This window comes from Shimia sediminis, from assembly GCF_003990645.1.
Taxonomy (GTDB): Bacteria; Pseudomonadota; Alphaproteobacteria; order Rhodobacterales; family Rhodobacteraceae; genus Shimia; species Shimia sediminis.
Genome location: NZ_RYZK01000017.1, coordinates 1 through 49,280, shown reverse-complemented (window position 1 = coordinate 49,280; position 49,280 = coordinate 1). Strand labels below are relative to the sequence as shown.

Genomic DNA, 49,280 nt, shown 5'->3' with positions numbered 1-49,280 from the left:
GACTTGAGCGCCGTTGAGAAAGCGGCATAACTATTGAACCAGAAACTCTCCGGTAAACCCGGGGCGGTTCAATTTTGACTGGCTGAGCAGACATTGAGCGCACTCATTTGAACGGCAGCTTTGTCCGCATAGCAGACAATCGTCGCCTCACGCCGAGACCGAAAAGGGGCACTAGAGATCACTCTGAGCGCCCCAAGCACTGCTCCACGGATGATCTACCCAGCCGCTTGAGCCTTCAGCTCCAACCGGCGGGCATGCAGCACCGGCTCGGTATAGCCCGATGGCTGAACCCGGCCCCGGAACACCAGATCACAGGCCGCCTGAAAGGCGATCCCGTCAAAACTCGGCGCCATCGGGCGATACAATGGATCACTTGCGTTCTGACGATCCACCACGGCGGCCATCTTCTGCATCGCCGCCATCACCTCGGCCTCGCTCACCACCTCGTGGTGCAGCCAGTTGGCCAACGCCTGAGAGCTGATCCGACAGGTCGCCCGATCTTCCATCAGACCGACATCATGGATGTCCGGCACCTTGGAACAGCCGACACCCTGATCAATCCAGCGCACCACGTAACCAAGAATGCCCTGGGCGTTGTTTTCAACTTCGCGGGTGATCTGCTCTTTCGACCATTTGCGATAGGTCGCCAGCGGGATGTCGAGGATGCCATCCACATGGGCGCGCCGCCCGCCGGCCTTCAGCTTGTCCTGCACTGCAAAGACATCAACCTTGTGGTAATGCAGCGCGTGCAGCGTCGCCGCGGTCGGGCTGGGCACCCAGGCACAGTTTGCGCCGGATTTGGGGTGCTCGATCTTTTGTTCCAGCATCGCATGCATCAGGTCGGGCATGGCCCACATGCCCTTGCCGATCTGCGCCCGCCCCTGAAGACCGCATTCCAGACCAATGTCCACGTTGCGGTTTTCATAGGCCCCGATCCAGCCCTTGCGCTTGATGAAATCCTTGCGGCTGAATGGTCCGGCCTCCATCGAGGTGTGAATTTCGTCGCCAGTGCGATCCAGAAAGCCCGTGTTTATGAACGCCACCCGGCTTTTTGCCGCTGCGATACATTGCTTGAGGTTCACCGAGGTCCGGCGCTCTTCGTCCATGATGCCGATCTTCACCGTGTTGCGCGGCAGCCCGAGGATATCCTCAACCAGATCAAAGGTTTTGACGGCAAAGGCCACCTCTTCCGGCCCGTGCATCTTGGGCTTCACCACATAGACCGACCCGTGCACCGAATTGCCGCTGTCGCGCTGCAGATCGTGCATGGCGATCATCGTGGTGACCAGCGCATCCATCAGACCCTCAAAGGTTTCATTGCCGTCGCGGTCCAGAATGGCCGGGTTGGTCATCAGGTGACCGACATTGCGCACCAGCAACAGTGCGCGTCCTTTCAGGGTCAAATCGCCCCCATCCGGCGCAGTAAAGGTCAGGTCGTCGTTCAGCCTGCGCGTAAAGCTGTGGCCGCCCTTGTCTACCTCTTCGGTCAGATCCCCCTTCATCAGGCCCAGCCAGTTGCGATAGGCCTGCACCTTGTCTTCGCCATCGACACATGCGACCGAGTCCTCGCAATCCATGATCGCCGAAATCGCGCTTTCCAGCCGCACGTCCGCTAATGCAGCCTGATCCCGGCTGCCAATAGGATGGGCGCGGTCAAACACCAGCTCGACATGCAGACCGTTGTTGACCAGCATCACCGAGTCCGGCGCCTTTGGATTGCCGCGATAACCTGCGAACTTCTCGGGCTGCACCAGCGGCATGTCATCCACCAAAAGCGCGCCGTCGCGTATGTGATACCGCCGTACGTCTGCGTGGCTCAGCCCCTCAATCGGAAACGCCTCGTCCAGGAACACGCGCGCGCGCGCCACAACACGGCTGCCGTGCCCCTTGTTGTAGCCACCCGCCGGAGCACGCACGCCCATCGCATCGGTGCCATAGAGACCGTCATACAGGCTCCCCCACCGCGCGTTTGCCGCGTTCAGCGCATAGCGGGCATTGGTGATCGGCACCACAAGCTGCGGACCGGGCACCGAGGCGATCTCGGGATCGACATTGGCTGTCTCAACCTGAAACTCTCCCCCTTCAGGCAGGAGATACCCAATCTCTTCCAAAAACGCCTTATAGGTCTCGTGGTCGTGCGGCGCGTCCCGATTGGCCACGTGCCAGGCATCAATCTGGCCTTGCAACGTCTCGCGTTTCTCAAGAAGCGCACGATTTTCCGGTCCCAACTCGTGCAACATCTTGGACAGCCCGGCCCAGAACACCTCGGCCTCAACGCCCGTGCCGGGCAACGCCGCGCCTTCGATGAACTCCGCCAAAACGGTGTCTACCTGAAGCCCGTGTTTTTCCATTCTGTTGCCCATGTTCTACTCCGATTTCCTGGGTGCACGACGGTATACTGTTCCCGATCTAGTCCAGAAGTTTCCTATAGGCAACAAAACTGACCCTTCGGTGCAGGCTGAAAAACTTTCAAAAATCTCAAGAAACTGCCAGCGGCCCCGCCGATCCGCGCTTGCAGCCGCGCCGCGATTGGCTACATCTTCTTGCGACAGGCTTTCAGGAGACCCCCATGCGCGATGCTGCCCCCCAGACGATCTATCTCAAGGACTACAAACCCTTTGGCTGGATTATCGACGATGTCCACCTGACCTTTCGCCTGCATCCCACGGCGACACGTGTCATCTCGCGCATCCGCTTTCGTCCGGATTACGAGGTGCATCACCGCCCGTTTTTCCTGCATGGCGAAGACCTGAAACACGTCTCGATCAAGGTCGACGGCCACGACGTTGACCCAACATATGTTGATGGCGGAATTGAGGTCGATGTGCCCGAAGCCCCCTTCAACTGGGAAGCCGAGGTCGAGATCAACCCACAAGACAACACCGCGCTCGAAGGGCTTTACATGTCCAACGGCATGTACTGCACCCAATGCGAGGCCGAGGGCTTTCGCAAGATCACCTGGTACCCCGACCGCCCCGACGTCATGGCGCAGTTCACCGTGCGCATCGAGAGCACCGCCGAACACACCCCGGTCATGCTCTCCAACGGCAACGGTCTGTATTATTCCCAGGACAGCACCCAGCCAGAGGGCCCCAATGTCTCGATCTATCAAGACCCCTGGCCCAAACCCGCCTATCTTTTCGCGCTCGTCGCAGGAGACCTGATCGCGCATCAAGACACATTCACCACCATGTCCGGCAATGAGGTAGACCTCGCCATCTGGGTCCGCCCCGGCGATGAGGACAAATGCGCCTTTGGCATGGAAGCCCTGAAAAAGTCGATGAAATGGGACGAAGACGTTTATGGCCGCGAGTATGACCTGGATGAGTTCAACATCGTCGCCGTCGATGACTTCAACATGGGCGCGATGGAGAACAAGGGGCTGAATGTCTTCAACTCGTCCTGCGTGCTCGCCAGCCCGGAAACCTCTACAGACGCCAATTTCGAACGTATCGAGGCAATCATTGCGCATGAGTACTTTCACAACTGGACCGGCAACCGCATCACCTGCCGTGATTGGTTCCAGCTTTGCCTGAAAGAGGGGCTGACAGTCTATCGCGACCAGCAGTTCACCGCTGACATGCGTTCGGCCCCCGTGGCCCGTATTTCCAACGTTCTGGCCCTGCGCGGACGCCAGTTCCCCGAGGATCAGGGGCCGTTGTCACACCCGGTTCGCCCGGAAAGCTTTCAGGAAATCAATAACTTCTACACCTCAACCGTCTATGAAAAAGGTGCCGAGGTCATCGGCATGCTGCACACGCTGGTCGGGCAGGAAGAATATGCCAAGGCGCTCGATCTCTATTTCGACCGCCACGATGGCGATGCTGCCACCATCGAAGACTGGCTCAAGGTTTTTGAGGACTCGACGGGGCGTGATCTCACCCAGTTCAAGCGCTGGTATTCGCAACCCGGCACGCCACGCGTAGAAGTGCGCGAGGATTATGAGGGGGACACGTTTACTCTGCACCTCAGGCAATCCACCGCCCCCACGCCGGATCAGGACACCAAGGCCCCACAGGTCATCCCGGTGAACGTCGGTCTTTTGAACCCCAATGGCGACGAAGTCATGGAAACACAGACCCTCGAACTGACCGAAGAAGAACAAACTTTCGCGTTCCCCGGCCATGCCACGCGCCCGGTCCCCTCGATCCTGCGCGGTTTCTCGGCCCCGGTGATCCTCAATCATGACATCGACAATGACCGCCGCGCGTTTTTGCTGGCCCATGACACCGATCCTTTCAACCGTTGGGAGGCAGGCCGCATGCTGGCCCGCGACTCGCTGTTGAATGCAATCATTGACGGCAACGATCCGAACCCCGCCTATCTCGATGGCCTCAAATCCGTTCTGCGCGACAACAGCCTCGACCCGGCCTACCGCGCCCTGATGCTCGGGCAACCGACGCAATCCGAACTCGCAGGCCTTTTGCACGAGGCGGGCCATACCCCCGACCCCGAGGCCATCCACACCGCGTCCGAAGCCCTGCGCGACGCCAAGGCGGCGGCCTTTGCCGACCTCCTGCCCGACCTCTACACTGCCAACCAGACGCCCGGCCCCTTTTCGCCCGAGGCCGACCCGGCGGGCAAACGGGCGCTCGCCAATGCCGCCTTGGCGCTCATCAGCCGTACCGACGGCGGCAGACAGGCTGCCGACCAGTACGCAAGTGCCAACAACATGAGCCAGCAACTCGCCGCACTGTCCTGCCTGTTAGATGCAGGCGCAGGCGACACCCAGTTGGCCGCGTTTGAGAAACAATGGGCGCATGACCGCCTTGTCATGGATAAATGGTTCTCACTCCAGATCATGCAGGCGCAGCCACAAGACGTTGTCGCCACCACGCAAAAGCTCACGCAACACCCTGATTTCGATATGAAAAACCCCAACCGCTTCCGTGCGGTGATGGGGGTGTTGTCACTGCATCACGCTGGTTTCCATGACAAGAGCGGTGCGGCCTATGCGCTCTTGGCCGACTGGCTCATTCGCCTTGATCCGCTCAATCCACAAACCACCGCCCGCATGTGTTCGGCCTTTCAGACCTGGAAACGCTATGACAGCGACCGTCAGGCCCTGATCCGCACGCAACTCGACCGTATCCTCAGCCAAAAGAACCTGAGCAAGGACACGACCGAGATGGTCACCCGGATTCGTGGCACCTGAGGAGATCCAATGCCCGAACCCCTCATCCACCAGAACCACGGCCGCAGCCCAACCACGATGCTCGGGCTTGCGGCCTACCTTGGATTTCTTGTCTTCCTGTCATCGGTCGGCACCCTTGAATGGATCATCCTTGGCCTTGGGCTCTTCGCGGTTCCTGCCGCGATTGACCTGCTCAGGAACCCGGTCACCGATTTCGAGCTGAACGCTCAGAACATCCGCTGGAAGAACTCTGGGCAAGAGGCAGAACTGCCCCTGTCCCGCATTCAGCGGGCCAGGTTCGACACGCGCTGGGATTTCTCCGTGCGTGTCACGCTCATTTTGCGTGATTCCTCCAAGCTGCGAATCCCCCAGGACGTGACACCGCCGCACCAAACGCTCGAGCAAGCCTTCAAAGACCGCGACATCGCCACCGAGCGTCACCATTTCCGCGTTGTCTGACTGTCGCTTTTGACAGGCCCGCCGCAATTTGCGCCAAAACCGTCCGCATGATTCCCAAAGGGTGCCATGTTTCGGCCCGAAACTCCGATCAGAGTGTCTTCATTCAATCGGAGTACCCAGTTACATGACTTTTTTCTCGGATCAAAAAGCCAAACTGAGCGGGCTGTTTGCCCCTTCGGTGCAGAGCTTTGCGCGGAAATTACCTCTGCCGCGCGCCGAAAAGACCGAAATGGTCGAGGACGACAATCCCAACATCACCTATCGCGACATGCAGGAGCGGCTGCAAATACCCGTGCACGTCACCACGCCGGACCAGATCGAGGGCGACAAGGCGCGCGAGTTCGGGCTGTACATGGCCCGTCAGGATCGCTGGGACGAGCTGGCCGACCAGATCCGCGCGCATGACACCGCGCGCCTGACCACGCCCTCCGGTGTGTCGCTGGCCGAGCTGATGGCCTTTGGCGCCCGCTCTGATGTGGTACGCGCCGCCGAACACGCTCTGCTGCATGGCAAACCGGCCCATGACAGCGATTTTTTCTCTGGCATCGAAGCGCTCGAATCTATCCTGCTCGACAACCCCGACTGTTACGCCACCGCCCTGATCGTCGCCCATATGCATATCGACATCGGCTGGGCCTGGCGCGGAGCTCACGGCGATGACAGCCTTGGCGATGTCAACCGCGAGGCCTTTGCCGCGCATTTTGACCGGGCCCGCGATATTCTGGCTGCTTTCCCCCCGTCCGATCATGAATCCGCAGCCCTTTCGGCGGCGCGCTGTGCGCTCTTGCCAGGCAAGGTTGATCCCGGCGCGCACCTGATCCGCGAATTCGAATCCCTCATCAACCTCGACCCGATGAACCCGCGCCACATGCGCGCGCTTGGCAACTATCTCCTGCCGCGTTGGTACGGCACCTATCAGGCCGTCGACCTCGAGGCCCGCCGCACGGCCGCCCGCACCTATCAGGACTGGGGTGCCGGCGCCTATGCCTGGGTCTGGTTCGACGCGCTTCTGGTGGATCCCGACGGCTTTGACCTCCTTGAAACCGAGTACTTCCTGGATGGTATCGAGGACATCCTGATGCGCCGCCCGGACCAGCACACTGCCAATCTGTTGGCCGCGCACCTGTTCCAAAGCTGGCAAATCACCCGCGCCCGCTATCATCAGACCGGCCTGCGCCCGGACCTGCCCCCGGCCCTGCGCCGTGGCTTTGAGCGGGTTGTGCACGACCATCTGCGCGAGCTGCACCCGCTTATCTGGGGTCATGCCGAGATCGGCTTTGAGAACACCGCCCGCATCATCTCGACCGAGCGCCTCGCTGAAAAGGGCAAGGAAACCGCATTGGCCGCTGTGGCCATGCCGTTTCTCAAGGCCCTGCAAGAGGGCTACACCGTGCGCTTTGAAGCGGACGGAATCAACCAGATCCAGCGCTAAAGGCCTCTTGCTCCTGCCCCATGGCTGACTTAGAACGCATCCCACATGCGTTCCAAGGAGTCCGGCCCATGCTCGACCTGACATATGAAACCCCCAAACCCAAGATGATCTCGGGTGCCAAACATGACTGGGAACTGGTCATCGGCATGGAGGTGCACGCCCAGGTCTCGACCAATGCCAAGCTGTTCTCGGGCGCTTCGACCCAATTCGGCGCCGAACCCAACAACAACGTGGCCTTCGTGGACGCGGGCATGCCCGGCATGCTGCCCGTCATCAACGAAGAATGCGTGGCCCAGGCCGTGCGCACAGGGTTGGGCCTCAAGGCAGACATCAACCTGTTCTCGGCCTTTGACCGCAAAAACTATTTCTACCCCGACCTGCCGCAGGGCTATCAGATTTCCCAGCTTTACCACCCCATCGTGGGCGAGGGCGAAGTGCTGGTGGAACTGGGCGACGGCACCGCGCGCACCGTGCGTATCGAACGCATCCACCTGGAACAGGACGCGGGCAAATCCATCCACGACATGGACCCCAACATGTCTTTTGTCGACCTCAACCGCACCGGTGTCGCGCTGATGGAAATCGTCTCGCGCCCCGACATCCGTGGCCCCGAAGAGGCCGCCGCCTATATCGTCAAACTGCGCCAGATCATGCGCTACTTGGGCACCTGCGACGGCAACATGCAAAACGGCAACCTGCGCGCAGACGTCAACGTCTCGATCTGCCGTCCGGGTCAGTACGAGAAGTACATGGAAACACAGGACTTCTCGCATCTCGGCACGCGGTGCGAGATCAAGAACATGAACTCCATGCGGTTTATCCAACAGGCGATCATGATCGAGGCCGAACGCCAGATCCGCATCGTCGAAGGTGGCGGCACCGTCGATCAGGAAACCCGCCTCTATGATCCGGACAAGAACGAAACCCGCTCGATGCGGTCCAAGGAAGAAGCCCACGACTACCGCTACTTCCCCGACCCCGACCTCCTGCCGCTGGAAATCGAGCAGGACTGGGTGGATGACATCGCATCCAGCCTGCCGGAACTGCCCGACGCCAAGAAATCACGGTTCATCAGTGATTTTGGCCTCTCGGACTATGACGCCAGCGTGCTGACCGCCGACGTGCCCAACGCCGTATACTTTGAAGAGGCCGCCAAACTGGCCGGTGACGGCAAAATGGCCGCCAACTGGGTGATCAACGAATTGTTCGGCCGCCTGAACCGCGAAGAGCATTCGATCACCGAGTCCCCGGTGACGCCCGCACAGCTGGCAGGCATCATCAAGCTCATCAAATCCGACGCCATCAGCGGCAAGATCGGCAAGGACCTGTTCGAGATCGTCTACACCGAAGGCGGCGACCCCGAGAAGATCGTCGAAGAGCGCGGCATGAAACAGGTGACGGATACCGGCGCGATTGAGGTCGCTCTGGACGAGATCATCGCCGCAAACCCGGCGCAGGTGGAAAAAGCGCAAGTGAACCCCAAACTCGCCGGCTGGTTCGTCGGTCAGGTCATGAAAGCCATGGGCGGCAAAGCCAACCCCAAGGCCGTGAACGAGCTGGTGGCGCAGAAACTGGGTCTGTAATCACAGAACCCCCCGTAGGTCGGACAGACTGTCCGACCTACCAACGTCTTCACACGAGGCCCCCATGCAGTTCGACGCCCCCTTCCGCTCGACCCCAATGGCGATCCGCCCCGAGTGGATCGACTACAACGATCACCTCAACATGGCCTATTACAATGCCTTGATGGACAAGGGCGTGGACCAGCTGTGGGAATACCTCGGCTTTGGCGAGGACTATGTCAAAACCCAGGGCCACACCACGTTTTCAGCCGAATACCACATGCAGTATCTGCGCGAGATCCACCTCGACGCCCCGGTTGTTGTCACCTTTCAACTGCTCGACTTCGACGAAAAGCGGTTCCACTTTTGCCAGGAACTGTTGCACGGCGACCAGGGCTGGGTTTCGGCCCGTGGCGAGGGGCTGGGCCTGCACATCGACACCTCCGGCCCACGGGTTGCCCCGATGCCACCACAGATTCTTGCCAAGTTTCAGGCCCTGTCCGAGGCCCACAGCACCCTGCCCCGCCCCGACTGGATCGGCAAACCCATAGGATTGCAGCGCAAATAACCTCGGGGACAAGATCACACTGGACCCTTCCTGCGCCGCGTGACACGGTGCGGGTATGGCTGACGTGATTGACATCCTGCAGGAACGCAAAGAACTCCCGCTCTTTCTGGAAAGGGACGGGCTGATTGGCATTGAACTGGGCGTGGCGGGCGGATGGTATTCACGCCGGATGCGCGAAACCGGACTGTTTTCAGAAGTCTACGGCGTCGACGTCTACGGCGACCGCCATGACACTGCCGAATACATCCGCGCCCTGAAAAACGTCGGCATGGGTGGCAACTACTGGCTTTTGCGCATGACCTTCGAAGAGGCGCTGGATGTCTTCCCTGACGAGCACTTCGATTTTGTCTACATTGACGGATACGCCCACAACGGCGAATTGCGCGGCAAGACCATGTTCGACTGGTATCCCAAGGTCAAAGTGGGCGGTATGATCGCGGGCCATGATTATCACAATAAATGGCCGCTGGTGCAGGCGTCCGTCAATGCGCTGTCCGAGTGCCTGAACCAACCGATCCTGCGCACAGCCATGTCCGATCCGCCCGACCCGCAGGACAAGTTTCCCTCCTGGGCCATCATGAAGGAAAGCGCCGGGAACCCGGCCTATCCGGACAAGCTCACCAAGCTGCCAAAAAACCTGCGCAGATAAACCGTCGACAGGCTGTCAATCACTGGGTACCTTTGGCGCAGAGATAAAGACCGGTTTTGCAAAAATGTATGAGTTCAAAGTTGTTCCCGCCCCTTCCCGGGGCAAACGCGCCAAGGGCGTGAAAGGGGCCGAGGGCCGATTTGCCTTTGCCCTCGAAGAGGTCATGAACGAACTGGCCGCCGAGGGCTGGGAATTCCTGCGCTCAGAAACCCTGCCCAGCGAAGAGAAATCCGGCCTCACCTCGACCACCACAACCTTTCGCAGTGTCATGGTCTTCCGCCGCGCCCGCAAGGACGACATCAGCGCCTTTCGCCCGCGCCTTCTGGAACGCCCCGCATACAAGGAACTGCCCCGCCCGGTCGAGGCCATGCCGCCCCCGCCGCAGGAAGAAAACGAAGACGAGCCCCCCCCCGAGACCAGCTTTGCCGAAGAAACCGGCGAGGAGCAGCCAACCTCTTTGCCCGTGGCTCTCATGACACGCGCCCGCAGCGTGGCCCCCGGCACCAAGCCTGACGCAGACGAGGATGAAACCGGCCACGCCGCCGAATAGTTAGCCGTCGATATCCAGTGCCAGCGCATGAATGCGCCCCACCAGATCGGCACCCAGCGCCTTGTGCACCGCGCGGTGCCGGGCGACCCGGTTCATCGCGCCAAAGGCCTCGGCCCGGATCATCACGTTGAAATGGCTCTCGCCCCCGTCCTGATAGCCCGCGTGGCCCCGGTGGCTCTCGCTGTCGTCCACCACCTCCAGCGCACTTGGGCGAAACGCCGCCGTCAATTTGTCGTGGATTTCCTGCCGCACTGACATTTTTTGCATCTGCCCTCTTCTATCTTGCGTCACATAGATTAGGGTCTGGACCCGTTGGTTTACAAGGCTCAGTTCGCCAGGTTTTGTCCCGAACCAGGCATATGCCCGAAGGAATAGTGGTTCTATTTCAAGGGCGTATAACGCAGTTCGGGTCCAAACCCGGCGAACCCGGAGGGCATCGAGAAATGCATGCCCTCAGCCGCGCGGCTTCTTTGCAAAGGCGACCAGCCTTTGCGGCAAAACCCACGCGGCTGATTTCACGCATTTTTCGATGCTGAGCCTTGCAAACCAACGGGTCCAGACCCTAAACTCTCCGCTCCGAGTCGAAAAGGTGAGTTCATGTCCAAGTCAGATCCATTCGGTTTTGATATGTCGGTCAAGTCGGCCAAAAAGAACAACCCACGTGGGCGGCGCAGCATGTCTGGCGCGCAAGAGACGTCCACCCGTGTCTGTGAACATGAAGGCTGTGAAGAAGCGGGCAAATACCGTGCCCCGCGCGCACCTGACGTGCTGGATGAGTTCAAATGGTTCTGCAAGGATCACGTGCGCGAGTATAACCAGAAGTGGAGCTTCTTTGACGGCCAGACCGAGGCCGAGATCAACGCGCAGAAATCCAAGGACAAGGTCTGGGAACGCGAGACCAAGACCTTTACCGACCCCGAGGCCCGCGCCTGGGCCCGCTTGGGTATCGAAGACCCGCATCAGGTGCTTGGCGGCAACGCAACGCAGAACCCCGGCAAGAACGGCGGCGCCTCAAAACGCCTGCCGCCCACGGAACGCCGCGCCATGGAGATTCTCGAAGCCAAGGACCACTGGACCAAGGCCGAGGTGCGCAAGGCCTACAAGAAACTCATCAAAGTGCTGCACCCCGACATGAACGGCGGCGACCGCAGTCAGGAAGAGCAGCTGCAAGAGGTGGTCTGGGCCTGGGACCAGATCAAGGAAAGCCGCAACTTCAAGTAAAGAAATCCCCCATCAAGGGGGGTTTTTTTGGGGGGGGGCCAGGGTCGCAAATGACCCTTTGGGATCAACAAATCCAACTTCTATCCGCAGAATGCGTAGCGCTCGATTTGCAAAGTTCCGGCTGTGTTCTGGCTGTGGGCTTGCTTTCGTATTTCCGTCAATGCAGTGACCGCAGGGTCCCACTTCGATCTTTTGGACCTGCAATTTGAACTGATCGGCACTACAATCAACGGAATGCTTGGGACGAAATCTGTTGGAGGATCAGTTGACAACGCGGCAACCTGACGAGGCCGTACCAGCCATAGACAGGTACTTTGCACAGCTTGTGGATTCGGAGCTGGAAGCTCAGTTTCGCGAGTCGCGGTTCGACTATGATCTGCAACGCCTTCGAATGGCAATCTTGGTAGGCGCTCTCGCGCTTGCCATGTTCGCAGTGCTGGACTACGCGGTCATCTCCGAGAATTTGACCTTCGCCCTTGTGATCCGCCTGGTTTTCGGGTGTCTGGGGGCCGTCGGCATCTATGCCTTAACGCGAACTTCGTTGTTCAGGCGGCGCATCGAGGCTCCTGCCTGGATATTGCTGGTCAGTGCGACCCTGAATTATGCCGCCATCAATGCATATTGCGACACGCCCGATGAATACCTGTCGGGTTTCATCATCATTCTGATGCTGCTTTTTTTCATGCTTCCGCTTCGCTTCAAGGCCGCGGTCCTCATGGGCGTGATTTCGACCTTCATATTTTCGGTGGTCATGACGGTTACCCGAGAAATCGGGACCGGTGAGCTTCTGACGATTTACTCGCAATACCTTGTGACCCTGTTTGCCGGTGCTTTCACCAGCTATCAGGTAAATCGGCTGCGAAGACAGGAGTTCATCGGTGAACGCCAGATCGCGGAGCAGCGCACAAAGTATCTCAAGCTGCTCACCCGCATACTCCCCCCTGTCATCGTTGAACGGATACAGCACGGGGAAGAACGTATCGCCGACAACATACCTGATGCAGTCGTGGTTTTTGCCGATGTGGTTGGCTTCACCCAGCTTTCGGCGAACCACTCACCGGATGAAGTTGTCAATTTCCTCAACAATTTATTCGGGAAATTCGACGATCTCACAGAGCGTCACGGTTTAGAGAAGATCAAGACAATCGGCGACTCCTATATGGTTGCTGGTGGTGTTCCGGAACCGCAATCCGAACATGTCGCATCGGCGGCAAGATTGGCGCTGGAAATGGTCAAATCCGCTGGCGAATGCATCGGTCCGGACGGAAGGGCGGCAACGATCACCGTTGGCCTTCACTCGGGTCCCCTTCTTGCCGGCGTCATTGGTGAAACGCGGTTCGGCTACGACATTTGGGGGGACACGGTCAATCTTGCCAGCCGCCTGCAAGGCAGCGCCGATCCGGGGTGCATTGTCACCAGCTCGGCCGTTCGAAATGCGCTGGAGAAGCAGTTCGTCTTTCACTCGATCGGCATGGTGCCACTGAAAGGCAAGGGAGACGTTGAAATCTGGCATTTGCTCGCGCAGGGAGATGAGAAAGCGGAAATCTCCTGACCTTGAGTTCGATAGCTCTCTCTCAGGGGCTGTCTGCCCGTATGAAGACAGTAAGCAACCCTCGAAATGCGCGCGAAATCAACAAACTGGTTCTGCAGTTTTTCTGCTTAGGCCGCCTGAAACGTCAAACTCACCCCGTTGATGCAATGGCGCTTGCCGGTGGGTTTTGGTCCATCGTCAAAGATATGTCCCAGATGGCTGCCGCAGCGGCGGCAGTGACACTCGGTATGCACCCCCCAGATCGTGCGATCCGGCTTGGTGGCAATGGCATCCGGCAACGCCTTCCAGAAGCTCGGCCAGCCGGTACCGCTGTCATACTTGTGCTTGCTGGAATAGAGCGGCAGGTCACAGCCCCGGCACAGATAGGTGCCCTTGGCCGTGTTCTTGTCCAGCGGTGAAGACCCCGCCCGTTCGGTGCCCTCTTTGCGCATCACCTTGTATTCCAGGGACGACAGCATCGCGCGCCACTCGGCATCGGTGCGCGTGACTTCGAACGCTTCGCTTGCGGCCAGTGACTCGCGACTCATCAATGGCGCAAGACCCGCTGCCGCCAGCAATCCACCCAACACAACACGCCGGTTCATAACAAACTCCTCCGCAATTTCTGTCCTCATAGCTGGACCTTTTCTGGCGCTATGCCAAATGACACATCTGCACGAGGTTGCGAGAAATGTGACAACGCCGCGTCGTTCATCCATTCCCCTTGTGGTCCGCGCGGAAATGAGGCACCACATCCCGGTACGAAAACACGACCGGGCTTTGCCCGAGATAGAAGGACGACCAAGATGGCCGACGGCACGATCGATATCAACGCAAAACCCACCGAAGAAATCTCGGTGCGCGACGTGTTCGGCATCGACACGGATATGACGGTTAAGGGCTTCGACGAGCGCTCGGATCGCGTGCCCGACGTGGACCACACCTACAAGTTCGATCCCGACACCACCATGGCCATTCTGGCCGGGTTTTCCCGCAACCGCCGGGTGATGATCCAGGGCTATCACGGCACAGGTAAGTCGACCCATATCGAGCAGGTCGCCGCGCGCCTGAACTGGCCCGCCGTGCGTGTGAACCTTGACAGCCACATCTCCCGGATCGACCTGATCGGTAAAGACGCCATCAAACTGCGTGACGGCAAACAGGTCACCGAATTCCACGAAGGCATTCTCCCTTGGGCGCTGCGCAACCCCGTTGCCATCGTCTTTGACGAATATGACGCGGGCCGTGCGGATGTGATGTTCGTGATCCAGCGTGTTCTGGAAACCGACGGCAAACTGACGCTGCTGGACCAGAACGAGATCATCAAACCGCACCCGTATTTCCGCCTGTTCGCCACCGCCAACACGGTTGGCTTGGGTGACACCACCGGCCTCTATCACGGCACGCAACAGATCAACCAAGCCCAGATGGACCGCTGGTCGCTGGTCGCAACGCTGAACTATCTCTCGATCGACGCCGAGACCAACATCGTTCTGTCGAAGAACCCGCATTACAACACCGAGGCAGGCCGCAAGACCGTGCACCAGATGGTCACCGTCGCAGACCTCACCCGCACGGCCTTCATGAACGGAGACCTCTCGACCGTGATGTCCCCCCGGACCGTGATCACCTGGGCCGAAAACGCCGAGATCTTCCGCGACGTGGGCTATGCCTTCCGCCTCACGTTCCTCAACAAATGTGACGAGTTGGAACGCCAGACCGTGGCTGAGTTCTATCAGCGTCTGTTCGACGAGGAACTGCCGGAAAGTGCGGCGAGCGTGAGCCTGGGGTGATCCCGGGCAGAGCTACACTCAACACAGGTTTGCGCCCGGCTTCGAGGGTGGGCGCGGCTGATCTTGGTGGGATGTTTGCGAAAACTCGAAACCTCCACCCAAATGGACCGGTTGAGGTTTTCGCGCCCGCCCTGGGGGGCGAGGCCGGGCGCGAACCGGATCACAAGCGATCCGGGGTTTGTTAACAAAAGCACGGTGACCCGAACCTATGACCAAAAACCTCCATATCGGCCTGATCGGCGGCATCGGTGTTGCGGCCACGGTGGTCTATTACCAACGCCTGACGGCAGCCGTGGAGGCACTGGGCGGCAAGCTGGAACTGACCATTGTGCATGCTGATGTGCAGGAGCTGATCCGCACTAACCTGGCTGACGACCGCGAGACCCAAGCCCGCACTTATGCCGGGCTGATTGACCGGCTCAGGGCCGCAGGTTGCGACTGTGCCGCGATCACGTCGCTGGGCGGGCACTTCTGTTTCAATGAAACTGTGCCGCTGTCGCCCCTGCCCCTCGTCTCGGCCGTCACCCCTCTGGACGCGTATTTCGCGGCGCAGGGCCTCGGCACCGTCGGCCTGCTCGGCACCCGTGTGGTCATGCGTACCGGCCTTTACGGCCAGTTGAAACAGACCCGCGCCGTGGCGCTGACAGACGAGATCGAAACCCTCGGCCAGACCTATCAGGACATGGCCGTTTCCGGGCACTGCACCGACGCGCAGCGGGCCACCTTCCTCGACGCGGGCGCGCGGCTGATCGACAACATGGGCGCTGATGCCGTGGTGCTTGCAGGCACCGATCTCAATCTGGCCTTTGACGGGCAGCAAACCGACTATACAGTTATCGACGCGCTGGATGTGCATGTGGCGGTTCTCGCCGATCTCGCAACCGGGCGGGTAAATCTTGAAGACGTGGCAGAATCGCGATGAAAAAACCAACTGACAACCCCGCCGATCCGTTCAAAAAGGCACTGGCCGAGGCGACCAAGGTCATGGCCAATGACCCCGAGCTGAGCGTCACCTACACGGTCGACCCCTCGGGTGTCAGCGGCGAACAGATGCGCCTGCCGCAGGTCTCGCGTCGAATGACACGCGACGAGGTTCTGCTCGCACGCGGTACGGCGGATGCGCTGGCGCTCAAGGTGAAATACCACGACGGCGCCATGCACGCGAAATACGCGCCCAACGACGGCATGGCGCGCGACCTCTACGAATCCATGGAAACCGCGCGCTGCGAAGCCATGGGCGCGCGTGACATGCCCGGCACCGCCGGCAACATCGACGCCAAGATCGAACACGAGGCGCGCGGGCGCGGCTATGACCAGATCAAGGACGCCTCGGACGCGCCGCTGTCCGTGGCAGCTGGCTACCTCGTGCGCCACCTCGCCACCGGCCGCGATATGCCCCCCGCCGCGGGTAACGTGATGAACCTCTGGAAGGGGTTCATTGAACAGAACGCCGGTGACACGCTGGGCGATCTGAACGAGATGCTCTCGGACCAGCAGGCCTTTGCCAAGTTCGCCCGCCAGGTCATCGACGACCTTGGCTATGGCGACCAGCTGGGCGATGACCCGGACGCCGAGGACGAAGATCAGGACGACGAAGCCGAAGACTCGCAGGATCAGGACGATCCCGACTCCACCGGGGATGACGACAGCCAGGACGACGACTCCGAGGCCAGCCCCGAACAGTCACAGGAAGAACAACAGGACATGTCCGAAGCCCAGGTCTCGATGGACGAGATGGCCGAGGACGAAATGGGCGAAGACATGGAGATGCCCGAAGGCGAGGCGCCGCTCGAGCCGCCCGCGCCACAGCCCATCTCCGAAGCCGACCCGGATTATGTGGTCTTCCAGACCGAGTTTGACGAAGAAATCGCCGCCGAAGACCTCGCCGAGCCGGTCGAACTGGAACGCCTGCGCGCCTATCTCGACCAGCAGCTGGAACCGCTGAAAGGCGCCGTCTCGCGGCTTGCCAACAAACTGCAACGCCGCCTTCAGGCCCAGCAGAACCGCAGTTGGGAGTTTGACCTCGAAGAGGGCATCCTCGATGCAGGCCGCCTTGCCCGCGTGGTCGCCAACCCCACCACGCCCCTGTCGTTCAAACAGGAAAAAGACACCGAGTTCCGTGATACCGTGGTGACGCTGCTCCTGGACAATTCCGGCTCGATGCGCGGCCGCCCGATTTCGATCGCCGCGATCTGCGCCGACGTACTGGCGCGCACGCTTGAACGCTGCAACGTCAAGGTCGAGATCCTCGGCTTTACCACCCGCGCCTGGAAAGGTGGCCAGAGCCGCGAGGAATGGCTGAACCAGGGCCGCCCACAGCAGCCCGGTCGCCTGAACGACCTGCGCCACATCATCTACAAATCCGCGGATGCCCCGTGGCGGCGCACCCGGCCCAACCTCGGGCTGATGATGAAAGAGGGGCTGTTGAAAGAAAACATCGACGGCGAAGCGCTGGAATGGGCGCACCGCCGCATGATCGGGCGCCCCGAAGTGCGCAAAATCCTGATGGTGATCTCTGACGGCGCGCCGGTGGATGACTCGACGTTGTCGGTGAACCCGGCCAACTATCTCGAAAAACACCTGCGCGACGTGATCGCCATGGTCGAAAAGCGCAAACAGGTCGAACTCCTGGCGATTGGGATCGGCCACGACGTGACGCGGTACTATGAACGCGCCGTGACCATCACCGATGTGGAACAGCTGGCCGGTGCGATGACCGAACAGCTGGCCAGCCTGTTTGACAGCGATCCGCGCAAACGCGCCCGTGTTCTGGGAATGAAGCGGGTCGGATAGGGGCAAAGGGGCGCTGCCCCTCTTGGCCCCAAGGGGCCAATTCACCCCGGAGTATTTTTGGCAATACGAAGATGATGTGCGTGTGAGAGGCCCCATGTTCCAGAGTTTTGAGACCACCTCCGATCCCTCCAAGGGGCCCGAACGTCTGGCATCCTTGCGTGCCTATCTGGGCAAGGGCAACACCAAGGGCATGCTGGTGCCGCGCGCCGATGCCCATCAGGGCGAATATGTCGCCGCATGTGACGATCGGCTTGCCTGGCTTACAGGCTTCACAGGCTCAGCCGGGTTTTGCGCCGTTCTGCCTGGCATTGCGGGGGTCTTTGTCGATGGCCGCTACCGCGAACAGGTGCGCGCGCAGGTGGATCTGGATCATTTCACGCCTGTGAACTGGCCCGAGATCAAACTGGCCGACTGGCTGCGTGAACACCTGCCCGAGGGCGGCGAGATAGCCATCGACCCGTGGTTCCACACCATCAAGGAAATCGAAGACCTGCGCCGCGCGCTGGAAGGCTCTGGCATCACCCTTGGCTCTTACGAGGATCCGGTGGGACGCATCTGGTCCGATCAGCCCGCGCCACCGGTTGGCCCCGTCAGCGTCTACCCCTCCGAGCTTGCCGGCGAAGACCACGCCAGCAAACGCAGGCGCCTTGCGGCAGAGCTGCGCGAGGCGGGTCACTCGGCCGCGGTTCTCACCTTGCCCGACTCCATCGCCTGGCTCTTGAACATCCGCGGCTCGGACATCTCCCGCAACCCGGTGCCGCACGCCTTTGCCCTTCTCTATGACAGCGGTCTCGTCAGCCTTTTCATCGATGACCGCAAGCTGGATGATGCGGTGCGCAGGCACCTCGGGCCGGAGGTCACGATCAAACCGGTCGATCAGTTCGAGGCCCAGATCCTCAAAAGCAACGGCACCCTGCGCCTCGACAAGACCAGCGCGCCGGAATGGATCCGGGAACTGGCCGCGGTCAACAAGGTCCGGATCGCCTTTGGCAAAGATCCCTGCGCCCTGCCCAAGGCGCGCAAATCCCACGCTGAGATTGCCGCCACGACCGAGGCCCACCTGCGCGACGGGGCGGCCATGTGCAACTTTCTGTCCTGGTATGACGACACCGCGACAACAGGCATCACCGAGATTGACCTCGTGACGCGGCTGGAACACTGCCGCCGCGACAGCAATGCACTGTTGGACATCAGCTTTGACACCATCGCGGGCACCGGCCCCCACGGCGCGATCATGCACTACCGTGTGACGCATGAGACCAACCGCCCCCTCGCTCCCGGCGACCTCGTCGTGCTCGACAGTGGCGGCCAGTATCAGGACGGCACCACCGACATCACCCGCACCCTGCCCGTAGGCGACGTGGGTGCCGAGGAAAAAGCCGCTTTTACCCGCGTCCTGAAAGGCATGATCGCGATACATGAACTGCGCTGGCCCAAGGGGCTGGCCGGGCAACATATCGAGGCCGTCGGACGTCTGCCCCTCTGGCAGGCAGGACAGGACTTTGACCACGGGCTGGGCCATGGCGTCGGCGTCTACCTCTGCGTGCATGAGGGGCCCCAACGCCTCAGCCGTCTCTCGGACGTGCCACTGGAGCCTGGCATGATCCTGTCAAATGAACCGGGCTACTACCGCCCCGGCGCTTTTGGCATCCGTATCGAGAACCTGATTGCCGTGGAAGAGGCCCCCGCCTTGCCCGGCGGCGATGAGCACCGCCAGATGCTGCACTTCCGCAACCTCACCTGGTGCCCCATCGACCGTCGCCTGATCGACCTCGACCTGCTCAGCCCCCAGGAAATCGACTGGATCAACAGCTACCATGCGACGTGTCGTCAGCTGTTGTCCCCACGGCTGGCCAAGACCGTGCAAATATGGTTGGATCGCGCCACCGCGCCGCTTTGACGCTCTCAGGGGGCGCACACTGACATGTGCCTGTCACATGGTCAGAGCAAAACGGGGCGGACACTCAAGGGGGACACAATCATGGCACCAAAGATCACAATTCGCAAAGCCGAGGGCACCTGGTCAGTGCGCGCCGGTGGTGCCATCCTGGGTGAAACCACCAATGCGCTGGAACTCAGCGAAGGCGACCACGCCCCGGTGATCTACTTCCCCCGCGCAGACATCGCCATGGCGTTTCTCGACAGCAGCGACCACAGCACCCATTGCCCCTGGAAAGGGGATGCCAGCTATTTCTCCATCGTGACCAAGAGCCGGACACTGGAGAACAAGGTCTGGTCTTATGAGACCCCCAACCCGGACGTCGCCCGGATCGAGGGCTACCTTGCCTTTTACACCGACGACACTGTCGCCGTGGAACGCATCTGAACCGCGCCCAAACTTCTTTTGGCCAAAAATATCCCGGGGTGAATTGGCCCCCTGGGGCCAAGAGGGGCAGCGCCCCTCCGCTTCAGCTGTGCTCTTCCGCCGCGGTTGCGGCCAGGGCGCGGTTATAGGCCTTCAGCGCATCCACATGATGCAGCGCCCCCCACAGCTCCGGTGGCTCGCCTTCTCCACCCAGGGTGACAACCGGAATGAACTGCAACCCGGCCTTGTCGAACATCGGCATGGCCACTTCCAGCGTGGCATTGCCGTCGATGTAAATGCCCTGCTCAATCAACTCCCAGCACGTCTCTTCCGAGGCCGCACGCGGGTGCTCCTTGGGCCGCATCACGCTGGCCACCCGGAACATGCACAACAGATAGGCCTGCGGCCCCGCTGCCACATGCACGTTGCGCCGCTCCAACTGAGTAAGAAAGAACGACCGATCCACCAACCGTGACCCCAACGCGGTCGAAATCGACACGCTGACCAACACCGCAAGCCCGGTCTGCCAGTCCCCCGTCAACTCGAACACGATCAACGTGGTCGAGATCGGCGCACCCAGCACCGCCGCCGCCACGGCGCCCGTGCCTGCCAGTGCGTATAATGTCACCGTGCCCGACACCTCGGGGAACACGCTGGTGGCAATCAGCCCAAAGGACAATCCCGTCAGCGCCCCCACCATCAGCGCCGGGGAAAACACGCCGCCCCCCATGCGCCCCGCCATGGTGATCGACACCGCGATGACCTTCAGCACGCAGAACACGATGGCCTCATGCCACAACAACTCACCGGTCAGCGCGGCCGAGGTCGTCTCATACCCCACGCCGATGATATGCGGGAACCAGATCGCCAGCCCGCCAAGCATGGCACCGGAAATCGCAGGGCGCAGCCAGCGCGGCATGCCGGTGCGGTCCTGAATGTGGTTGGCCATGTCCTCAGACCAGAAAATCGTCCACATCAGCGCCACGGCGACAAAGCCGCAGACACCGCCCAGCATCAGAAAGGCAGGCAGCTCCTGATAGAATTGCAACTGCGTCGTGTCGGGCAGATGGAACTCGGTCACATTGCCAAACTCCAGCCGCGAGATCACCGTGCCCGAGACGGCGGCAATGGTGATCGGCGCAAAGGCATGCACCGCGAAATGCCGCAACACCACCTCAAGCGCGAACAGCGCCCCCGCAATCGGCGCGTTGAAGCTCGCCGAGACAGCCGCGGCCACAGCACAGCCCAACAGGTCACGCCCCGTGATGCCATCCGCGCGGATCCAGTTGCTGACCCAGGTCGAGATCACCCCCGCCATGTGCACGACCGGCCCTTCGCGACCGGTTGATCCCCCGGAACTCAACGTGATCAGCGAGGCAAAGGCCGAGGCCACCCCCGCCGTGCGCTCGACACGGCCCTCGCGCAGCGCCGCGCCCTCGATCACATCCGCCACCGAGCGCACCCGCCCATCCGGCGTGAACCGGTGCAGGATCACGCCCACGATCAACCCGCCGATGGTGGGAATGATGACCAGCCAGTACCACGGCAGGCCTCCGGCAAAACTGTGCAGATGGGTCAGGTCGTCGGTGCCATGTAGCGTTGATTGAATCCAATCGATGCCCTTGCGGAAAAACAATGCGGCAAACCCGGCACAAACCCCGATCACCAGACTGATCAGCCAGAACTGAAACTGAGAGGGTCCCTTTTCGACCAGCACATGCCAGCCGCCACGGCAGGTGTCTGCCGCTTCCTTCGCGCTGTCCTTCAAAAAGGATCGGATGGAATTCGCCATGGGGCTTCGCCGGAAAAGGTTGCTGGATTAAGCTCTACGCCTTTTCCTGCATGAGTGCAAAGACTTAGCCCGCACCTACCCCAAAAGTGACCGTGCCGCTGCCCGCGCCTCGTCAGTGATCGTGTCACCCGACAGCATGCGGGCGATCTCATCCACCCGCTCTGTGTCTCCCAGCGCCACGACATTGGACAGGGTCATCTCATCCGCCACCCGCTTTTCGACGCGCCAGTGGTGCCCACCCAGCGCTGCCACCTGTGGTGAGTGCGTCACCACCAATACCTGCCCGCCCTCGGCCAATGCCGCCAGCCTGCGGCCCACGGCGTCGGCGGTTGCCCCCCCGACCCCGCGGTCAATCTCGTCAAAGATCATGGTCAGCCCGCTGGCATCCCCCGCCAGACAGACCTTCAGCGCCAACAGGAACCGGCTCAGTTCCCCCCCCGAAGCGATCTTGGCCAGCGGTCCCGACGGCGCGCCCGGATTGGTCGCCACGGTAAAGGCCACCATGTCCCGGCCTTCGGGGCCCGGGTCCGCACTGGTGATTTCGGTCTGAAACACCGCGCGCTCCATCTTGAGCGGCGCCAACTCGGCACTGACGGCCTGATCCAGCCGCCCGGCCGCCTCGCTGCGGGCCGTGCTCAAGGCGTTGGCCCTGGCGTCATAGTCGGCCTCGGTGGCGGTCACCTCTGCTTCCAGATCACCAATCTGTTCGGCGCCGGCGTCCAGCGCCTGCAACTTGTCGCGCAGCTCGGCGGCAAATCCCGCCAGCTCATCGGCAATGACCCCATGTTTGCGCGCCAGGGCCCGGATGGCGAACAGCCGTTCCTCAACTTCTTCCAATTCCATCGGGTTGAATTGCAACGCCTGTAGACAGTGTTCAACCCCGTCCACCGCGTCACCCAGCTCCGATAAGGCCCGCTCAAGGGCCGCCAGAGGGGCTTCCAGATGACCCTCTGTGCCTTCCACGGCCTCTTCCAGCCAGCGCAGAGCGTCCCCCATGGCGCCTTCGGCCCCGTCCGACCCCAGCGCGCCATGTGCGCGGCCCACGCTCTCGCGCACCCGTTCCGCGCCCTGCATCAGGCGACGACGGGAATCAAGCTCGGCTTCTTCGCCGGGCTGAGGGTCAAGCGCATCCAGCTCGCTGACCGCATGACGCAGGAAATCCTCTTCCGCGCGCACCGCCTCAATCGCCGCCCGCGCTGCCGCCAGCGCCTTGCGGGCGCCGCGCAGCCTGTCCCACGCCTGCTTCACATCCCTGCGGAGTGTCTCAAGTACGCCAAAGGTATCCAGCAAATCCCGGTGCCCGCGCGGGTTCAGCAACCCGCGATCATCATGTTGCCCATGCAGCTCTACCAGGGTTTCCGACAGCAACCGCAACACTTCGCCCGAGCACCGCCGGTCATTGACCCAGGCCGTCTTGCGGCCATCGCGCGCGTTCACCCGCCGCAGGATCAGCTCGTCACCACCCGGCAGGCCGGCCTCTTCCAGAACGCCATGCGCCGCATGGCCCTCGGGCAGATCGAACACCGCAACCACTTCGCCCTGCTCCGCGCCCTGCCGCACCAACTCGGCGCGCCCGCGCCAGCCCAGCACGAACCCCAGCGAATCCAACAGGATCGACTTGCCTGCCCCGGTTTCCCCGGTCAGCACATTCAGACCCGGCTGGAACGTCAGCTCCAGCCGATCAATGATCAACATGTCCCGGATATCAAGCGATCGCAGCATGCGTGCCTCGTGACCTCCCTCGGCCTAGAGCCACGCGCCTTCGATGGTCTGGCGATAGATGTCGCTCAGCCAATTGTCGCCCTCTTCCTTGGGATACAGCCCCTTGCTGGTCAGCAGACCATAGCTGTCTTCATACCATTCCGATGACCGGAAATTGTGCCCCAGAATCGCCCCAGCGGTCTGGGCTTCGGCAACCAGCCCCAACGACAGGTAAGCCTCGACCAGACGGTGCAACGCTTCGGGCGTGTGGGTGGTTGTCTGGAAATCCTCGACCACAACACGGAAGCGCTTGATCGCCGCGCCAAAGTGATCCCGACGCAGATAGTAGCGGCCAACTTCCATCTCCTTGGACGCGAGGTGGTCAAAGGCCAGGTCGAACTTCAGCTTCGCAGACTTGGCATAGTCGCTCTTGGGATAAACCTCGATCACCTTGCGCAATTCCTGCAGCGCCTGGAACGTCAGCCCCTGGTCGCGCCCCACATCGTCGATCTGGTCGTAATAGCTCAGCGCCAGCAGATACTGGGCATAGGCCGCATCGTCATCTGCCGGGTAGAAATCAATGTAACGCTGCGCGGCCGCACGGCTTTCTTCATACATCGCCGCCTTGTGGAACGAGAAGGCCTGCATGATCAGCGCGCGTTTGGTGATCTCGGAATAGGGATAAAGCCGCTCGATTTCCGAAAAGAAGAACGCCGCATCCTCACCCTTGTTGCGGTTCAGCTCGTACTCGCCCCGCTCATAGATCTGCTCAGCGGTGAAGTTCTCCATCGGGATCTCGCCACGGCGTACCTTTTCCGAGGTCGAGTTGCCGCAGGCAGCCACAATTGCCACGGCCATAACTGCACCAAGAATTTTGCCACGCGAACCGATGCCTGCTGACATGCTGCACAACCTCTTATTCCCTTCGGGCCGCTATCCACGGTCCTTTCCCAAGCTGTTAGCACAGAAAATTGCGGTGCAAAACGCCTTTGGTCGGTTTTCGTTCATCTTGCCGGGCATATTCCTGCCTTGCCCAGTTTTGTTCGGGCCAGAACAGCAAAACCGCCCGGAAATTTCCGCGCGGTCAATAGGAATGTCACCGTGTTTCAAGGGTCTGGACGGGATCAGGCGACCGCAGGCATTTCCGCCAGATGCACCCCTACGCCGGGCAGGCGTGCGGCGGTGACCGCATCACATTCCACAACCCGAAACGCGCCCGGTGTCGCGAACAGCGCGCAGAGCAACTCATTGGTCAGGGCATGGCCCGCGCGAATGCCGGTATACCGGCCCAGAATCGGCGCGCCTGCCAGATAAAGATCCCCCAGCGCATCCAGCATCTTGTGGCGTACCGCCTCGTCGTCGTGGCGCAAGCCGCCGGGGCTCAGAACCTCTTCGCCATCAACAACAACGGCGTTTTCAAGCGATCCACCCAAGGCCAGCCCATTGGCGTGCATCGCATCCACATCCGCCTTGCGGCAGAAGGTGCGGCTGTCACACAGCTCGCGTACAAAGGTGCCGTTCGACATGGCAAGCGACTTGTCCTGCACGCCGATGGCTTCATCTTCAAAGTTGATGTGGAAATCAATCTGCAACCCATCAGCAGGGGTCAGCGTGGCCTGCGCCTCGCCGCGACGCACCGTGATCGGCTTAAGGATCTGAAGCGCGCGCACCTTGGCATGCTGCGCCACCAGCCCGGCTTCCAGGATGGCCCGCACAAACTCGGCCGCGCTGCCATCAAGGATCGGCACTTCGGGACCGTCAATCTCGATCAGCGCATTGTGCACGCCGGTGCCGGCCAAAGCGGCCATGATATGCTCGATGGTCGACAGGGACACGCCCGCGGCGTTCACGATACGGGTGCACAAGGCGGTCTGTTCCACGGCGTCCCAGCGTGCCGGGATCATCGCATCACCAATCAGAATATCAGTCCGACGGAACCAGATGCCATAATCAGCCGAGGCAGGCTGAATGGTCATGCGTACCGGCGCGCCGGAGTGCAGGCCCACGCCCGTGAAATGAACAGATTGTTTTACCGTATTCTGCACGTTGTTCCCCAACTGACGCGGCGGGTCCCCATGCCTCGCCGCACCATGGAGGTAAAACACTGCCTCCCGCATCTCAACTCAAACATTACAACCGCATGAAACATGCAGGACACAGATAGGCAAAACCCTGCCAAAACACGCCTAACCCACTGAATTAAAACAAAAAAGGCCGCCTCGCGGGCGGCCCTTTTTCTGTAACATATGTTACAGTTCTTACATAAATCAGTTTGCCTGGCGACGCAGGAAGGCCGGGATCTCGATACGATCCTGTTCTTCGTCCATTTCAGGCTGCAGTTGGGCCGATTGTACCGCAGGTTGCTGACGCATTTGCGGCTGTGCCGCAGGGCGTGGCGCTTCACCGTGGCCGGTCATCCGACCAATCAACGAGTTCAGACCAAATCCACCGCGCTTTTCGTCTGCCCGTGGCTCTTCCACCATTTCGGGACGCTGAGGTGCCGAAGGCGCCTTGCCCGCAGCGGTTTTCAGACGCTGCAGAACTTCCGGAGACGGGGTGCCAAGCGGTGCAGGCTTGGGGGCCACATAGCTTTCCACCTCATCCTCTTCATACAGCTCGGTCTGGGCCGGGAAAGGCGCAACTCTGGGCTGATAAGCAGGCGGCGGCAGATCATCCTGAGCGGCCATGTGCGGCTCGTCAAAGATGTCTTCCATCTGGTCCTCGGCGGCGGCGCGCTCGGCGTCCAACTCACCAAACAGCATTGGTTCCTGGGTTTGGACCTCGGCCACAGCTGGGGTTTCTTCGACCTCGGCGACAACCTCTGTGGCTGCAACCTCTTCGACCGGCTCTTTCAGCACGTGGGTTTCCAGCGGCGCGCGCATCGGGCGGCGTACCGGAATGTCGACCTGAACGTCTGCGGCATCAATGCCGGTGGCAACCACCGAGACACGCATGCCGCCTTCGATACCTTCGTCCAGCGTCGAGCCGACGATGATGTTTGCGTCCGGGTCCACCTCTTCGCGAATGCGGTTGGCGGCTTCGTCCAGTTCGAACAGGGTCAGATCGTGACCGCCGGTGATGTTGATCAGAACACCCTTGGCGCCCCGCAAGCTGATTTCGTCCAACAGCGGGTTGGCAATCGCCTTTTCCGCCGCCTGAATGGCGCGATCTTCACCGGTTGCTTCGCCGGTGCCCATCATCGCCTTGCCCATCTCGTCCATCACGGCGCGCACGTCGGCAAAGTCGAGGTTGATCAGGCCGGGGCGCACCATCAGGTCCGTGACGCCTTTGACACCCTGGTACAGCACGTCATCCGCGAGGCTGAACGCCTCGGTAAAGGTGGTCTTTTCGGTGGCCAGACGGAACAGGTTCTGGTTGGGAATGATGATCAGCGTGTCAACGACCTTTTGCAGGGCTTCGACGCCCTCTTCGGCCTGACGCATCCGCTTGGCGCCTTCAAACTGGAAAGGCTTGGTGACAACACCCACGGTCAGCACACCCAGCTCGCGCGCGGCCTGGGCGATGATCGGTGCAGCACCGGTTCCGGTGCCGCCGCCCATGCCAGCGGTGATAAAGCACATATGCGCGCCCGCCAGCTGGTCGACGATCTGTTCGATACTTTCTTCGGCGGCGGCTGCGCCGACAGTGGCCCGCGCGCCTGCACCCAGACCTTCGGTGACTTTCACACCCAGCTGAATGCGGCTCTTCGAGTTGCTTTGCTGCAGCGCCTGCGCATCCGTGTTCGCCACGACAAAGTCAACGCCTTCCAGCTCTTTGTCGATCATGTTGTTCACAGCGTTGCCACCGGCACCACCAACACCAAAAACCGAGATACGGGGCTTCAGATCAGCCTGCTCGGGCACCGTCAGATTCAGAGTCATAATATCCGCCTGTCTGTTATTTTCGGCCCACTTATGCGGGCGCATTTACTGCCAATTACCCCCAGTATTACCGCAGGCCATTGGAATCGTCACGAAAAAAAGCACATGTGGCAACGATATGTGGCCATATTTACGCCACAATTCGCAGCATTTCGCCCATCACCACAGATATTGGGGGCCACATGGCCGGACACCACCACAACGACAGAAACCCCACAGGCATTGCATGTGAGGGATTCGATTTTCATGTCCAGAGACCACTGCCCGGCCCACCTGGCCCGCCTGTGTTCGGCGGCTGTGGATAACTTTAGGGGATTGCGCCTGCGGCGTCACCCCCAAATCAATCTAAACCGCCTGAAATTGCCTATTCGGCGTCGCCCGAGGGTTTGAGAACAAACAACCAAACTTTAATGTCTTTGTTCGCCTTGGACTCAAGTTCCAGAATGTCGTCCAATTCATAGGCCCCCCGCCCCCATTTGAAGAACAAATAGGGCATTACCATGGGGTGTGCGCCAAATGGATCCATCTCTCCGGCGCCCGCAGCAGAATGCGCGAGCGTGTGCTCAATGTAGATACGGCCATTCGGTTGCAGCTGTTTCGCCCAAGAGCGCAGCGCGCGATCAGGCTCCATCGCCTGATCCAGCGAGTTGGTGTAGACGAAATCGAACTTATTGGCCCAGTCCGGATTTTCCTTGTGGAAATCCCAAACAATCATGTGATCAAACTGCGTTGCGGTCTCGGAGATATCGGTCCCGATAACCTCTGCTTTCAAGGCAGTCCTGAAAAACTCCACCTCATAGCCATTGCGCGCACCATGGCATATTCCGGTGGCACCCAATCCACGGGCCTTCAAATCGTCGACAACACGCGACAATGTCTTCTCGTCCGCCCAGAGATTCCCCAACTTCTCTTTGTTGGCCGCAATCTGGACATCTCGGTACTGCTCGTAGCCGCCCTGATAGTCGTGCTGATACACCATCTCCATGTGTTTTTTCAGCACGATGACTTTGCCGGTTGGTGCGATCAACTTGTTGAGAAATCTGGTCAGGCCCATGGCGAACTTCCTTAATTTTTGAGCACCCTACACGAGGTTAGAGGTGACTTCCAACCAACATTGAACATCAGTTTCGGGTCGGTTGGGCCGTGCTTACCAGTTCTCCTTGAACCACTTCACCGCCCTGCGCAGCGACCGTGCCGGATAGCGCTCGACCGGCAGGTCAAAGTCCCACCACTCGTCCTGTGGATGGGTGGCAAAGAGGCACATGCCCACGGCACTGGCAAAGCTTGGCCCCGTCGCCGCCTGCGGCAGACCATGCACGCGCATCGGACGTCCCAGCCGCACCTGCTGGCCCAGGATCTTCGAGGCCAGGCCATCCAGCCCCGGAATCTGGCTGCCACCGCCGGTCAGCACGATCTGCTGGCTCGGCAGGTATTCGAACCCCGCCGCATCCAGTCGCACCCGCACCTCTTCCAGAATTTCCTCGACCCGAGGCCGCATGATGCCGATCAGCTCTGCCCTGCTCACTGTGCGCCGGTCGTGTTCCCAGTCGCCCGTGTCGCCTTCCAGCTCGATCATCTCGCGGTCGTCCATGCCCGTGGCATGCACCCCGCCGTAAAACGTCTTGATCCGCTCTGCCGTTGCGGCAGGCACCTGCAACCCCATGGAAATGTCGCTGGTCACGTGGTCTCCGCCCATACGCACCGCATCGGCATAGATCATGTGCTTTTTCATGAAAATCGACAGGCTGGTCGAGCCGCCGCCCATGTCGATACAGGCAGCACCCAGCTCCTGTTCATCCTCAACCATCGCCGAGAGACCCGCCACATAGGCCGACGAGGCGATCCCCGCCAGTTCCAGATCACAGCGCTTCACACATTGCGCCAGGTTCTGCACAGCCGTCTCATCCACCGTCAGCATATGCATGTCCGTCGCCAGCTGTTGCCCCATCTGACCGCGCGGATCCGACAGCCCAGACCGATTGTCGAGGGCAAAGTTCACCGGCTGCGCATGCAGCACTTCGCGTCCCATGCCAAAGTCCGGCACGTCACAGGCCGACAACGCCCGCGCCACCTCTTGTTCGGTGACAATATGCCCTTCCAGGTCGATCTGCCCCGCCAATCCATATGAGCGCGGTTCCGCGCCTGAGAAACAGGCGATCACGTGATCGACACGAATGTTCGCCATCTTTTGCGCCGCCTGCAGGGCGGTACGAATGGCGCGCTCGGTTTCCTGCATGGCGTCGATCTCGCCGAACTTCACACCGCGCGACCGCGTGGTGGCGGCGCCAATCACCCGGAACCCGCTCTGACCGGCCATCGGGCCAATGCCCTCGACCTCGGCCAGCCGGTCCGAGCCGTCAAAGCGCAGCACAAGGCAGGCGATCTTGGAACTGCCCACGTCCAGCACGGCCACAACACCGCGCTGCATGGCTGCTTTTCTCATGTTCCGCATGGCGCGCTGGAATTCATATAGCTCGATCATTCTTCTGTCTTTCCAACCTCAATCTGGCGAATACGCCACCACTCTTCCACGGCGCGCTCTGAAATGCGGATCGTCGGGCGGTCTGCCAACCGCATGTCCACCGTCACGATATCGCGTGCCAACATGTCCTGTGCCTGGCTCAGGGCAATCACCCGCTCCAACGCCTGTACCGCGCCCACCTCGGGCAGCAGGATGCGTTGCCCCCGGTCCAGCACCACGTCCCAGCGCCGCTCGCCCACGCGCACCACGCCGCGCATGCGCTGCGTCAGCGGGCCGGCGGCAGCGTAGATCTCCAGCGCCTCGGCGACGTGGTTCTCGGCCCCCGCGCCCGCCATCAACGGCATGTCCGCGTGCAGTTGACGGGTGCGAGCCTGCGCCACGACAAATCCCTGCTCGTCCACCAGATCCAACCCCTCGCGCGTGCGCCACAGGATCACCGGATCACGCTCGGCCACGGTCACCTGCATGATGCCGCCGGGGCGCACCCGCACGGTCACGGTCGCCACCGCAGGCAACTCGGCAATCCGGTCCTGAATCTGGCCGAGATCCAGATCAAACGAGCTTACCGGGAAATCAATCGGCACGATCTCGCGAATATCCTCGGCAATGCCGATGCTCGCGCCATCAATGGCCATGACGTTGACCATGAACTCGGGCCGCGTGACCACGCTGGTCTTGACGTCGTTCACGATCATCACCAGCCGGTCACGGCGGTCCTGATCGGCAAGCCACAGACCGGCCATGGCAAAGACAATGAGAAACGGCAGGAACACCCGCAGGAACAGCCGGAACAGCGGCGTCAGCATCAGCCGCTGATAGCGCCACGCCCACTTTGACGGGGCCGGATCACATCTTGCCGCTACCTGTTGCACGAGGCGTCCTCCACCATCCATGCACAGAACTCGGCAAAGGACATCCCCAGATGCGCCGCCTGTTCCGGCGCCAGCGAGGTCGGCGTCATGCCGGGCTGCGTGTTGGTCTCCAACAGGATCAACCCCTCCAGCCCGCGCGCCTCGTCCCAGCGAAAATCGGTGCGGCTGACACCCCGGCACCCCAGCGCCCGATGCGCGCGCGCCGCATAGTCCAGACAGGCGTCGGTGATCTCTTGGGGGATATCGGCGGGGATCACATGGCGTGATCCGCCCTCTTTGTACTTGGCGTCATAGTCATACCAGCCGTCGGTGATGATATCCGTCACCCCCAACGCCCTGTCGCCCATCACCGTGGTCGTCATCTCGCGCCCCGGCGCATAGGTCTCGACCATCACCGTGTCCGGCATGTCATCGGACAGTTGCGGCGGTCCATTGGCCGCCTCATGCACGATGTAAATCCCGACGGATGAGCCTTCGTTGTTGGGCTTGGCCACATAAGGAGGCGGCATCACATGACGCGCCTTCACCTCGTCGCGCGGCGCAAGAAGGCTCTCGACCACGGGCAACCCGGCGGCGCGGAACACATCCTTGGACCGCTGCTTGTCCATCGCCAGCGCCGAGGCCAATACGCCCGAATGGGTATAGGGAATGCCCAGCCACTCCAGCATGCCCTGCACACAGCCGTCTTCACCCCAGCGACCGTGGAGCGCGTTGAAACAAACGTCCGGCTTGATCTCATTCAGGCGCGCAACCAGATCGAGGCCCGCGTCGACCTCAACCACGTTGTACCCTGCGTCCCGCAGCGCGGTTGCGCATTCACGCCCTGACGTAAGCGACACCTCGCGCTCCGCCGAGGGTCCACCCATCAATACCGCCACTTTGGGGCTTGTCCTGCTCGACATACCCACTGTGCCTCAAATATCCGGACCTTTTGCGGTCCTGTTTTATTCTGCGTCCGACCCGTTATTGCCTGTGGGCCGTGACTTATTCTGCGCGCCGTGACCCATCCGGATCACCGATGCGCTTGATTTCCCATACTAGCTCTATTCCGCTGTTTTGGAAAACCTTTTTTCGCACTTCCTCACCGAGATTTTCAAGGTCCGCTGCCGTCGCCCCCCCGGTGTTGATCATAAAGTTCGAATGCTTCTCGCTCATCTGCGCGCCGCCAACCCGTGCGCCACGCATGCCCGCGTCGTCAATCAGCTTCCACGCTTTCAGGTCATGCACGTCATCCGCCTGCCCCGTCGACGAGAAACCGGCCGGGTTGCGGAACGTGCTGCCCGCCGTGCGATCCTTGGTCGGCTGGGTCGCGTCGCGCTTGGCCAGCTGCGCCTCCATCCGGTCCGCCAACTCTTGCGGGTCGCCGCTCGGGGCCTCGAACGTGGCCTCAAAAATCACCCAGCCCTCGGGCAGATCGGTCTGGCGGTACTGAAAGTTCAGATCCTCCGCCGTCAACGTCACGATCTCGCCCTGCCGTGTCACGGCGCGCGCGCTGACAAAGACATCCGCCACATACGCGCCGTAGCACCCGGCATTCATCCGCACGGCCCCGCCAATGGCACCGGGAATGGTGCGCAAAAAGGTCAGGTCCACGCCCGCCTCGGCGGATTTCTTCGCCACATGCGCGTCCAGCGCCGCAACCCCCGCCGTGACCCGGTTGCCTTCAACCTCGATGCCGTTGAACCCGCGCCCCATCCGGATCACCGCCGCGCGCAAGCCACCATCCCGCACGATCAGGTTCGACCCCACGCCCATCGGGAACACCGCCACCTCCGGGTCCAGCCCCTTAAGAAACGCCGCCAGATCCTCGACATCTGCAGGCTGAAAGAACCAATCCGCCGGCCCGCCCACGCGCAACCACGTCAGGTCCGCCAACTCTCGGTCCGGCGTCAGCTTCCCGCGCACTAGGGGCAATTGGGTCATGAAACGGCTCCTTTGATCCCGCGCGTTTTGCGCCACACCGCCTGCGAAGGCAAGCACTCAGCGAGCAAACCGCCCCTTGATCCATTTCCACAGGTAAATCACCGGCCAGCGCATGATCCACATCGCCGCCAAGAAGAACACCAACGCCAGCCAGACGCCGTGCTCGTACCAGACAAACACCAGGATCGGCACGCCGAGGGCAATCATGCCATAGGCAAACTTCCACAGGTTGTCCTTGCTCGGGAACATCGCCCGCAGATTGGCCGCCAGCATCCACAACAACGCAAGTGTAACAGACCAGCTCATTCTTTCGGGATCTCCGGTTTTTCGCCCTTGGCGCGTTTCCACAAGTAGCGCAGAGGATTGCGCATCATCGACAAAAAGGCAAAGAGCGCGAGGCCGCCGAACAAGGTGCCATGCTCAAACCAGATCACCCCGATCAGCACCGGTGCCGCCAGCAACAACCCAACCCCGGGCACATACTGCCGCCGCATCGGCAGCATCGCCACGACGGTGGCCGCCAGCACCCACAGGCACCCAAGGATCAAAGACAGGCTCATAGGAAATCCCCCAAAGACAGAACCAGGGCGGCCAGACTGGCCAGCATTCCGAACACCGGCACAAAGATCGGCACCCGAAAGGCCGGAACATCCGTGCCGACGAGCTTCAGGCGCAACAGCGCCGCGTTCACCAGCACAAAGACCGCCAGCAACACCGTGGCACTGAACCCGGCCAGCGTCACCACCGGCAACAATAGCGCACACAGGATCACCGCGCCCCCCACCAGCAGGCTGCCCAGAACCGGTGTGCCCAATCGCGGGTTCGCATGGTGAAACACACCAAAGGCGCCGCCATCCCGTCCCAGTCCGAACAACACCCGCGCCGCCATGACAATCTGCGCCAGAACCCCGTTCAATGCCGCCGCCACCGCGATGGCCGACAGGAACACCGCAGGCGTCGCCGAATAGGCCTGCCAGACCAGCACCAGCGGCCGGTCACTGCCCGCCAGCACCTCCGGCGCGACGGCGCGTGTCGCCGCATAAGCCACCAGCCCGTAGATCAGGCTCACCAGTACCAACGCCGCCACGATGGCGCGCGGCATGATGCGCTCCGGGTCACGGGTTTCTTCGGCAAGGTTCACGATGTCCTCAAAGCCGACAAAGGCAAAAAACGCCAGCGCCGCCGCCGCCAGCACGCCATACAGAACACCCTTGGCATCCCCGGCCCCGGCCACGGCCTCGCCCGAGACCTCCACAGGCACCGCCAAAAACCCGGCCCCAATCACAAGGATCAGCCCCACGACCTCAATCGCGGTCAGCACGGCGGCAAAACTCAAGGATTCCACGACCCCCCAAATTGCAATACCGGTCAGCAGGACGCCGAGGACAAGGATCGCGACAGTCGCCTCGATGTCGACAATGCCGGTCAGATAGCCCACCCCACCGCGCAACACCGCCGCCGCCGAAATCGTGCCCGCCAGCACCATGGCCAGCCCCACCAGCGTCGCCAGCCACCGCGCCCCAAAGGCCGCCCGCATATAGGCCGCAGCCCCGCCTGCTTCCGGCACCCGCGACGACAATTCCGCAAAACTCAAAGCAGACGGTAAGGCAATCAACCCCGCCAAGGCAAAGGCCAGCCAGGCCAGCGACCCCGCCTGCCCGGCCACCGCCCCCACCAACACATAAATCCCCGCGCCGATCATCACCCCGACGCCATAGGCGGTCAGCAATCCAAACCCGACCCGCCGCTTCAGATGTTCCGACATTTGCGCCCGTCCCCGCCTAGGTGTTACCCCACCTTCGTATTGCCAAAAATACTCCCGCCGGAGGCGCCCGCGCTCAAGACGCCAAACCGCCGCAGCGGCTCAGCCCGCCAACCGTTTGGCCAAATTGTTGGCCCAGGCACTGATCGTCCCGGCCCCAAGACACACAACAATGTCCCCCGGCATGGCCTCGGCCCGCACCAGCGCCTCAAGATCGGCCTCACTGTCCACGGCGCGCGCCGCACGATGCCCATGCGCCACCAGCCCGGCCACCAGATCATCCCGGCTCGCGCCCGCGATCGGCTCTTCACCCGCGGCAAAGACCTCGGCAATCCCCACCACGTCTGCCTCGTTGAAACAGGCGCAGAAATCTTCAAACAGGGATGACAACCGCGTGTAGCGATGCGGCTGATGCACCGCGATCACCCGCCCCTCACAGGCCTGCCGCGCCGCCTTCAAGACCGCCGCGATCTCCACCGGGTGATGGCCATAGTCATCAATGATTGCAATGCCCTGCCAGTCGCCCACCTTGGTAAAGCGGCGATTGACCCCGCCAAACGCCGCAAGGGCCGCGCGGATCTCATCCTTTTTCATGCCGAGATGCCGGGCAATCGCCACCGCACTCAGCGCGTTTGACACGTTGTGGTCGCCGGGCATCGGCAGGCTGCAGCCTTCGATCACATCGCCTTCGCCCTGCAGCGCAATGTCAAAATGCGCCACACCGGCCTTGTAACTCAGGTTCACCGCCCGCACATCAGCCTGCGCGTTAAAGCCGAATGTCACCACCCGGCGATCGGTGATCTTGCCCACCAGCACCTGCACATCCGGATCATCGGTGCAACAGACCGCAAGCCCGTAAAACGGAATGTTCGAGACAAAATCCTCGAACCCCTTGTGCAAGGCCTCCTCGGTGCCCCAATGCTCCATATGCTCGGGGTCAATATTGGTCACGATGGCAATGGTCGCGGGCAGGCGATTAAAGGTCCCGTCGGACTCGTCCGCCTCGACCACCATCCACTCGCCATCCCCCACGCGCGCGTTTGAGCCATAGGCATGGATGATGCCGCCATTCACCACGGTCGGATCGAACTTGCCGTGATCGAGAACCGCCGCCACCATCGTCGTCGTGGTGGTCTTGCCATGGGTGCCCGCCACGGCAATGTTGGATTTCAGCCGCATCAGCTCGGCCAGCATCTCGGCCCGCCGCACCACCGGCAATCCGCGCCGCCGCGCCTCGTCCAGTTCCGGATTGCCCGGCTTGATGGCGGATGAAATCACCACCACTTCCGCGTCGACAAGGTTCTCGGCCTTTTGCCCGACAAACAGCGTTGCCCCCTGCTCGACCAGCCGCGCGGTGATCTTGCTCTCTTTCAGATCCGACCCCTGCACCACGTAACCATGGTTCAGCAGCACCTCGGCAATGCCCGACATGCCAATGCCGCCAATGCCGACAAAATGAATCGGACCCACGTCGCCGGGCAGTTTGGTTGCAGCATTCATCGTTTTACTCTTCCTTGCTTGCCAGCATCTCGACCAGCGCGACCAGCTCTTCGGTCGCCTCGGGCTTGCCCACCGACAGCGCGGCGCGCGCCATCTGGCTGGCCCCATCGGGATTGGCGAGAATGGTGGTGATCTGTTCTTTCAGGCTGTCCACACTCAACATGCTCTCAGGGATCATGATCGACGCCCCGGCCTCGACCAGCCCGCGTGCATTGGCGCTCTGGTGATCGGCGGTGGCCGCCGCATAGGGGATCAGGATCGAAGGCCGCCCGATCACGCTGATATCCGCCACGGACGAGGCCCCGGCGCGTGAAATCACCAGCTGCGCCTCGCTCATCCGCGTGGGAATGTCGGTGAAAAACGGCTGCACATCCGCCGCAATCCCGGCCTCGGCATAAAACCGCGTCACCCGGTCAAAATCTTCGTCGCGCGCCTGATGGCTGACGCGGATATTGCGCGCCATCCCTTCGGGCAAAGCGGCAATCGCCCCTGGCACCGTGTCACTCAGGATCCGCGCGCCCTGGCTGCCGCCGATCACCAGGATCGACATCGGATAATCCCCCGGCGTGATATAGCCCGCGCCCGCCCGCTCCAGCACCATGCCCCGCACCGGATTGCCGGTATGAACCCCCTGCACACCCTCGGGCAAAGCCGTGGGCCAGGTGCCGCAGGCAATCACATCCACACGCGACGCGAACTTTTCGTTCACCCGCCCCAGAACCCCGTTCTGCTCATGGATCATGCGTGGCAGCTTCATCAGCCAGGCCGCGCCCATCGCCGGAATGCTGGGATAGCCGCCAAAGCCGACAACGACCTCTGGTCGGTCCTTGCGGAACTTGAACACCGTCGACAGGACGCCGCCCAGAATACGAAACGGCACCGCCAGCTTCGCCACGAGGCCGCCTCGGGCAAAGGTCGCGCTCGACACTTCGTCAATCTCAACCGTATGCGGAAAACCACCCGTATAGCGTGCGCCGCGCGCATCCGTGGTCAGCCTGACCCGCCAGCCTTTGCGCAGCATCACCTCGGCCAGCGCCTGCGCCGGGAACATATGTCCGCCGGTTCCGCCTGCTGCAATCACCAGCAATGGCTTGGGTCTCATTTTCGCTGTCCCCGAAGAATCTCACCAATTTCGCCCTGTGGGCGGGTGCGGGTAAACGCCAAAAGCATGCCAACTGCAATACCCCCGGCAATGAGCGACGAGCCGCCATAGCTCACAAACGGCAAGGTCATGCCCTTCGAGGGCAACAGCCGCACCGCCACCCCCATGTTGATCATCGCCTGCACGCCGAACATCGCCGCCAACCCGGTGCCCGCCAGACGAATGAACGGGTTCCGCTCGCGCATCAACCGGAAGAAACTGCGCACCACCACGACGGAGTAAAGCGCGATCACCAGAAGCACCAGGATCAGCCCATATTCCTCAGCCGCCACCGCAATGATGAAGTCCGTATGGGCATCGGGCAGCGACCATTTCACCTGCCCCTCGCCCACACCAACGCCGTAGAGCCCGCCCTCGCGGATCGCATTGGTGGCATAGCCAATCTGCGTCGTCGGATCGACCGAGCGATCCAGAAACCCGTCAATCCGGCGGGCAAAATGCTCTGAGTTCAGATAGGCAAACCGCGCCGCCGGATAGATCGAAATGATGATCGCCCCGATCAACGTCATCGGTGCGCCCGAGACAAAATACATCACGCTCCAGCCAAACAGGATCAGGCTCGCCTGACCAAAGTCGGGCTGCAGGGCCAGCATCAACACGATGGTGATCATCAGCAAAAACGACCACATCCGACCCGGCGGGCCGTTGATCTCTTCATTGGCCGCCATCAACCAGGCCGCCACGATCACAAAGGCCGGCTTGAGAAACTCCGAGGGCTGCAGGCTGGCAAACCCAAGACTGTACCAGCGCATCGCACCCTTGCCAAAATCCGTGCCGAAAAACGGCAACCCGGCCATGGCAATGAACGCCGCAACAAAGCCCAAGGTCGCCAGACGCCGCACCATAACGGGGCTCATCATCGAGGTGATCAGCATAGCAACCAGCGCCGCGCCGCCAAAGATCACCTGCTTTTCAACATAGTGGAAAGGCGGAAAGCCGTTTTTCTCGGCCAGCGGCGGTGACGCCGCCATGCCCAGCAACAACCCGATCCCGAACAACGCCAGAACCGCCACCATGGACCACTTGTCCAAAGTGCGCCACCACTTGGGAAGAACCGGCTCGCCACCCTGCACAGGAAGCGCGCCATAAACCATCTCTGTCATCGGATACCCGCCGATCTGCCTCTCGAAACGCCCGTTTTCCGGGTCTGGGTCAAACTCTAACACGCCGCAGGCACGTTGCATAGAGTCCCCGCGCCACCGGCAGAAAACCGCGCCCCGGCTTCTTTTGGCCGGAAATATCCCGGGGTGAATGGGTCGCAGGCCCAGAGGGGCTGGCCCCTCACAGGTCGGACAATCTTGTCCGACCTACCTTGACCCGCCCCACAACATCAGGCACCCCGCCATCCATGCGTTATGACACGATCATCCTCGGGGCCGGGGCCGCCGGCATGATGTGCGCCGCTTTTTCCGGCGGGCGCACGCTTGTCCTTGACCACGCCAGGGCCCCGGGCGAGAAAATCCGCATCTCCGGCGGCGGGCGCTGCAATTTTACCAACATCTACGCAGGCCCCGAAAACTTCCTCTCGCAAAACCCGCATTTCTGCAAATCCGCGCTCTCCCGCTACACGCAATGGGATTTCATCGACCTCGTCACCCGCCACGGCATCGCCTATCACGAGAAAACCCTCGGCCAGCTGTTCTGCGACACCTCGGCCAAAGAGATCATCGCCATGCTGCGCGCCGAGATGCAGCGCGCGCGCGCTGAACTGCGCCTGCACACTTCTGTTGTCTCCGTCTCTCACGATGGCCACAGCTTCACTGTTGAAACCGAGGCCCAGGGCAACCGCCAGTCCCTCACCTGCGCAAACCTCGTGCTGGCCACCGGCGGCAAGTCGATCCCCAAGATGGGCGCCACGGGTCTGGCCTATGACATCGCCCGCCAGTTCGGCCTGACCCTGACCGACACCCGCCCCGCGCTGGTGCCCTTCACCTTCTCCGACACGCCCTTCAAGCCGCTCTCGGGCACCGCCCTGCCGGTGCGCGCCAGCGCTGGCGGCACAGGCTTTGACGAAGCGATGCTCTTCACCCACCGCGGCCTCTCCGGCCCCGCGATGCTGCAGATATCCTCTTACTGGCGCGAGGGCGCGGACATCCACCTGAACCTTTTGCCCGACAGCGACCCGTTTGAGACACTCAAAGGCAAACGTCAGACCGATGGCCGCCGCAACCTCTCGACCGTGCTCGGGCACCTGCTGCCAGCCAAGCTCGCCGATTTCCTTGCCACCGAATGGCGCCTCACCGGCAATCTCGCGGATCAATCCGACGCCGCCCTGCGCACGCTTTCGGACCGCCTGCAAAACTGGACCCTGCGCCCCACCGCCACCGAAGGCTATCGCACCGCCGAGGTCACCCTGGGCGGCATCGACACCGATGGACTCTCCTCGCGCACGATGGAGGCCAAGACCCTGCCCGGCCTCTACGTCATCGGCGAGGCGGTCGATGTCACCGGCTGGCTTGGCGGCTTCAACTTCCAGTGGGCCTGGTCCTCGGGCTGGGCCGCAGGCAGCGCAATTGCTCAGAAACAGGCCACGCGCTGACCCTGCACGCCACCACCTTGACCCGCCAGAATTTCACGGAAAGCTTGCCCTGACATCCCAACCGTCAGGACCGCGCGCATGACCCAAATCACACCGGACCACATCGAGGCCGGCTCTGGCCCCACAGTCATCCTCGTGCACTCAACCGGGGCCGGCGCCCGGCAATGGCGGGTTAAACCTCCAGAACCAGCGGGCAGTGATCCGACACTTCCGGATGCTGCACCACCTGAAACCCCTTCACGGCTTGGGCGCGATCAATCAGCATGTAATCGGCGAACCGCCCGGGCTTGGAATAATGCGCGCTGCGCGTTGTTGTGAACCCACGTGACGTGACCAGTTCGACAAACCCCGCCTGACCCAGAATGCCCAGTGTCTCGCTCTCTGGTTCGACGTTGAAGTCGCCACAGATCACCCGCAGATCACCGACCTCTGACACCTGCTCAGACAGCGCCAGCAAGGCGCTTGCCTGTGCTGCCCGCTCGGGCGTATCCAACTTGCCCCTGAGATCACGCAGCCCGTGCATATGGGTGATACTGACAGCGCGATCCGCCCCATGGTCATAGATCCGCACCGCATGGGCACTGCGCGACCGCGGATGATCCCCATAGCCATGCGCGCCATAGCCCTTATGCACAAATCCCTGCACCTGACCGATAATCGGCGCATCCCTTTGCACAAATGTCGCAAGCCCCCATTGCGACGGCACCTGCACTTCACCGTCCCACAAAACGCCCTGCGCCGCCGGACAGAACACCGCCACGTGATCCGGCAAGGCCTCGCACATGTCGCGAAAAAAGTTCGCCCGCTGTGGCAAGACATGATCGCCATCGCGATAGGTCAGCCAATCCTTGTCACTGGCCGGACTGTGCACCACCTCTTGCAGGCATAAGACATCCGGTTGCGCCTCGGCCAGATAGGGCAGCAACACATCGTGCAACTTGCCGCCCCAGCCATTCAGACACATGATCCGCATGAAGGCTCCTCCGCCAGTTTCCAACACAAACCCTGGCTGCCTTTTGTCTGTCATGCAAGCAACCTGAGCGACCACACGCGTATCTGCTCACGCTTCGAACATTCGCCTCGAAGATGTTTCTCAGAACCCGGATAGTGGCAGGTCTAACCCTATGAATTCCCGCACAACCTCCCTAGGTTGGAGGGACCGAACACGTCCCGCGCCCCAAACAGGGAAACAGGCCATGACCGACCTAGCAACAGGCATACCCCTCGACGCCCTTCTGGCGCTGGCCATCCTTGTGTCGATGTTCGCCCTGTTCGTGACCGAGCGCTGGCCGCCCGAGGTCATCGCGCTTGGCGCCGTGGCGGCCATGCTGCTGACCGGTATCCTGCCCTATGACGACGCCCTGCTGGCCCTGTCCAACCCTGCGCCATGGACCATCGCCGCGATGTTCATCATGGCCGGGGCCCTGGTCAGAACCGGCGCGCTGGAACCCATCGCCCGGCTGGCCGAGACCCGGGCCGAGACCAATCCGGTACTCGCCATTGCCGCCCTTGTGGGCGTGGCCATCATCGCGTCGGCCTTTGTCAACAACACCCCCGTTGTGCTGATCATGATCCCGATCTTCGTGCGGCTGGCGCGGAAACTGGGGCTGTCCGCCAGCAAATTCCTGATCCCGCTGTCTTATGCCTCGATCCTTGGCGGCACGCTGACGCTGCTCGGCACCTCGACCAACCTGATCGTCTCGGGCGTCGCCCAGACCCACGGCATGAAACCCTTTTCGATCTTCGAGGTCACGCCGCTTGCCATCATCCTGGTGATCTGGGGCGTTCTGTACCTGCGCCTCTTTGCGCCGCGCCTCTTGCCGGACCGCACCAGCATGGCGACACTTCTGTCAGGCCAGACCAGCAAAAAGTTCTTTGCCGAGGTCGCCATCCCCGATGACAGCGCCCTGATCGGGTCCGAAGTGCTCAAGATCGACGCCTTCCGCCGCGACGGGCTGCGGGTGATCGACGTGCTGCGCGGAGATGCCTCGCTGCGCAAGGACCTCGCCTCGGTCACGCTCCAGCCCGGCGACCGCGTGGTGCTGCGCACCCAGATGGAGGAACTCCTCGGCCTGCAGGACGACCGCAATATCCGCATGGTCGACAACCTCGGCTCGCGCCGGACCACCACGGTGGAAATGCTGATCTCTCCCGGCGCCACGGTGGTCGGCAAGACGCTTGGCGCGCTCCGGCTGCGACGGCGCTATGGCATCTATGTGCTCGCCGTGCACCGCCGCGACCGCCATCTCGAGGCGCAATTCGACAGCATGACGTTGCGGGTCGGCGACACGCTCCTGCTCGAAGGCGCCCCCCAAGACCTCGCCCGCCTGGCCGCAGACGCCGGGGCGGTCAACGTCAACGAACCCACCGCCCGCGCCTATCGCCGCCGTCAGGGTCCCATCGCCATTGCGGCCCTTGGCGGCATCGTGGTGCTGGCGGCCCTCGGCGTCGCGCCGATCCTCTTCCTCGCCATCCTCGCCGTGGCGCTGGTGCTTTTTACCCGCTGCATCGACGCCGAAGAGGCCGTGTCCTTTGTCGATGGCCGGCTGCTCTTGCTGATCTTTTCCATGCTCGCCGTGGGCGTGGGGCTGGAAAGCTCGGGCGCCGTCGCCCTGATCGTCAGCTTTGTCGGCCCCTACCTTACGGTCATGCCGCCCTTTCTGGTGGTCTGGTCGCTCTATCTTTTGACCTCGCTCCTGACCGAACTGGTGTCCAACAACGCTGTCGCCGTGGTGCTGACTCCGCTGGCCATCAGCCTGGGACTGTCGCTGGGCATCGACCCGCGCCCGCTGGTCATTGCCGTGATGATCGCCGCCTCGGCCAGCTTTGCCACACCGATCGGCTACCAGACCAACATGATGGTCTACGGCCCCGGCGGTTACCGCTTTTCGGACTTCCTGCGGGTCGGCATTCCGCTGAACCTCAGCGTCGGCCTGCTGGCCTCGGCCCTGATCCCGCTGTTCTGGCCGCTTCAGGCCACGCACTGACACCCCCAGCCAGGAAAATCTTCTAGAAGATTTTCCCCCCGCCACATTTTTCTAGAAAAATGTGCGCATCCCCGCGACACTACCCGTGCATCGCCACAGGAGGCCCCGATGAGCAAACCCGTCTGCGCAATCTTTGGCGTCGGCCCCGGAAACGGCATGGCCTTTGCCCGCAAGTTCACCGCAGCAGGCTATGCCACCGCCCTCTGTGCCCGCAGCACAGACGCCATGGCCGGGGCCGCCGCCGACCTGGACGACGCACGGGGGTTCACCTGTGACGTTTCAGACACCGCATCCGTCACCGCAACCATCACTGCCATCACCGACCAGATGGGCCCCATCGACACGCTGATCTTCAACGCAGGCAACGCCCGCTGGGGCTCGGTCGATGATCTTGCGCCCGAGGACCTCGACATCGGCTTTGATGTCAACGCCAAGGGGCTGATGCGCTGCGCCCAGGCTGCCCTGCCGTCATGGCGCGCCGCAGGGTCCGGCACCCTCCTCGTGGTTGGCGCAGGCGCCGCCCTGCGCGGCCGCCCCGGCACGCTGGCCTTTGCCGCCTCCAAGGCCGCGCAGCGCTCTGTCGCGCAGTCGCTTGCCCGCCAGCTTGGCCCCGAAGGCATCCACGTCGCCTATCTGATCCTCGACGGGGTGATCGACCTTGAACGCACCAGGGCGCGCATGCCCGACGCGCCGGACACCTTCTATCTCACCGCCGACGGGGTCGCCGACGCCGCACTGGCCCTGGCGCGGCAAGACCGCCAGGCCTGGACCTTTGAACTGGACCTCAGGCCATTCGGGGAAAGCTGGTAGGCCCACCCACATATCTGCAGGAGGACACACCTTGACCGACACCCTGACCGGAGGCTGCAAATGCGGCGCGACCACCTATTCCGGATCACTTGCGCAGGGTCCGATGTTCCGCTGCCATTGCCGCGATTGCCAGCAGCTGACCGGCACCGGCCACTCGGAAATGGTCCCGCTCGAGGCCGCGACCTTCACGATCACCGGATTGCGCCGCGAGTACCAGATGACCGACGGCTCCGGCCAACCAACCTGGAGCAGCTTCTGCAGCCAGTGCGGCTCCCCCCTCACCCGCAAGAGCCAGCGCATGCAGCACATGGTCTATGTGCACGCCGCGTCTCTGGATGACCCGACCCTCTATGTCCCTGCCAGGACGATTTATCGGGACTCGGCACAGCCCTGGGACCTGCCAAAAGACAGCTAGCGCCAGCCAAGCCTCGCTGCTGTACACAGCCGACGGGTTCGCCGACACCGCGTCGGCCCTCGCGCGGCAGAACCACCGGGCCAGCATCTTTGAACTGAACCTCAGACCTTTTGGAGAATGCTGATTAAAACCGCACCCTGCACGATCACTCTGCCTTGCGACCATCAATGGTCATGTGATCTCTGACAAGCCGCGCAACCGCGCGCGCCCTGAGGTTTTGTTCCATTCGACAGCTCTGTGATCCGGTGTCCCGACACTGCGCCCGCCACGCAGCAAAGACGCCAGTGCCATTCACCTCTGTCATGCAATCGTCAAATCGCGTGCTGCAAAAAGAAACGGCTTCCGGCGCACCTTGGATCGGGATAAGAATCTCGCGTTTCTGACGCAGCGCTTCGGCCCGTGTCGCGCCAAGAATAGTGAACTGGCGCGGCAATTCTTGCATCCACCCCCTCGGGCCATGCTCGCACAGAGACTTGCTCCACGCGGCTGTCAGGCGCCGACAGGTCGACCACGACACCAAAGACTCGCCGTGGTGCTTGTAACGACCGATGACCACCGTGACGTCGCCCGCCTTTGCGGGCTGACCCTGATGCCCCGCTATGTCCAACAGGCGCCGTTTGTACTCGCGCGTCGGGAACTCGCGTTCGCTGCCCCACAAGAATGCCCGCGTTGAATACGGTGGAACCGAGTCGCTCTCCGCAACCGGTGCACTCATGCTTGAAAACGCCACCGCCGGAATCGAAAGATCGGTTTCATCAATTCGAAAATACAGATCTCGGGCCAAGAAAACCGGATCGGGTCTATCCCTGTCCCATGAGGCCGCTAAATATGCGACTGTTCCGCAACCCAGGAAAAGTGCAACCCAAACAGCCCGGACTCTCACCCCACCAGGGCCTCAACCCGCGCCACAAAATCTTCGCCGCGCTTTTCAAAGCTGTCGTATTGGTCGAAACTCGCCGCCGCCGGCGCCAAAAGCACCGTGTCGCCCTCTTCCGCCTCGGCCACGGCCTTGGCGACCGCCACATCCATCGACCCGCAAACCTCGGCCTCAACCCCTTTGAGCTGCATGGCAAAACCCGCCGCCTCGCGCCCGATGACATAGGCCTTCACGACCGCGCCCGCCGCCTGCGACAAATCCCCCAGACCGCCTTCTTTCTCCAGCCCGCCACAGATCCACCGGATGCGTTTGAACGCCGCAAGCGCCTTTTTTGCCGCATCCACGTTGGTCGCCTTGGAGTCGTTCACATAACGCACGCCCCCCGCCTCGGCCACGATCTGAGACCGATGGGGCAGCCCGCCAAAACTCTGGAACCCCTCTTCGATCACCCGCGGCGCCAGCCCCAGCGTCCGGCACACCGCATAAGCCGCACAGGCGTTCTGGTGGTTGTGCTGCCCCGGCAACCCCTTGATGGTGCGCAGGTCAATCGACCCCGCCTGCCGCCCCTTGCGGTACTCCGCCAGGAATCCCTTCTTGGCAAACACAGTCCACCCCGGCCCGGTCAGCTTGCCCTCGACCGACACCCGGATCACCCGGTCATCCGCCGCCGCCATCGACAACTGCCCGGCCAGAAACGCGCCCTCGGCCTCGTCCACGCCCACAATCGCCCGATCCGGTCCGCCTTCGGAAAACAACCTCCGCTTGGCCGCGAAATACCCGCCCATGCCGCCGTGGCGGTCCAGGTGGTCGGGCGAGAGATTGGTGAACACCGCCACATCCGGCGTCAGGTTGCGCGCCAGCTCGGTCTGATAACTCGACAACTCCAGCACCACCACGTCGCCATCCACCGCAGGCTCAATATCCAGCACTCCGCGCCCGATGTTCCCCGCCAGCTGGGTGGGGCGGTTGGCATGCTCCAACACATGATGGATCAGGGCCGAGGTCGTCGACTTGCCGTTTGATCCCGTCACCGCCACCACCTTGGGCATGACCTCAAACTGGTGCCACTCCGAGGTCGCAAAAGAGCGGAAAAACAACCCGATGTCATTGTCCACCGGCACGCCCGCCGCCAGCGCCGCCGCCACAACCGGGTTCGGCTCCGGGTAAAGATGCGGGATGCCCGGGCTGACGATCAGCGCCGCCACATCCTCAAACGCCCCCTGCTTCATCAGATCGGCGCAGACAAACCCCTCGCCCTCGGCCACCTCCCGCGCACCCGGATTGTCATCCCAACAGACCGCCTCGGCCCCGCCCTCGCGCAACGCCCGCGCCGCCGCGAGGCCCGAGCGCCCAAGGCCCAGCACCGCCACTTTCTGTTCGTCAAACCCAACAACCGGGATCATGTCTCTGCCCTCAAATCATGTCGAGATATGGGTAACGGATTGGGATGAGGTTGGGAAGGTCGAGAGGAGCGAACTCTGCGTTCTCCCCCATCGTCGCGCCCAATCCGATGGGGGGGGCGGAACGCGCCCGCCGTCTCGCCAAAGGCGCGCCTCTCAAAGTCGGCGCACCGCTGGTGAAACACAGGCGGCGACCTCTTCGATCAACCACAAGCCGTTTTGGTGAGGTGCATACGTCCACCGGCCTCGACACCGGCCTGCGCTTCCCCGGGCAGGTCCATCACTGGGAGAGCGAGCTGCATCAGAACTGGATGCGGGATTATGACCCCACCACCGGGCAGTATATTCAGGGTGATCCGTTGGGGCTGGTCGATGGGGCGTCAGTGTATGGGTATGTGACTCAAAGCCCTCTTAGGTTCATCGACCCGAAGGGAGAGTTTGGTGTCATCGGTGCAGCGATTGGAGCTATCAGCAACTTCGCGATACAAACTGCGGTAAACTTGTACATGTATGACGTTGATTTAGAGAAATCGCTGAAATGTGTGAATTTCAGCGATGTTATTCTTAGCGGTGCTTTTGGTGCGGTAGGTGCATCTCCGGTTAGCGTGTACAAGGCTACAAGAAAAGCGAAGCGGGCCTCTGGTGTTGTAGCCATTACGACATATACGAAGAAAATTCTGGCGCCAGTTCCCCTCCGGATCGAGGATGATTGCTATTGCAAATCAGACAAGAGGTCCCCTCTATCTGATCTGATAAGTGCAATGTAACTCTAACAAGGAGCTGGTAATGATAACCTTGATACTTGGTTTACTTTCAATTCTGTCGGTTGGGATTTTCTGGCTGCAGTCTGAAAACAACCGAGCCTTAAGGTATCTGCCGTTTGCTTTTTGGCTCGCTTCGGTCCCAGCATTTAGGCTTGAGTACGGCCACTGGGATTGGAGGGTGCACATTCTCGGATTTGGATTTGTTTGGGGACTTATGGCCTTGGTGAGTTTGGAGGTTAAGAGCTCCAAACAGCCTAAATCAAAATAAGGTGATAGTTCAGCTTCAACCGTGCTTATTAAGAGGCATGGCAAACGTTCCATGGGGAACACCTCTATGACGAGGAAGGCCAGGAGGTGGTGCACGACCTGAGCGGCAACCGGATTGCTGAGGATGATGGCAGCACCGGCGCGCTGTTGACCGAGAATGTCTGACTGGGACTGGAGCCTGTGGCGGCGGTTTCGGGTGGCATCATGTACTTCATCCGCACCGACCACATCGGCAAGCCTGTGCTGGCGACCGATGCCTTGGGCGTTGTGGCCTCAACGATCAGCCACAAGCCGTTTGGCGAGATGCATACATCCACCGGCCTCGACACCGGCCTGCGTTTCCCCGGACAGGTCTATCACTGGGAGAGCGAGTTGCATCAAAACTGGATGCGGGATTATGATCCGACCACGGGGCGGTATATTCAAGGGGATCCGTTGGGACTCGTCGATGGGGCATCAGTGTATGCCTATGCGCTGCAATCGCCGGGGAGGTATGTGGATCCGAGGGGCGAGTCAGTAAAGGATGCAGCGAAGCTTCTTTGTGCGATGGACCCAAAATGTTGGTTCTTGATGCGACCTCCACCGCAACAGTGCGAAGGCACGAGTATCTATGATCCGATTTTGCCGCCGGTAACAGAGTTCAAGGGCGTCGAAGAAGGTGGAGGCGGCAAGAGTACAAAATGTAATCTTGTCAATTCCCATACTGCAATTGATCATGGAGGGACTGATAAGTTACGCACCGCATGCTTTTATCAATGTGAAAATGGACGTAGTATAGCCACCGATCATGAAGGCTACCATCTGTGCGAGACGCCGATTTGGGTGACACTCTGATGCATTCATTTGACAAAAAGTACTACGAGGAAACACACGCCGATGTTTCGGAGATTTGCTTGTCGGAAGGTGTTGCGAGAATGCTGGAGGACTTCCATCAGGAGGTCCTTCATCCGGATCAAAACCCGAAACAAAAGTTGGTTTCTGTTTCATTGCCTAAACGAATTCGTGAAATTGATGAATTTGGAGACACAATTAGGGTGCTACCCAACCAATTGCTTGTTGGATTGATTAATAAAGAGCCCTTTTTAAAAACAATTTTTATAGGCCAAATTGAAATCGCCTTTCAACTACCCAAGCCCCCAGAAGGCGCCAACTATTACATATTTGTGAACAAAGAAGATCAGCTCGATTTTGAGCTGCGCCGATGAATTAGTGAACTGCAATTCATCATCTTTTGAAGTGATCCCAGACACCTGAACATTAGGTATTGCTTACCGTGCAATACTTGAAAGATGTGACGACGCGTTAGTTTCCGCTAGATTGAGCTTAAACGGTTGCTTTTCGACCTTTGCATTGCCGAGTATATCTGGCTGGGGCTGGAGCCAGTGGCGGCAGTCTCGGGTGGCAATGTGTACTTCATCCGCACCGACCACATCGGCAAGCCTGTACTTGCGACCGACAGCCTCGGCGTCGTGGCCTCAACGCTCAGCCACAAGCCGTTTGGCGCGGTGCACACCTCCACCGGCCTCGACACCGGCCTGCGCTTCCCCGGACAGGTCTATCACTGTGAGAGCGAGCTGCATCAGAACTGGATGCGGGAGTATGATCCGACGACAGGGCGGTACATCCAGGGAGACCCCCTCGGACTCGTTGATGGCGCGAGTGTGTATGCCTATGCCCTGCAGTCGCCGGGGAGGTTCATTGATCCAAGGGGGGAACAGAGTGTCGTTTTCGATGGTTCGTCTGTGAATACCTTCGACTCCAGCGGCAGGCAAATCTCAAGTATTCCAGCAGTTTCAGGTCGCCCCGAGTCATGTCAGTGTTCAGATGATATGTACAAGTCGAACTTTGGCCCAACACCCGAAGGATCATACTCGGTAGATCCAAATGCCATAAATCGATGGAATGTTTTCAAAGCTGTGACGGGATGGGGATCGAGAGAGGCTTGGGGGAAGCAAAGAACTATCCTTGTTCCCGACGGTCACACTGCAGGTGGCCGGACCCAAATGTACATTCATGGCGGCGAATATCCGTAAGCGGTGCGCCGCCCCCACACTTACGACATGACGCCTGATCTGCGATTCAGGGGCTTCTTTGGTTTGAGGGGAGTTTCTGTATGGGAGCTACAAGCGAGTTTCTGGCAAATGCGCCG

45 protein-coding genes are annotated in these 49,280 nt (G+C 61.2%); 22 read left to right on the top strand and 23 right to left on the bottom strand.

All coding sequences use genetic code 11. The features are described from left to right. Positions 1 to 215: 215 nt before the first annotated feature. A complete protein-coding gene (locus EK369_RS20755) occupies positions 216 to 2,363 on the bottom strand; it encodes a malate synthase G (protein WP_127116193.1) in 2,148 nt (715 codons plus the stop codon). Positions 2,364 to 2,569: 206 nt separating this feature from the next. On the opposite strand from EK369_RS20755, the gene pepN reads away from it, so the two are divergent. From pepN to EK369_RS20720, 7 genes are all read left to right on the top strand, one after another. Beyond that, positions 2,570 to 5,155, top strand: a complete 2,586-nt coding sequence (gene pepN, locus EK369_RS20750) for an aminopeptidase N (protein ID WP_127116192.1) — start codon at positions 2,570 to 2,572, stop codon at positions 5,153 to 5,155. 9 nt (positions 5,156 to 5,164) lie between these two features. Continuing rightward, positions 5,165 to 5,593: a hypothetical protein gene (locus EK369_RS20745; RefSeq protein ID WP_127116191.1), complete on the top strand. Its 429-nt coding sequence runs from the start codon at positions 5,165 to 5,167 to the stop codon at positions 5,591 to 5,593. 124 nt (positions 5,594 to 5,717) lie between these two features. Beyond that, positions 5,718 to 7,025 carry a hypothetical protein gene (locus tag EK369_RS20740; protein ID WP_127116190.1) on the top strand — a complete coding sequence of 436 codons (1,308 nt, stop codon included), beginning with the start codon at positions 5,718 to 5,720 and terminating at the stop codon, positions 7,023 to 7,025. Between the two features lie 68 nt (positions 7,026 to 7,093). Continuing rightward, a complete protein-coding gene (gatB, locus tag EK369_RS20735) occupies positions 7,094 to 8,608 on the top strand; it encodes an Asp-tRNA(Asn)/Glu-tRNA(Gln) amidotransferase subunit GatB (RefSeq protein WP_127116189.1) in 1,515 nt (504 codons plus the stop codon). A gap of 64 nt (positions 8,609 to 8,672) precedes the next feature. After that, positions 8,673 to 9,155: a thioesterase family protein gene (locus EK369_RS20730; RefSeq protein WP_127116188.1), complete on the top strand. Its 483-nt coding sequence runs from the start codon at positions 8,673 to 8,675 to the stop codon at positions 9,153 to 9,155. Positions 9,156 to 9,210: 55 nt separating this feature from the next. Beyond that, positions 9,211 to 9,804 carry a class I SAM-dependent methyltransferase gene (locus tag EK369_RS20725; protein WP_127116187.1) on the top strand — a complete coding sequence of 198 codons (594 nt, stop codon included), beginning with the start codon at positions 9,211 to 9,213 and terminating at the stop codon, positions 9,802 to 9,804. Between the two features lie 64 nt (positions 9,805 to 9,868). Continuing rightward, positions 9,869 to 10,354, top strand: a complete 486-nt coding sequence (locus EK369_RS20720) for a DUF4177 domain-containing protein (protein ID WP_127116186.1) — start codon at positions 9,869 to 9,871, stop codon at positions 10,352 to 10,354. Here the strand turns inward: EK369_RS20720 and EK369_RS20715 are convergent, their stop codons facing one another. Continuing rightward, positions 10,355 to 10,612 (bottom strand): BolA family protein, encoded by a 258-nt coding sequence (locus tag EK369_RS20715; RefSeq protein ID WP_127116197.1) that lies wholly within the window; start codon positions 10,610 to 10,612, stop codon positions 10,355 to 10,357. Between the two features lie 339 nt (positions 10,613 to 10,951). Here EK369_RS20715 and EK369_RS20710 point away from each other — a divergent pair, with 339 nt between their 5' ends. Together EK369_RS20710 and EK369_RS20705 are read left to right on the top strand one after the other, a co-directional pair. After that, a complete protein-coding gene (locus tag EK369_RS20710; RefSeq protein ID WP_127116185.1) occupies positions 10,952 to 11,575 on the top strand; it encodes a DnaJ domain-containing protein in 624 nt (207 codons plus the stop codon). Positions 11,576 to 11,828: 253 nt separating this feature from the next. Further along, the gene (locus tag EK369_RS20705; RefSeq protein ID WP_127116184.1) at positions 11,829 to 13,127 is read left to right on the top strand and encodes an adenylate/guanylate cyclase domain-containing protein; all 1,299 of its coding nucleotides are present in this window, start codon (positions 11,829 to 11,831) and stop codon (positions 13,125 to 13,127) included. Between the two features lie 107 nt (positions 13,128 to 13,234). Here the strand turns inward: EK369_RS20705 and msrB are convergent, their stop codons facing one another. Further along, positions 13,235 to 13,711 carry a peptide-methionine (R)-S-oxide reductase MsrB gene (gene msrB, locus EK369_RS20700; RefSeq protein WP_127116183.1) on the bottom strand — a complete coding sequence of 159 codons (477 nt, stop codon included), beginning with the start codon at positions 13,709 to 13,711 and terminating at the stop codon, positions 13,235 to 13,237. A gap of 201 nt (positions 13,712 to 13,912) precedes the next feature. Here msrB and cobS point away from each other — a divergent pair, with 201 nt between their 5' ends. From cobS to EK369_RS20675, 5 genes are all read left to right on the top strand, one after another. After that, positions 13,913 to 14,899: a cobaltochelatase subunit CobS gene (gene cobS, locus EK369_RS20695; RefSeq protein ID WP_127116182.1), complete on the top strand. Its 987-nt coding sequence runs from the start codon at positions 13,913 to 13,915 to the stop codon at positions 14,897 to 14,899. Between the two features lie 208 nt (positions 14,900 to 15,107). Beyond that, positions 15,108 to 15,821, top strand: coding sequence for an aspartate/glutamate racemase family protein (locus tag EK369_RS20690; RefSeq protein WP_127116181.1), 714 nt, complete (start codon positions 15,108 to 15,110; stop codon positions 15,819 to 15,821). After that, positions 15,818 to 17,692 (top strand): cobaltochelatase subunit CobT, encoded by a 1,875-nt coding sequence (gene cobT / locus EK369_RS20685; protein WP_127116180.1) that lies wholly within the window; start codon positions 15,818 to 15,820, stop codon positions 17,690 to 17,692. Before EK369_RS20690 ends, cobT begins: the two co-directional genes overlap by 4 nt. 94 nt (positions 17,693 to 17,786) lie before the next feature. After that, the gene (locus tag EK369_RS20680) at positions 17,787 to 19,592 is read left to right on the top strand and encodes an aminopeptidase P family protein (RefSeq protein WP_127116179.1); all 1,806 of its coding nucleotides are present in this window, start codon (positions 17,787 to 17,789) and stop codon (positions 19,590 to 19,592) included. A gap of 81 nt (positions 19,593 to 19,673) precedes the next feature. Continuing rightward, positions 19,674 to 20,018 carry a DUF427 domain-containing protein gene (locus EK369_RS20675; protein WP_127116178.1) on the top strand — a complete coding sequence of 115 codons (345 nt, stop codon included), beginning with the start codon at positions 19,674 to 19,676 and terminating at the stop codon, positions 20,016 to 20,018. An 82-nt stretch (positions 20,019 to 20,100) separates the two neighbouring features. Here the strand turns inward: EK369_RS20675 and EK369_RS20670 are convergent, their stop codons facing one another. The 16 genes from EK369_RS20670 to EK369_RS20595 form a co-directional block, all read right to left on the bottom strand. Then, on the bottom strand, positions 20,101 to 21,789 hold the full coding sequence (locus tag EK369_RS20670) for a chloride channel protein (RefSeq protein WP_127116177.1): 1,689 nt from the start codon (positions 21,787 to 21,789) through the stop codon (positions 20,101 to 20,103). A 75-nt stretch (positions 21,790 to 21,864) separates the two neighbouring features. Beyond that, positions 21,865 to 23,511: a DNA repair protein RecN gene (recN, locus tag EK369_RS20665; protein ID WP_127116176.1), complete on the bottom strand. Its 1,647-nt coding sequence runs from the start codon at positions 23,509 to 23,511 to the stop codon at positions 21,865 to 21,867. Positions 23,512 to 23,535: 24 nt separating this feature from the next. Beyond that, positions 23,536 to 24,393 (bottom strand): outer membrane protein assembly factor BamD, encoded by an 858-nt coding sequence (locus tag EK369_RS20660; protein ID WP_127116175.1) that lies wholly within the window; start codon positions 24,391 to 24,393, stop codon positions 23,536 to 23,538. Between the two features lie 221 nt (positions 24,394 to 24,614). Beyond that, positions 24,615 to 25,535, bottom strand: a complete 921-nt coding sequence (gene lpxC, locus EK369_RS20655) for a UDP-3-O-acyl-N-acetylglucosamine deacetylase (RefSeq protein ID WP_127116174.1) — start codon at positions 25,533 to 25,535, stop codon at positions 24,615 to 24,617. A gap of 222 nt (positions 25,536 to 25,757) precedes the next feature. Next, the gene (gene ftsZ, locus EK369_RS20650) at positions 25,758 to 27,371 is read right to left on the bottom strand and encodes a cell division protein FtsZ (protein WP_127116173.1); all 1,614 of its coding nucleotides are present in this window, start codon (positions 27,369 to 27,371) and stop codon (positions 25,758 to 25,760) included. Positions 27,372 to 27,735: 364 nt separating this feature from the next. Next, positions 27,736 to 28,425, bottom strand: a complete 690-nt coding sequence (locus tag EK369_RS20645) for a methyltransferase domain-containing protein (RefSeq protein ID WP_127116172.1) — start codon at positions 28,423 to 28,425, stop codon at positions 27,736 to 27,738. Positions 28,426 to 28,518: 93 nt separating this feature from the next. Next, the gene (gene ftsA, locus EK369_RS20640) at positions 28,519 to 29,853 is read right to left on the bottom strand and encodes a cell division protein FtsA (protein ID WP_127116171.1); all 1,335 of its coding nucleotides are present in this window, start codon (positions 29,851 to 29,853) and stop codon (positions 28,519 to 28,521) included. After that, complete coding sequence (locus tag EK369_RS20635) at positions 29,850 to 30,746, bottom strand: cell division protein FtsQ/DivIB (protein WP_127116170.1); 897 nt, start codon at positions 30,744 to 30,746, stop codon at positions 29,850 to 29,852. The genes ftsA and EK369_RS20635 overlap by 4 nt, the downstream gene beginning before the upstream one ends. Further along, a complete protein-coding gene (locus tag EK369_RS20630; protein ID WP_235871501.1) occupies positions 30,713 to 31,633 on the bottom strand; it encodes a D-alanine--D-alanine ligase in 921 nt (306 codons plus the stop codon). Before EK369_RS20630 ends, EK369_RS20635 begins: the two co-directional genes overlap by 34 nt. A gap of 76 nt (positions 31,634 to 31,709) precedes the next feature. After that, positions 31,710 to 32,648 (bottom strand): UDP-N-acetylmuramate dehydrogenase, encoded by a 939-nt coding sequence (murB, locus tag EK369_RS20625; RefSeq protein WP_127116169.1) that lies wholly within the window; start codon positions 32,646 to 32,648, stop codon positions 31,710 to 31,712. A 57-nt stretch (positions 32,649 to 32,705) separates the two neighbouring features. Beyond that, the gene (locus tag EK369_RS20620; protein WP_127116168.1) at positions 32,706 to 32,954 is read right to left on the bottom strand and encodes a DUF2484 family protein; all 249 of its coding nucleotides are present in this window, start codon (positions 32,952 to 32,954) and stop codon (positions 32,706 to 32,708) included. Continuing rightward, positions 32,951 to 33,208, bottom strand: a complete 258-nt coding sequence (locus EK369_RS20615; protein ID WP_206198135.1) for a DUF2484 family protein — start codon at positions 33,206 to 33,208, stop codon at positions 32,951 to 32,953. The genes EK369_RS20620 and EK369_RS20615 overlap by 4 nt, the downstream gene beginning before the upstream one ends. Continuing rightward, on the bottom strand, positions 33,205 to 34,413 hold the full coding sequence (locus EK369_RS20610) for an APC family permease (RefSeq protein ID WP_127116167.1): 1,209 nt from the start codon (positions 34,411 to 34,413) through the stop codon (positions 33,205 to 33,207). Before EK369_RS20610 ends, EK369_RS20615 begins: the two co-directional genes overlap by 4 nt. A 99-nt stretch (positions 34,414 to 34,512) precedes the next feature. Beyond that, complete coding sequence (gene murC, locus EK369_RS20605; RefSeq protein WP_127116166.1) at positions 34,513 to 35,910, bottom strand: UDP-N-acetylmuramate--L-alanine ligase; 1,398 nt, start codon at positions 35,908 to 35,910, stop codon at positions 34,513 to 34,515. Between the two features lie 4 nt (positions 35,911 to 35,914). Further along, the gene (locus tag EK369_RS20600) at positions 35,915 to 37,012 is read right to left on the bottom strand and encodes a UDP-N-acetylglucosamine--N-acetylmuramyl-(pentapeptide) pyrophosphoryl-undecaprenol N-acetylglucosamine transferase (protein WP_127116165.1); all 1,098 of its coding nucleotides are present in this window, start codon (positions 37,010 to 37,012) and stop codon (positions 35,915 to 35,917) included. After that, positions 37,009 to 38,175: a peptidoglycan glycosyltransferase FtsW gene (locus EK369_RS20595; RefSeq protein WP_127116194.1), complete on the bottom strand. Its 1,167-nt coding sequence runs from the start codon at positions 38,173 to 38,175 to the stop codon at positions 37,009 to 37,011. The genes EK369_RS20600 and EK369_RS20595 overlap by 4 nt, the downstream gene beginning before the upstream one ends. Before the next feature lie 245 nt (positions 38,176 to 38,420). On the opposite strand from EK369_RS20595, the gene EK369_RS20590 reads away from it, so the two are divergent. Next, on the top strand, positions 38,421 to 39,611 hold the full coding sequence (locus EK369_RS20590; RefSeq protein ID WP_127116164.1) for a BaiN/RdsA family NAD(P)/FAD-dependent oxidoreductase: 1,191 nt from the start codon (positions 38,421 to 38,423) through the stop codon (positions 39,609 to 39,611). Here the strand turns inward: EK369_RS20590 and EK369_RS21870 are convergent. Both EK369_RS21870 and EK369_RS20585 read right to left on the bottom strand, forming a co-directional pair. Next, complete coding sequence (locus EK369_RS21870) at positions 39,590 to 39,742, bottom strand: hypothetical protein (protein ID WP_164727066.1); 153 nt, start codon at positions 39,740 to 39,742, stop codon at positions 39,590 to 39,592. The genes EK369_RS20590 and EK369_RS21870 overlap by 22 nt on opposite strands. 41 nt (positions 39,743 to 39,783) lie before the next feature. Then, positions 39,784 to 40,584 carry an endonuclease/exonuclease/phosphatase family protein gene (locus tag EK369_RS20585; protein ID WP_127116163.1) on the bottom strand — a complete coding sequence of 267 codons (801 nt, stop codon included), beginning with the start codon at positions 40,582 to 40,584 and terminating at the stop codon, positions 39,784 to 39,786. Between the two features lie 223 nt (positions 40,585 to 40,807). Here EK369_RS20585 and EK369_RS20580 point away from each other — a divergent pair, with 223 nt between their 5' ends. The 3 genes from EK369_RS20580 to EK369_RS20570 all read left to right on the top strand — a co-directional run bounded on the left by EK369_RS20580 (position 40,808) and on the right by EK369_RS20570 (position 43,823). Continuing rightward, the gene (locus EK369_RS20580; protein WP_127116162.1) at positions 40,808 to 42,598 is read left to right on the top strand and encodes an SLC13 family permease; all 1,791 of its coding nucleotides are present in this window, start codon (positions 40,808 to 40,810) and stop codon (positions 42,596 to 42,598) included. Positions 42,599 to 42,706: 108 nt separating this feature from the next. Then, positions 42,707 to 43,408, top strand: a complete 702-nt coding sequence (locus EK369_RS20575) for an SDR family NAD(P)-dependent oxidoreductase (RefSeq protein WP_127116161.1) — start codon at positions 42,707 to 42,709, stop codon at positions 43,406 to 43,408. 31 nt (positions 43,409 to 43,439) lie between these two features. After that, the gene (locus EK369_RS20570) at positions 43,440 to 43,823 is read left to right on the top strand and encodes a GFA family protein (RefSeq protein ID WP_127116160.1); all 384 of its coding nucleotides are present in this window, start codon (positions 43,440 to 43,442) and stop codon (positions 43,821 to 43,823) included. 145 nt (positions 43,824 to 43,968) lie between these two features. On the opposite strand, the gene EK369_RS20565 is transcribed toward EK369_RS20570, so the two are convergent. Both EK369_RS20565 and murD read right to left on the bottom strand, forming a co-directional pair. After that, a complete protein-coding gene (locus EK369_RS20565) occupies positions 43,969 to 44,538 on the bottom strand; it encodes a hypothetical protein (protein ID WP_127116159.1) in 570 nt (189 codons plus the stop codon). Positions 44,539 to 44,702: 164 nt separating this feature from the next. After that, positions 44,703 to 46,103 (bottom strand): UDP-N-acetylmuramoyl-L-alanine--D-glutamate ligase, encoded by a 1,401-nt coding sequence (gene murD, locus EK369_RS20560; protein WP_127116158.1) that lies wholly within the window; start codon positions 46,101 to 46,103, stop codon positions 44,703 to 44,705. 224 nt (positions 46,104 to 46,327) lie between these two features. Between murD and EK369_RS20555 the strand changes: the two genes are divergently transcribed. The 4 genes from EK369_RS20555 (at position 46,328) to EK369_RS20540 (ending at position 49,164) form a co-directional block, all read left to right on the top strand. Next, complete coding sequence (locus EK369_RS20555) at positions 46,328 to 46,867, top strand: RHS repeat-associated core domain-containing protein (protein ID WP_164727065.1); 540 nt, start codon at positions 46,328 to 46,330, stop codon at positions 46,865 to 46,867. A gap of 468 nt (positions 46,868 to 47,335) precedes the next feature. After that, positions 47,336 to 47,965, top strand: a complete 630-nt coding sequence (locus EK369_RS20550) for an RHS repeat domain-containing protein (protein ID WP_127116156.1) — start codon at positions 47,336 to 47,338, stop codon at positions 47,963 to 47,965. After that, entirely contained in the window at positions 47,965 to 48,336 is a 372-nt protein-coding gene (locus tag EK369_RS20545; RefSeq protein ID WP_127116155.1) for a hypothetical protein, read from the top strand. The genes EK369_RS20550 and EK369_RS20545 overlap by 1 nt, the downstream gene beginning before the upstream one ends. A 126-nt stretch (positions 48,337 to 48,462) precedes the next feature. Continuing rightward, positions 48,463 to 49,164 (top strand): RHS repeat domain-containing protein, encoded by a 702-nt coding sequence (locus EK369_RS20540; RefSeq protein ID WP_206198134.1) that lies wholly within the window; start codon positions 48,463 to 48,465, stop codon positions 49,162 to 49,164. Positions 49,165 to 49,280 lie beyond the last annotated feature (116 nt).

What these genes read in the sequence shown, in the direction of transcription:
- EK369_RS20755 (WP_127116193.1), bottom strand. Translation starts at nt 2,363, where the DNA reads ATGGGCAACAGAATGGAAAAACACGGGCTTCAGGTAGACACCGTTTTG.
- pepN (WP_127116192.1), top strand. Translation starts at nt 2,570, where the DNA reads ATGCGCGATGCTGCCCCCCAGACGATCTATCTCAAGGACTACAAACCC.
- EK369_RS20745 (WP_127116191.1), top strand. Translation starts at nt 5,165, where the DNA reads ATGCCCGAACCCCTCATCCACCAGAACCACGGCCGCAGCCCAACCACG.
- EK369_RS20740 (WP_127116190.1), top strand. Translation starts at nt 5,718, where the DNA reads ATGACTTTTTTCTCGGATCAAAAAGCCAAACTGAGCGGGCTGTTTGCC.
- gatB (WP_127116189.1), top strand. Translation starts at nt 7,094, where the DNA reads ATGCTCGACCTGACATATGAAACCCCCAAACCCAAGATGATCTCGGGT.
- EK369_RS20730 (WP_127116188.1), top strand. Translation starts at nt 8,673, where the DNA reads ATGCAGTTCGACGCCCCCTTCCGCTCGACCCCAATGGCGATCCGCCCC.
- EK369_RS20725 (WP_127116187.1), top strand. Translation starts at nt 9,211, where the DNA reads ATGGCTGACGTGATTGACATCCTGCAGGAACGCAAAGAACTCCCGCTC.
- EK369_RS20720 (WP_127116186.1), top strand. Translation starts at nt 9,869, where the DNA reads ATGTATGAGTTCAAAGTTGTTCCCGCCCCTTCCCGGGGCAAACGCGCC.
- EK369_RS20715 (WP_127116197.1), bottom strand. Translation starts at nt 10,612, where the DNA reads ATGTCAGTGCGGCAGGAAATCCACGACAAATTGACGGCGGCGTTTCGC.
- EK369_RS20710 (WP_127116185.1), top strand. Translation starts at nt 10,952, where the DNA reads ATGTCCAAGTCAGATCCATTCGGTTTTGATATGTCGGTCAAGTCGGCC.
- msrB (WP_127116183.1), bottom strand. Translation starts at nt 13,711, where the DNA reads ATGAACCGGCGTGTTGTGTTGGGTGGATTGCTGGCGGCAGCGGGTCTT.
- cobS (WP_127116182.1), top strand. Translation starts at nt 13,913, where the DNA reads ATGGCCGACGGCACGATCGATATCAACGCAAAACCCACCGAAGAAATC.
- EK369_RS20690 (WP_127116181.1), top strand. Translation starts at nt 15,108, where the DNA reads ATGACCAAAAACCTCCATATCGGCCTGATCGGCGGCATCGGTGTTGCG.
- cobT (WP_127116180.1), top strand. Translation starts at nt 15,818, where the DNA reads ATGAAAAAACCAACTGACAACCCCGCCGATCCGTTCAAAAAGGCACTG.
- EK369_RS20680 (WP_127116179.1), top strand. Translation starts at nt 17,787, where the DNA reads ATGTTCCAGAGTTTTGAGACCACCTCCGATCCCTCCAAGGGGCCCGAA.
- EK369_RS20675 (WP_127116178.1), top strand. Translation starts at nt 19,674, where the DNA reads ATGGCACCAAAGATCACAATTCGCAAAGCCGAGGGCACCTGGTCAGTG.
- EK369_RS20670 (WP_127116177.1), bottom strand. Translation starts at nt 21,789, where the DNA reads ATGGCGAATTCCATCCGATCCTTTTTGAAGGACAGCGCGAAGGAAGCG.
- recN (WP_127116176.1), bottom strand. Translation starts at nt 23,511, where the DNA reads ATGCTGCGATCGCTTGATATCCGGGACATGTTGATCATTGATCGGCTG.
- EK369_RS20660 (WP_127116175.1), bottom strand. Translation starts at nt 24,393, where the DNA reads ATGTCAGCAGGCATCGGTTCGCGTGGCAAAATTCTTGGTGCAGTTATG.
- ftsZ (WP_127116173.1), bottom strand. Translation starts at nt 27,371, where the DNA reads ATGACTCTGAATCTGACGGTGCCCGAGCAGGCTGATCTGAAGCCCCGT.
- EK369_RS20645 (WP_127116172.1), bottom strand. Translation starts at nt 28,425, where the DNA reads ATGGGCCTGACCAGATTTCTCAACAAGTTGATCGCACCAACCGGCAAA.
- ftsA (WP_127116171.1), bottom strand. Translation starts at nt 29,853, where the DNA reads ATGATCGAGCTATATGAATTCCAGCGCGCCATGCGGAACATGAGAAAA.
- EK369_RS20635 (WP_127116170.1), bottom strand. Translation starts at nt 30,746, where the DNA reads ATGGATGGTGGAGGACGCCTCGTGCAACAGGTAGCGGCAAGATGTGAT.
- murB (WP_127116169.1), bottom strand. Translation starts at nt 32,648, where the DNA reads ATGACCCAATTGCCCCTAGTGCGCGGGAAGCTGACGCCGGACCGAGAG.
- EK369_RS20620 (WP_127116168.1), bottom strand. Translation starts at nt 32,954, where the DNA reads ATGAGCTGGTCTGTTACACTTGCGTTGTTGTGGATGCTGGCGGCCAAT.
- EK369_RS20615 (WP_206198135.1), bottom strand. Translation starts at nt 33,208, where the DNA reads ATGAGCCTGTCTTTGATCCTTGGGTGCCTGTGGGTGCTGGCGGCCACC.
- EK369_RS20610 (WP_127116167.1), bottom strand. Translation starts at nt 34,413, where the DNA reads ATGTCGGAACATCTGAAGCGGCGGGTCGGGTTTGGATTGCTGACCGCC.
- murC (WP_127116166.1), bottom strand. Translation starts at nt 35,910, where the DNA reads ATGAATGCTGCAACCAAACTGCCCGGCGACGTGGGTCCGATTCATTTT.
- EK369_RS20600 (WP_127116165.1), bottom strand. Translation starts at nt 37,012, where the DNA reads ATGAGACCCAAGCCATTGCTGGTGATTGCAGCAGGCGGAACCGGCGGA.
- EK369_RS20595 (WP_127116194.1), bottom strand. Translation starts at nt 38,175, where the DNA reads ATGACAGAGATGGTTTATGGCGCGCTTCCTGTGCAGGGTGGCGAGCCG.
- EK369_RS20590 (WP_127116164.1), top strand. Translation starts at nt 38,421, where the DNA reads ATGCGTTATGACACGATCATCCTCGGGGCCGGGGCCGCCGGCATGATG.
- EK369_RS21870 (WP_164727066.1), bottom strand. Translation starts at nt 39,742, where the DNA reads ATGACTGTGGGGCCAGAGCCGGCCTCGATGTGGTCCGGTGTGATTTGG.
- EK369_RS20585 (WP_127116163.1), bottom strand. Translation starts at nt 40,584, where the DNA reads ATGCGGATCATGTGTCTGAATGGCTGGGGCGGCAAGTTGCACGATGTG.
- EK369_RS20580 (WP_127116162.1), top strand. Translation starts at nt 40,808, where the DNA reads ATGACCGACCTAGCAACAGGCATACCCCTCGACGCCCTTCTGGCGCTG.
- EK369_RS20575 (WP_127116161.1), top strand. Translation starts at nt 42,707, where the DNA reads ATGAGCAAACCCGTCTGCGCAATCTTTGGCGTCGGCCCCGGAAACGGC.
- EK369_RS20565 (WP_127116159.1), bottom strand. Translation starts at nt 44,538, where the DNA reads ATGAGTGCACCGGTTGCGGAGAGCGACTCGGTTCCACCGTATTCAACG.
- murD (WP_127116158.1), bottom strand. Translation starts at nt 46,103, where the DNA reads ATGATCCCGGTTGTTGGGTTTGACGAACAGAAAGTGGCGGTGCTGGGC.
- EK369_RS20550 (WP_127116156.1), top strand. Translation starts at nt 47,336, where the DNA reads ATGTACTTCATCCGCACCGACCACATCGGCAAGCCTGTGCTGGCGACC.
- EK369_RS20545 (WP_127116155.1), top strand. Translation starts at nt 47,965, where the DNA reads ATGCATTCATTTGACAAAAAGTACTACGAGGAAACACACGCCGATGTT.